This window comes from Methyloversatilis sp. (genome assembly GCF_030698125.1).
Lineage (GTDB): Bacteria > Pseudomonadota > Gammaproteobacteria > Burkholderiales > Rhodocyclaceae > Methyloversatilis.
Genome location: NZ_JAUYNV010000053.1, coordinates 1 through 55866 on the forward strand (window position 1 = coordinate 1; position 55866 = coordinate 55866).

The 55866-nt window shown below is 64.4% G+C and carries 55 protein-coding genes, 1 pseudogene and 2 riboswitches (1 of these 58 only partly in view); of the genes and pseudogenes, 32 read left to right on the forward strand and 24 right to left on the reverse strand.

Going from position 1 to position 55866, the window contains the following annotated elements:
• Window positions 1-636, reverse strand: a pseudogene (locus Q8Q80_RS17450) (phosphomethylpyrimidine synthase ThiC); the annotation flags it as partial.
• A 38-nt stretch (window positions 637-674) separates the two neighbouring features.
• A riboswitch (TPP riboswitch) is annotated at window positions 675-776 on the reverse strand.
• A gap of 131 nt (window positions 777-907) precedes the next feature.
• Between Q8Q80_RS17450 and Q8Q80_RS17455 the strand changes: the two are divergent.
• Window positions 908-2455, forward strand: coding sequence for a carbonic anhydrase (locus Q8Q80_RS17455; protein WP_305634140.1), 1548 nt, complete (start codon window positions 908-910; stop codon window positions 2453-2455).
• Window positions 2456-2675: 220 nt separating this feature from the next.
• Here the strand turns inward: Q8Q80_RS17455 and Q8Q80_RS17460 are convergent, their stop codons facing one another.
• From Q8Q80_RS17460 to ahcY, 3 genes are all read right to left on the reverse strand, one after another.
• A complete protein-coding gene (locus Q8Q80_RS17460) occupies window positions 2676-3113 on the reverse strand; it encodes a type II toxin-antitoxin system VapC family toxin (protein WP_305634141.1) in 438 nt (145 codons plus the stop codon).
• On the reverse strand, window positions 3113-3391 hold the full coding sequence (locus Q8Q80_RS17465) for an Arc family DNA-binding protein (protein WP_305634142.1): 279 nt from the start codon (window positions 3389-3391) through the stop codon (window positions 3113-3115). Before Q8Q80_RS17465 ends, Q8Q80_RS17460 begins: the two co-directional genes overlap by 1 nt.
• Window positions 3392-3483: 92 nt before the next feature.
• The gene (ahcY, locus tag Q8Q80_RS17470) at window positions 3484-4893 is read right to left on the reverse strand and encodes an adenosylhomocysteinase (RefSeq protein ID WP_305634143.1); all 1410 of its coding nucleotides are present in this window, start codon (window positions 4891-4893) and stop codon (window positions 3484-3486) included.
• A 70-nt stretch (window positions 4894-4963) separates the two neighbouring features.
• A riboswitch (S-adenosyl-L-homocysteine riboswitch) is annotated at window positions 4964-5062 on the reverse strand.
• A 160-nt stretch (window positions 5063-5222) separates the two neighbouring features.
• Between ahcY and Q8Q80_RS17475 the strand changes: the two genes are divergently transcribed.
• Window positions 5223-6755: a C13 family peptidase gene (locus Q8Q80_RS17475; protein ID WP_305634144.1), complete on the forward strand. Its 1533-nt coding sequence runs from the start codon at window positions 5223-5225 to the stop codon at window positions 6753-6755.
• A gap of 41 nt (window positions 6756-6796) precedes the next feature.
• Here the strand turns inward: Q8Q80_RS17475 and Q8Q80_RS17480 are convergent, their stop codons facing one another.
• The 7 genes from Q8Q80_RS17480 to Q8Q80_RS17510 all read right to left on the reverse strand — a co-directional run bounded on the left by Q8Q80_RS17480 (window position 6797) and on the right by Q8Q80_RS17510 (window position 15637).
• The gene (locus Q8Q80_RS17480) at window positions 6797-7171 is read right to left on the reverse strand and encodes a hypothetical protein (protein ID WP_305634145.1); all 375 of its coding nucleotides are present in this window, start codon (window positions 7169-7171) and stop codon (window positions 6797-6799) included.
• A 135-nt stretch (window positions 7172-7306) separates the two neighbouring features.
• Window positions 7307-7768, reverse strand: a complete 462-nt coding sequence (locus Q8Q80_RS17485) for a VOC family protein (RefSeq protein ID WP_305634146.1) — start codon at window positions 7766-7768, stop codon at window positions 7307-7309.
• Entirely contained in the window at window positions 7765-8583 is an 819-nt protein-coding gene (gene lgt / locus Q8Q80_RS17490) for a prolipoprotein diacylglyceryl transferase (RefSeq protein WP_305634147.1), read from the reverse strand. The genes Q8Q80_RS17485 and lgt overlap by 4 nt, the downstream gene beginning before the upstream one ends.
• A gap of 122 nt (window positions 8584-8705) precedes the next feature.
• On the reverse strand, window positions 8706-9314 hold the full coding sequence (locus tag Q8Q80_RS17495) for a hypothetical protein (protein ID WP_305634148.1): 609 nt from the start codon (window positions 9312-9314) through the stop codon (window positions 8706-8708).
• Window positions 9315-9426: 112 nt separating this feature from the next.
• Window positions 9427-10611 (reverse strand): EAL domain-containing protein, encoded by a 1185-nt coding sequence (locus Q8Q80_RS17500; RefSeq protein WP_305634149.1) that lies wholly within the window; start codon window positions 10609-10611, stop codon window positions 9427-9429.
• 28 nt (window positions 10612-10639) lie between these two features.
• Window positions 10640-14806 carry a PAS domain S-box protein gene (locus Q8Q80_RS17505; RefSeq protein WP_305634150.1) on the reverse strand — a complete coding sequence of 1389 codons (4167 nt, stop codon included), beginning with the start codon at window positions 14804-14806 and terminating at the stop codon, window positions 10640-10642.
• A 141-nt stretch (window positions 14807-14947) separates the two neighbouring features.
• Entirely contained in the window at window positions 14948-15637 is a 690-nt protein-coding gene (locus tag Q8Q80_RS17510) for a YggS family pyridoxal phosphate-dependent enzyme (protein ID WP_305634151.1), read from the reverse strand.
• A gap of 86 nt (window positions 15638-15723) precedes the next feature.
• On the opposite strand from Q8Q80_RS17510, the gene Q8Q80_RS17515 reads away from it, so the two are divergent.
• Window positions 15724-16767 (forward strand): type IV pilus twitching motility protein PilT, encoded by a 1044-nt coding sequence (locus Q8Q80_RS17515; protein WP_069039183.1) that lies wholly within the window; start codon window positions 15724-15726, stop codon window positions 16765-16767.
• A gap of 80 nt (window positions 16768-16847) precedes the next feature.
• The gene (locus Q8Q80_RS17520; RefSeq protein ID WP_069039184.1) at window positions 16848-17981 is read left to right on the forward strand and encodes a PilT/PilU family type 4a pilus ATPase; all 1134 of its coding nucleotides are present in this window, start codon (window positions 16848-16850) and stop codon (window positions 17979-17981) included.
• A gap of 46 nt (window positions 17982-18027) precedes the next feature.
• Here Q8Q80_RS17520 and Q8Q80_RS17525 read toward each other — a convergent pair whose 3' ends face one another.
• From Q8Q80_RS17525 to Q8Q80_RS17565, 9 genes are all read right to left on the reverse strand, one after another.
• A complete protein-coding gene (locus Q8Q80_RS17525; protein WP_305634152.1) occupies window positions 18028-18405 on the reverse strand; it encodes a diacylglycerol kinase in 378 nt (125 codons plus the stop codon).
• Window positions 18406-18434: 29 nt separating this feature from the next.
• Window positions 18435-18938 (reverse strand): thiol peroxidase, encoded by a 504-nt coding sequence (gene tpx, locus Q8Q80_RS17530; protein ID WP_305634153.1) that lies wholly within the window; start codon window positions 18936-18938, stop codon window positions 18435-18437.
• A gap of 48 nt (window positions 18939-18986) precedes the next feature.
• Window positions 18987-20411 carry a DUF3426 domain-containing protein gene (locus Q8Q80_RS17535; protein ID WP_305634154.1) on the reverse strand — a complete coding sequence of 475 codons (1425 nt, stop codon included), beginning with the start codon at window positions 20409-20411 and terminating at the stop codon, window positions 18987-18989.
• The gene (prmA, locus tag Q8Q80_RS17540; protein ID WP_305634155.1) at window positions 20411-21337 is read right to left on the reverse strand and encodes a 50S ribosomal protein L11 methyltransferase; all 927 of its coding nucleotides are present in this window, start codon (window positions 21335-21337) and stop codon (window positions 20411-20413) included. Before prmA ends, Q8Q80_RS17535 begins: the two co-directional genes overlap by 1 nt.
• The gene (accC, locus tag Q8Q80_RS17545) at window positions 21334-22695 is read right to left on the reverse strand and encodes an acetyl-CoA carboxylase biotin carboxylase subunit (RefSeq protein WP_305634156.1); all 1362 of its coding nucleotides are present in this window, start codon (window positions 22693-22695) and stop codon (window positions 21334-21336) included. Before accC ends, prmA begins: the two co-directional genes overlap by 4 nt.
• Window positions 22696-22832: 137 nt before the next feature.
• Complete coding sequence (gene accB, locus Q8Q80_RS17550) at window positions 22833-23288, reverse strand: acetyl-CoA carboxylase biotin carboxyl carrier protein (protein WP_305634157.1); 456 nt, start codon at window positions 23286-23288, stop codon at window positions 22833-22835.
• A 57-nt stretch (window positions 23289-23345) separates the two neighbouring features.
• Window positions 23346-23864 carry a type II 3-dehydroquinate dehydratase gene (aroQ, locus tag Q8Q80_RS17555; protein WP_305634158.1) on the reverse strand — a complete coding sequence of 173 codons (519 nt, stop codon included), beginning with the start codon at window positions 23862-23864 and terminating at the stop codon, window positions 23346-23348.
• Window positions 23865-23917: 53 nt separating this feature from the next.
• On the reverse strand, window positions 23918-24457 hold the full coding sequence (locus Q8Q80_RS17560; RefSeq protein WP_305634159.1) for a TlpA disulfide reductase family protein: 540 nt from the start codon (window positions 24455-24457) through the stop codon (window positions 23918-23920).
• Entirely contained in the window at window positions 24454-25026 is a 573-nt protein-coding gene (locus tag Q8Q80_RS17565; protein WP_305634160.1) for a nucleotidyltransferase, read from the reverse strand. Before Q8Q80_RS17565 ends, Q8Q80_RS17560 begins: the two co-directional genes overlap by 4 nt.
• Window positions 25027-25099: 73 nt before the next feature.
• Here Q8Q80_RS17565 and mpl point away from each other — a divergent pair, with 73 nt between their 5' ends.
• From mpl to Q8Q80_RS17605, 8 genes are all read left to right on the forward strand, one after another.
• Entirely contained in the window at window positions 25100-26452 is a 1353-nt protein-coding gene (mpl, locus tag Q8Q80_RS17570; protein WP_305634161.1) for a UDP-N-acetylmuramate:L-alanyl-gamma-D-glutamyl-meso-diaminopimelate ligase, read from the forward strand.
• A gap of 124 nt (window positions 26453-26576) precedes the next feature.
• Window positions 26577-27047 (forward strand): DUF2244 domain-containing protein, encoded by a 471-nt coding sequence (locus Q8Q80_RS17575; RefSeq protein ID WP_305634162.1) that lies wholly within the window; start codon window positions 26577-26579, stop codon window positions 27045-27047.
• Window positions 27048-27211: 164 nt separating this feature from the next.
• Complete coding sequence (coxB, locus tag Q8Q80_RS17580) at window positions 27212-28264, forward strand: cytochrome c oxidase subunit II (protein ID WP_305634163.1); 1053 nt, start codon at window positions 27212-27214, stop codon at window positions 28262-28264.
• A 51-nt stretch (window positions 28265-28315) separates the two neighbouring features.
• Window positions 28316-29902: a cytochrome c oxidase subunit I gene (gene ctaD, locus Q8Q80_RS17585; protein ID WP_305634164.1), complete on the forward strand. Its 1587-nt coding sequence runs from the start codon at window positions 28316-28318 to the stop codon at window positions 29900-29902.
• A gap of 8 nt (window positions 29903-29910) precedes the next feature.
• Window positions 29911-30030 carry a cytochrome oxidase small assembly protein gene (locus Q8Q80_RS17590; protein WP_305634165.1) on the forward strand — a complete coding sequence of 40 codons (120 nt, stop codon included), beginning with the start codon at window positions 29911-29913 and terminating at the stop codon, window positions 30028-30030.
• Window positions 30027-30620: a cytochrome c oxidase assembly protein gene (locus Q8Q80_RS17595; protein WP_305634166.1), complete on the forward strand. Its 594-nt coding sequence runs from the start codon at window positions 30027-30029 to the stop codon at window positions 30618-30620. The genes Q8Q80_RS17590 and Q8Q80_RS17595 overlap by 4 nt, the downstream gene beginning before the upstream one ends.
• A gap of 2 nt (window positions 30621-30622) precedes the next feature.
• A complete protein-coding gene (locus Q8Q80_RS17600) occupies window positions 30623-30811 on the forward strand; it encodes a DUF2970 domain-containing protein (RefSeq protein WP_305634167.1) in 189 nt (62 codons plus the stop codon).
• A 27-nt stretch (window positions 30812-30838) separates the two neighbouring features.
• A complete protein-coding gene (locus Q8Q80_RS17605) occupies window positions 30839-31705 on the forward strand; it encodes a cytochrome c oxidase subunit 3 (protein ID WP_305634168.1) in 867 nt (288 codons plus the stop codon).
• 170 nt (window positions 31706-31875) lie between these two features.
• Here Q8Q80_RS17605 and Q8Q80_RS17610 read toward each other — a convergent pair whose 3' ends face one another.
• Window positions 31876-32070, reverse strand: a complete 195-nt coding sequence (locus Q8Q80_RS17610; protein ID WP_257080855.1) for a twin transmembrane helix small protein — start codon at window positions 32068-32070, stop codon at window positions 31876-31878.
• 51 nt (window positions 32071-32121) lie between these two features.
• Between Q8Q80_RS17610 and Q8Q80_RS17615 the strand changes: the two genes are divergently transcribed.
• From Q8Q80_RS17615 to Q8Q80_RS17635, 5 genes are read left to right on the forward strand one after another with little or no spacing between them, the layout of a single operon-like run.
• A complete protein-coding gene (locus Q8Q80_RS17615; RefSeq protein WP_305634169.1) occupies window positions 32122-32844 on the forward strand; it encodes an SURF1 family protein in 723 nt (240 codons plus the stop codon).
• Entirely contained in the window at window positions 32841-33398 is a 558-nt protein-coding gene (locus Q8Q80_RS17620; RefSeq protein WP_305634170.1) for a hypothetical protein, read from the forward strand. Before Q8Q80_RS17615 ends, Q8Q80_RS17620 begins: the two co-directional genes overlap by 4 nt.
• Window positions 33398-34414 carry a heme A synthase gene (locus Q8Q80_RS17625; RefSeq protein WP_305634171.1) on the forward strand — a complete coding sequence of 339 codons (1017 nt, stop codon included), beginning with the start codon at window positions 33398-33400 and terminating at the stop codon, window positions 34412-34414. Before Q8Q80_RS17620 ends, Q8Q80_RS17625 begins: the two co-directional genes overlap by 1 nt.
• Window positions 34395-35294, forward strand: a complete 900-nt coding sequence (gene cyoE / locus Q8Q80_RS17630; protein WP_305634172.1) for a heme o synthase — start codon at window positions 34395-34397, stop codon at window positions 35292-35294. The genes Q8Q80_RS17625 and cyoE overlap by 20 nt, the downstream gene beginning before the upstream one ends.
• Window positions 35291-35875: an SCO family protein gene (locus Q8Q80_RS17635; RefSeq protein ID WP_305634173.1), complete on the forward strand. Its 585-nt coding sequence runs from the start codon at window positions 35291-35293 to the stop codon at window positions 35873-35875. Before cyoE ends, Q8Q80_RS17635 begins: the two co-directional genes overlap by 4 nt.
• Window positions 35876-35939: 64 nt before the next feature.
• Here the strand turns inward: Q8Q80_RS17635 and rpoH are convergent, their stop codons facing one another.
• Entirely contained in the window at window positions 35940-36827 is an 888-nt protein-coding gene (gene rpoH / locus Q8Q80_RS17640; protein WP_305634174.1) for an RNA polymerase sigma factor RpoH, read from the reverse strand.
• A gap of 184 nt (window positions 36828-37011) precedes the next feature.
• On the opposite strand from rpoH, the gene Q8Q80_RS17645 reads away from it, so the two are divergent.
• The 12 genes from Q8Q80_RS17645 to gloA all read left to right on the forward strand — a co-directional run bounded on the left by Q8Q80_RS17645 (window position 37012) and on the right by gloA (window position 48169).
• Entirely contained in the window at window positions 37012-37323 is a 312-nt protein-coding gene (locus tag Q8Q80_RS17645) for a hypothetical protein (RefSeq protein ID WP_305634175.1), read from the forward strand.
• Between the two features lie 33 nt (window positions 37324-37356).
• Window positions 37357-38706, forward strand: a complete 1350-nt coding sequence (gene miaB, locus Q8Q80_RS17650; protein WP_305634176.1) for a tRNA (N6-isopentenyl adenosine(37)-C2)-methylthiotransferase MiaB — start codon at window positions 37357-37359, stop codon at window positions 38704-38706.
• Window positions 38703-39686 carry a PhoH family protein gene (locus Q8Q80_RS17655; RefSeq protein ID WP_305634177.1) on the forward strand — a complete coding sequence of 328 codons (984 nt, stop codon included), beginning with the start codon at window positions 38703-38705 and terminating at the stop codon, window positions 39684-39686. Before miaB ends, Q8Q80_RS17655 begins: the two co-directional genes overlap by 4 nt.
• Complete coding sequence (gene ybeY / locus Q8Q80_RS17660; protein WP_305634178.1) at window positions 39686-40138, forward strand: rRNA maturation RNase YbeY; 453 nt, start codon at window positions 39686-39688, stop codon at window positions 40136-40138. Before Q8Q80_RS17655 ends, ybeY begins: the two co-directional genes overlap by 1 nt.
• 105 nt (window positions 40139-40243) lie before the next feature.
• Entirely contained in the window at window positions 40244-41107 is an 864-nt protein-coding gene (locus Q8Q80_RS17665) for an HlyC/CorC family transporter (RefSeq protein WP_305634179.1), read from the forward strand.
• Complete coding sequence (gene lnt / locus Q8Q80_RS17670; RefSeq protein ID WP_305634180.1) at window positions 41104-42570, forward strand: apolipoprotein N-acyltransferase; 1467 nt, start codon at window positions 41104-41106, stop codon at window positions 42568-42570. Before Q8Q80_RS17665 ends, lnt begins: the two co-directional genes overlap by 4 nt.
• 30 nt (window positions 42571-42600) lie before the next feature.
• Window positions 42601-43551 (forward strand): glycine--tRNA ligase subunit alpha, encoded by a 951-nt coding sequence (gene glyQ / locus Q8Q80_RS17675; protein ID WP_305634181.1) that lies wholly within the window; start codon window positions 42601-42603, stop codon window positions 43549-43551.
• A gap of 51 nt (window positions 43552-43602) precedes the next feature.
• Window positions 43603-45708, forward strand: coding sequence for a glycine--tRNA ligase subunit beta (gene glyS, locus Q8Q80_RS17680; RefSeq protein ID WP_305634182.1), 2106 nt, complete (start codon window positions 43603-43605; stop codon window positions 45706-45708).
• A 3-nt stretch (window positions 45709-45711) separates the two neighbouring features.
• Window positions 45712-46254, forward strand: a complete 543-nt coding sequence (gene gmhB, locus Q8Q80_RS17685) for a D-glycero-beta-D-manno-heptose 1,7-bisphosphate 7-phosphatase (RefSeq protein ID WP_305634183.1) — start codon at window positions 45712-45714, stop codon at window positions 46252-46254.
• Window positions 46254-46997, forward strand: coding sequence for a 1-acyl-sn-glycerol-3-phosphate acyltransferase (locus tag Q8Q80_RS17690; protein WP_305634184.1), 744 nt, complete (start codon window positions 46254-46256; stop codon window positions 46995-46997). The genes gmhB and Q8Q80_RS17690 overlap by 1 nt, the downstream gene beginning before the upstream one ends.
• Window positions 46966-47745: a M48 family metallopeptidase gene (locus tag Q8Q80_RS17695; RefSeq protein ID WP_305634185.1), complete on the forward strand. Its 780-nt coding sequence runs from the start codon at window positions 46966-46968 to the stop codon at window positions 47743-47745. Before Q8Q80_RS17690 ends, Q8Q80_RS17695 begins: the two co-directional genes overlap by 32 nt.
• 25 nt (window positions 47746-47770) lie before the next feature.
• Entirely contained in the window at window positions 47771-48169 is a 399-nt protein-coding gene (gene gloA / locus Q8Q80_RS17700) for a lactoylglutathione lyase (RefSeq protein WP_305634186.1), read from the forward strand.
• A gap of 13 nt (window positions 48170-48182) precedes the next feature.
• Here gloA and Q8Q80_RS17705 read toward each other — a convergent pair whose 3' ends face one another.
• Both Q8Q80_RS17705 and Q8Q80_RS17710 read right to left on the reverse strand, forming a co-directional pair.
• A complete protein-coding gene (locus Q8Q80_RS17705; protein ID WP_305634187.1) occupies window positions 48183-51290 on the reverse strand; it encodes a response regulator in 3108 nt (1035 codons plus the stop codon).
• Between the two features lie 3 nt (window positions 51291-51293).
• Window positions 51294-52331, reverse strand: a complete 1038-nt coding sequence (locus Q8Q80_RS17710; protein WP_305634188.1) for an HD domain-containing phosphohydrolase — start codon at window positions 52329-52331, stop codon at window positions 51294-51296.
• Window positions 52332-52475: 144 nt separating this feature from the next.
• Here Q8Q80_RS17710 and Q8Q80_RS17715 point away from each other — a divergent pair, with 144 nt between their 5' ends.
• The 3 genes from Q8Q80_RS17715 to Q8Q80_RS17725 form a co-directional block, all read left to right on the forward strand.
• Entirely contained in the window at window positions 52476-53882 is a 1407-nt protein-coding gene (locus Q8Q80_RS17715; protein ID WP_305634189.1) for a TAXI family TRAP transporter solute-binding subunit, read from the forward strand.
• 94 nt (window positions 53883-53976) lie between these two features.
• On the forward strand, window positions 53977-55203 hold the full coding sequence (locus Q8Q80_RS17720; protein WP_305634190.1) for an efflux RND transporter periplasmic adaptor subunit: 1227 nt from the start codon (window positions 53977-53979) through the stop codon (window positions 55201-55203).
• 14 nt (window positions 55204-55217) lie between these two features.
• Window positions 55218-55866, forward strand: the 5' end (the start) of a protein-coding gene (locus Q8Q80_RS17725; RefSeq protein ID WP_305634191.1) for an efflux RND transporter permease subunit. It continues 2462 nt past the right edge of the window; only the first 649 of its 3111 coding nucleotides appear in the window; its start codon is at window positions 55218-55220; its stop codon lies beyond the right edge, outside the window.

Below are 55866 nucleotides of genomic sequence, written 5' to 3' on the forward strand. Positions count from 1 at the left end.
TTCGGCGGGGATGGATGCGCCGAAGCTCTGGCCCGGGTGCTGGCGACCGAGCAGGGCGGCCATCTTGGCACCGGTCGGGCCCGACGCTTTGAGTGACTCGATGTATTCGCGCCGCTGCAGGTTCTCGCGGATGGCGATGTACTCCATCTCGGGCGTGATGAGGCCCTGACGGGCGTAGTGCATTTGAGAGACGTTACGCCCGGGCAGCGCACGGCGCGGTGCGCGGTGCAGGCCGGGGAAGCGCAGATGGGCGGTGGCCGCATCGCGGGCGCGTTCGGTGCCGAAGGCGGACGAAAGACCGGACAGCTGCTCGGTGTCGCCGCGCTCGGCAATCCAGCCCGAGCGCACGCCGGGCAGGCCGGAGCGGATGTCGATGGCGGCGGCCGGGTCGGAGTAGGGGCCGGAGCAGTCATAGACATAGACCGGCGGGTTCTTCTCGGCGCCGAAGGAGGCGGGGGTGTCGGACTGGGACACCTCGCGCATGGGCACACGGATGTCCGGGCGCGAGCCTTCGATATAGACCTTGCGCGAATTGGGCAGCGGCGCGACGGCCGCCGAGTCGACGTGCGCCTGCGCGGCGAGGAAGGTGTCGCGGGATTCGCGGGAGTCGGGGGACAGCGGGTCTTTGGCGTTCATGGAAGCTCCTTTGGGGCGACGGGAACGCCAGCGCCCGGAGGTGGAGCTGCCCGTTTCCCTACGCCGGCATGATCCGGATCAGGTGTTGAGGGTGTGTCTCAGCCGCCAGCCTGCGCCGGGCGGCACCCCTAACGTGTGCAGGCTGAAAGTACCCTGCCGGCGGCGCCAGCGCAAGCGGCGCCAGCGCAAGCGGCGCGGTTCAAGCGGCCGGTCTCGCGTGCCGTAAACCCCTCATCGTCCCGAACGGGACAGGGCTGACACGAGACCTGCCATGCAAAAGACCCCCGCTCTGACTTCCTCCCTGATCGCCGCCGCGCTGTGCAGCGCGCTGGGCGTTGCCCACGCGGCCGACTGGCACGTCGTGTCGACCGACCGCGGCAAAACCATCGAAATCGACCGTGACAGCGTGTTGCGTGCAGAAAGCGGCAAGAAGGTGGCCTGGGGACGGCTGGTGCTGAGCGACGCCGACGCCCGGAAAACCGGCTACGCGATGGTGCAGGCGCTGAACCGCTACGACTGCCAGAGCCTGCGCTTTGCCACGATCAAGCGCGTCTACCTGGATGCCAACCACAAGATACTGCGCGAGGAACGTGCCGGCTCGGACAGCGACATCGCGTTGCTGCCCGGCACGCTGGACGAAAAGCTGTTCCGCGAAGTGTGTCAGCCGCCGGGTGCCGAGGAATTGCGGCAGGTTGCCGAGCAGGCGGGTCGCGCCGCACAGACGGCGGCGAACGCGGCCGAGGGGCAGGGCGGCATCCAGCGTACCGAAATGGTCAGCATCAAGCCCGATCTGCGGGAAGCTGCGGCGCAGGCGCGCAGCGAAATGGCTGCGGCACCGAAAGCTGCTGCTCCGAAGCCGGACAGCGCAGAGAAGGTGACTACCCCGGCCGGTCTGAAGGAAAAACTTGCGGCGGCGGACAAGCCGGCGCCAGCCCGGTCGGTCGAACCGGTCGCTGAAAAGGTGGCTGCCCCGGTCGCGAAGCCCGCTCCGCCTGTCACGCGCAGTGAGATTCCCTTGCCGCCGCCATACCGGCCAAAACCCAGGCCGATGCAGATGGCCGCCCTGGCGCCGGACGTACATGCGGGGCCCAAGCCGAAACCCAAGGCAGCGGCGGAAGAATCCCCGCATCCTGCTGCGCACGGCGACATTCACTGGGCTTACGAAGGCGAGTTCGGACCGCAGAACTGGGGCAAGCTCAAGCCGGAATGGGCGCAGTGCAGCGAAGGCCGCACGCAATCGCCGATCGACATCCGCGACGGCATCAAGGTCGACCTGCCGCCGATCAGCTTCGACTACAGGACGAGTTACTTCACCATCATCGACAACGGCCATACGGTGCAGGTCAATGTCGGCGACGGCAGCAGCTTTACCTTGTCGGGCAAGCGCTATGACCTGGTGCAGTTCCACTTCCACAAGCCGGCCGAGGAACGCATCAACGGCAAGAGCTATGAAATGGTGGCCCACCTCGTGCATCGTGATGTGGACAACAAGCTGGCGGTGGTCGCGGTGCTGCTCGACCGCGGTGACGAAAGCTCGATCTTCAATACGCTCTGGGCTTATCTGCCGCTGCAGAAAAACGTGGAATCGACGCCGGACGTGAGCATCGACCTCGCGAAACTGCTGCCGGAAAAGCGCGAGTACTTCACCTACATGGGTTCGCTGACGACACCGCCGTGTTCGGAAGGTGTGACCTGGATCGTGCTCAAGCAGCCGCACCTCGTGTCGGCCGAGCAGATCGGTGTGTTCGGTCATCTGTACAGGAACAACGCGCGGCCGGTGCAGGCGGCGAATTCGCGTCTGATCAAGCAGTCGCGCTGATTGCGGTCGGCGTGAGCCGCGACGCCCGGCGCAGCGCCTGTCGCCGTGACCATCGTGGCGATCCGCTGTCGTAGGTTGGGGTGAGCGCAGCGATGCCCAACAGGGCCGCGCCTGGCGCCGCGGAAACCCGGTGAGCGCGGTTCAGCCGTGTTTGCCGGGACGCAGGTGGCGCAAGCCGGCGGGGCGTATGACTCGATTGATGAGGACCCGCACTCGCGGGTCACAGAGACGCGAGGTGGACGCGTGCCGCCTCGCCCAGCTTTGCGTCGAAGGTGGCGAGCGGCGCCTTCAGTTCGGCCGCGAGCCAGAGATAGGCGGCATCGTAGGCGGTCAGACGGTAGCGTTGCGCCAGAGGCAGCAGGGCGGACGCATCGATTTCAAGCCGGACGATGTCACTGTCCGCAAAGAGGCCGAGTGCCGCAATGATCGATTCTTCACTTTGGCCGCACCTGATCTTCTTCAGCGCAACATTCACGATTTCGAAATCCAGCAGCACGGGTGCGAAGAGCGCATGTTCGGACATGCGCGCTTCGGCCTTGTCGCGTTCCGGTTCCTGAAATAGAACGGCGGCAAGCAGGCTGCAATCCACCACCAGCGGGGACTGCACGCGAAACTCGGCCGGCGGCTCGGCGACGTGCAGCATGCGCGGCACGACCATCAGCGGCTGTCGCGGTCTTCGCGAATGAGATCGGTGCCGCGCGGTAAGTCGGCATGGGTCACCGGATAGCGTTGCCGCAGTTCGGCCGCAATGTCCTCAATGCGCCGCGTACCGCGTGTCGCGACGGTGGGGGCCGTGCCAGCGGGCCCGGCGTTCGCGGCTTCTTCAATGATGACCATCAGCTCGCCCTGCAGCGAGCGGTGATTGCGCGCGGCGCGCTCGCGCAGCTTTTGCGCCAGCGCCTCCGGCACGCCCTTGATCGACAGATTGACCTGCATGAAAAACGCCTCCGGAACGGATCGGATGGATCCATTCTGGAGGCGATTCGCAACCGGGTCAATCGAGGCGGAACGCCCCGACATGCCGTCGATCAGTAGCGGTAGTGATCCGGCTTGTACGGACCTTCGCGATGCACGCCGATGTAGCGCGCCTGCGTGTCGCTCAGTTCGGTCAATTGCGCATTCAGCTTCTTCAGCTGCAGGCGCGCGACCTTTTCGTCGAGGTGCTTGGGCAGCACGTAGACGCCGACCGGATACTTCTCTGTTTCGGTGAACAGTTCGATCTGGGCGATGGTCTGGTTGGCGAACGAACTGGACATCACGTACGACGGATGGCCGGTACCGCAACCCAGGTTCACCAGACGACCCTTGGCCAGCAGGATGATGCGACGGCCCGACGGGAAGATGACGTGATCGACCTGCGGCTTGATTTCGTCCCACTCGTACTTTTCGAGCGCGGCGACGTCGATTTCGTTGTCGAAGTGGCCGATGTTGCAGACGATGGCCTGATCTTTCATCTTCAGCATGTGTTCATGCGTGATGACGTGGAAGTTGCCGGTGGCGGTCACGAAAATGTCGGCGTGTTCGACCGCGTAATCCATCGTGACGACGCGGTAGCCTTCCATCGCGGCCTGCAGTGCGCAGATCGGGTCGATTTCGGTGACCCACACCTGGGCCGACAGCGCGCGCAGCGCCTGCGCCGAGCCCTTGCCCACATCGCCGTAGCCGGCGACGACGGCGACCTTGCCGGCGATCATCACGTCGGTGGCGCGCTTGATGCCGTCGACCAGCGACTCGCGGCAGCCATACAGATTGTCGAACTTCGACTTGGTGACCGAGTCATTGACGTTGATGGCCGGGAATGCCAGGCGGCCTTCCTTGTGCATCTGGTACAGGCGGTGCACACCGGTCGTGGTTTCTTCGGTCACGCCCTTGATGTGCTTCAGGCGCTTCGAATACCAGTTCGGGTCACGCTTGAGCGTTTCGGTGATGGAATTGAACAGGCAGATTTCTTCTTCGCTCGCCGGGTGGTGCAGCGCGGTCGGGTCAGTTTCGGCCTTGGTGCCCAGATGCAGCAGCAGCGTGGCATCGCCGCCGTCGTCGAGGATCATGTTGCTGAAACCGCCGTCCGGCCATTCGAAGATGCGATGGGTGTAATCCCAGTACTCGACCAGCGACTCACCCTTGACTGCGAACACCGGCGTGCCGGCAGCGGCGATCGCTGCAGCGGCATGGTCTTGCGTCGAGTAGATGTTGCACGAGGCCCAGCGCACTTCGGCGCCCAGCGCTTCGAGCGTCTGGATCAGCACGGCGGTCTGGATCGTCATGTGCAGGCTGCCGGTGATACGCGCGCCGCGCAGCGGCTGCTGTGTCGCGTACTCTTCGCGAATCGCCATCAGACCGGGCATTTCGGTCTCGGCGATGGCGATTTCCTTGCGTCCCCAGTCGGCCAGCGACGGGTCGGCAATCACGAAATCCTTCAGATCAGTGGGGGCATTCATCTACGGGCTCCTTTGCAAGGGCAGGTGTGCTCACCTGCCATCCGCCACCGGACAATTCCGGCACTGCGGGTTCAGGTGAGCGCCGTTACAAATGTGCCCGCGACCGGCGACGGTCTGGCGGGGTCCGAGCCTGGGGGCCTTGCGGCACCTCGCAGCGCTCCTCGGAAGCTTTCGATTATAACGTCGCACTGTACATCGGCCCGGGCATTTGCCCGCGCCAACGATGCGACGCCGGCTACAGAGTGGCAGAAACCGCAATACGTTCCCGGCACGTCCGCATTTACGGCATCACCGAGCGCACCTTGAGCATGAATCACGAAAATCACGACATGTCCCGCACCTCGACACCCATGGCTTCGCCGGGGCCTGCCGGCAACGTCCTCGGCGACCTCATCCGCAACCTCATCCGCAACCTCGCCGCCGGGCTGGGCGGTCTGCTGCTGTGGGTTCGCGCCCCGGGCGCCGCGCGCGCAGGCGTACTGGCGTGGGTCGCGCTCGAGATTGCCGGTCTGCTTGCCAGTGTCGGTTTCGAAGCCGCCCGCACCGGCAGCGACGGGCGGATCGACCCGGGTGCGCTGCCCGGTCAGCTGTTTCACCTGCCCTGGCTGCTGCTGTGTGCCTGGCTGGTGACCCGCCGACAGCACCGGAGCGACGCGCTGATGCAGGCCGTGGTGGTGCTGGCTGCGCTGTGGATATGGATCGATGTGTTATGGAATCTGGTCGCCCTGCTGCCGGGCGACATCTGGGACAGCCTGGGCAGCAACGCGCAGTGGGTGTGGTGGGCGCCGCTGGCCTGGGGCATCGTGGCGTCGACCGTCGTCCTGTGCCGGCTGCAGGGCGCAACCGGACTCCGGCGCGCCGGCGTGCTCTGCACGGTGCTGCTGGTGCTGGTACTGCCGCAGATTGCAGTCGGCCCGCAGGCGCCGCTCTGGCTGGCTGCCGAACCCCGGCAGGATCCGGCGGAAGCCGCACGCTGGCAGCAGGCGCGCAGCGAAACCGTGATCTACCGTCAGCCCTCGTTGCTGACCGAGGCGCTGGCGCGGCTGGAACCCGGCCAGCCGGGCAAAACCGACCTGTTCCTGCTGGCGGTCGCCGGCCACGGCGCGCAGGACGTGTTCCTGCGCGAGGTGGAAAAGGTCGAACGCCTGTTTGCGGAACGCTTCGGCACCGGCGGGCGCAGTGTCGTGCTGGCCAATAACCCGGGTACCGTGCTGACCCGCCCGCTCGCCACGGTCAGCGCGCTGGAACGCAGCCTGCAGATCATCGCGCAGCGCATGGACGACGATGAAGACGTGCTGTTCGTCTTTCTGACGTCTCATGGTGCCGAAGATCACCTGTTCGACCTCAGCCTGTGGCCATGGGAGCTGGAACAGCTGACGCCGCAGCGGCTGGCCGGACTGCTCGATGCGGCGGGCATCCGCAATCGCGTCATCCTGGTGTCGGCCTGCTATTCGGGCGGCTTCGTGCTGCCGCTGGCCGGTCCCGACACACTGGTGATGGCCGCGGCGCGCGCCGACCGCAGCTCGCACGGTTGTTCGCACGAGGCCGACTGGACCTTTTTCGGACGCGCCTTCTTCGACGAGGCGCTGCGCGAAACCACGTCGTTCACCGATGCCTTCGAACGCGCGCGCACCGCAGTGGCCAGGCGCGAAGCAGCCGAGGGCCTTGAGCCATCGGAACCGCAGATTGCCGTGGGGGAGGCGATCAGCGTGCGGCTGGCCGATCTGGCCGCCGGATGGCAAACCACGCCCGGTTCATCACCTGCGCAGGCGGCGAGCGCCGCGGACGCCGAAACTTCGCGACCGCTCTGCGACGGAGAGCCGGCGCAACAAAAGTGCGCCGAGCCAGCGAACCAGCGTTGAGACCGCAGCTGCTCGGGGCGGGGGTTGGCCCCGCCTGAAGGCTACTTCTTGCGCGTGGCCTTGAACGGGAAGTCGAGGCCGGACACCCACATCGCGCCGGTGATTTCGTCGCCGCTTTCGTGCTGCTTGGCGTCGACCTTCACCTTCATGCCCGAATAGATGAACTCGCCATCAATCTTGCTGGTTTCGCTGTCGAAGGTGAAGCGGTCCATGGCCAGCTCGCTGCCATTGGCCTTCATCAGCACCGAAAAGGATTTGGGATCGGCGTTCGGACCGGTGATCGTCAGCGTGCCGGTGACGTCGCCTTCCGGTGTTTCGAGGACCTGATAGTCCCACTGCCCGGCCGGCGTGGGTTTCATCGGCGAACAGGCGGCAAGCGCAAGAACGCTGAACAGCAGGCAGAGCAGTTTTTTCATGGTCTTCAGTCTCCGTCGTTATGAAGGTCACCCTGTGAAGCGGTGATCCGGGCGGCACGCGTCGCGCCGCTGCAGGCTCATGGTGCCGCAGGCTTGCTGAAGCGGCAAGCCTCCCTCCCTCACATTGACGTGATCTCAACCGAGCGCGGCGATCACCTCGGGCGGCGCCTGTACCAGTTCGATCAGCACGCCTTCGCCGCACAGCGGGAATTGTTCGTTGCCCTTTGGATGGATGAATACGATGTCGAAGCCGGCGGCGCCGCGGCGGATGCCGCCCGGCGTGAAACGCATGCCCTGCGCCGTCATCCACTCGACGGCCTTCGGCAGATCGTCCACCCACAGCCCGATGTGGTTCAGCGCCGGCTCGTCGACGCGCGGCTTCTTCGACGGGTCGAGCGGCTGCATCAGATCGACCTCGACCCGGGTCGGCCCGGCGCCCAGCACGGCGATGTCCTCGACGACGTTTTCGCGTTCCGACGTGAAGTCGCCTTCCAGACCGAGGCCGAACACATCGACCCACAGATGCCGCAGTTTCATGCGGTCCGGACCGCCGATGGCGATCTGTTGCAGGCCGAGGATGCGGAAAGGTCGGTTCATGGATTCACTCCTTCAGTGCGGCGATACGCCACGATCATCATCACGATGCCTGCCGCGACCATCGGCAGGCTGAGCCACTGGCCCATCGACAGCCCGCCGGCCAGCAGGCCTAGAAAGTCGTCTGGCTCGCGGCCGAATTCCGCCAGAAAGCGGAACCCGCCGTAGCCGATCAGGAACAAGGCACTGACCGCCGCCATCGGTCGCGGTTTGCGTGCGAACCACCACAGCAGCGCGAACAGCGCCAGCCCCTCGCCGGCGAACTGGTACAGCTGGGACGGGTGGCGCGGCAGCGCATCCACGGTCGGGAAGATCATGGCCCAGGGCACATCCGTCACGCGGCCGACCAGCTCCGCGTTGATGAAATTGCCCATGCGCCCGGCCGCCAGCCCGAGCGGCACCAGAGGTGCGATGAAATCGGTCAGCTGGAAGAAACGCCAGTCCATGCGGCGTGCAAACAGCGCCGCCGCAATCAGCACGCCGAGAAAACCGCCGTGAAAACTCATGCCGCCGGACCAGATGGCTGGAATTTCCTGCCAGTTCTCAAGGTAGTACGCCGGCTTGTAGAACAGCACATAGCCCAGCCGCCCGCCCAGCACCACGCCCAGCACGCCGAAGAACAGCAGGTCGTCGATCTGCTTCGTGTCGAGCGTGGGCACGCCCTGCGCGGCCAGCCGCCGCGCATGGACCCGGCCGAGAACCATGAAGCCGACGAAGGCCAGCAGGTACATCAGCCCGTACCAGCGCACGGCCAGCGGGCCCAGTTCGAAAGCGATCGGGGAAATCGTGGGATGTATCAGGAAGTCGGAGGCGGGCACGTCGGGAGCTTGGGGAAGTGCATCAAAGGCGGCAGTCTAGCCGGTCGGCTGACTGGAAAGTGAGTGCGGTCATGTCCGGCACTGTGCGGTGTGAGCGGTCCGCGACAGGATGTGAGCACGCTCTAGCCGTTGCAGCCCAGCGTAAAACGCTCGTCCATCAGGGACCTGCGCTGGGCACGGAAGCGCTCTGCTGCTGGCACATCGTGCGGCTGTCGCGTGGCAGCGTCGATGGCCTTCACCGTCGCGTCGATGGATGCACAACGGTTGTCGGTCGATGGGCGGCGGGCGATGTCTGCGCTCGGCGCGGGTTGCGTCGCGGCATGCCGGGCACGTTCCGCGCGCACCCGTGCCAGCTGTTCGGCATAGCTGCGGTCTGGCGACAGGCCTGCACTGGGCGGAGGAAGTGCGACGGTCCGGGCCTGTTCGCCGCAGGGGGCGTCGGCATACACCGTGCGGCCGGCAACCGTGCATTTGTAAATCGAGTTGCCGCGAACATCCGGTTCGATCTGCGGGATCGGACGGGCAAGCGCCTGTGGCGGCGAAGCGGCAGGTACCGGTGCAGCCGGCGTGATTCCGGCCGGCTGTGTGGCGGTGGTATCCGGCCGGTCGGCGTGCGCCAGCCATTCGATGGTCAGCCAAACTCCCAGGATCGTGACGATCGCGGCAATCAGCGCCAGCGTGCGCACGTGGCGGTCATGAGGCGGAGTCGGTGAATGATCGCTTCGATGCATGGGCGCTGGTATGGGTGGTGAGCGATTCGATTTGCAGGGCGCGACGATAGTCGATGTCTTCGACATATGTCAAAGCGCTTTCGTGGCCCGGTTCAGCTATCCCGTGCGGTGTTCAGGTCGGGCTGGTCGCAGGTTGCCAGTGCCGTGCGGCGTCGCCGCTCATCGGGCGCGCGATGAAATAACCCTGTGCGAGGTCGCAGCCGATCGACGTCAGGTAGTCGAGCGCGCCCTGATCCTCGACGCCTTCGGCGGTGAGGCGCAGGCCGAGGCTGTGACCGAGGTCAACGATGGAACGGATGACGGTGCGCGATTCCTGCGACGCCATGGCGTTCATGACGAAGGATCTGTCGACCTTCATTTCCGAGAACGGCAGGCGGACCAGCTGCACCATCGATGAGTAGCCGGTTCCGAAGTCATCGATCGACAGCTGAAAGCCGCGCATGCGCAGCCGGGTCAGCAGGTCGAGCGAAGTGACCGGGTCGTCCATCGCGCTGGTTTCGGTCAGTTCGAGAATGAGCTGTCCGGGGGAAACGCCATGCGTGGCGCACAGGCCGGAAATCAATTCCGCCAGCTGGAAGTCGATCAGGCTGCGTGCGGAAAGATTGACCGACAGCGACAATCGGGTGTCCGGGCAGATGCCGGAAAACCAGGCCAGCGCCTGTTCGAACACCTGTTCGGTCAGCGGGTCGATCAGGCCGGTGCTTTCGGCCAGCGGGATGAAGCGGTCGGGCATGATCAGTCCGGCCCGCGGGTGCTGCCAGCGCACCAGCGCCTCGAAGCCGGCGAGCTGGTGGCTACCGCAGACGATCTTGGGCTGGTAGGCGAGCACGAATTCATGTGCGTCGAGCGCTCGGCGCAGTTCGGCTTGATCGGGCACGAAGGCCGCGTCACCGGCGGCAGTGCCGCCCGGTGCCTTCGCAGTCGGTGGCTCGATGGCGAGCAGGGTGCGCAGCGCAGCCGGCGAAAAGGGTTTTGACACGATGCCGGTCACGTTCAGGCCGTGTTCGGTGGCTGAGCGCTTGGCGGCATCGAGAATGCGACCGCCGACGCCGCTGGTGATGATGATCTGGGCGCGGCAGCCCTTGATGGCCAGCATGCGCATGACCTCGACGCCATCCATGTCCGGCATCACGAGATCAATCGCGATGTGGGTCGGCTGCCACAGGTCGCATTCCTGGAAGAACTGCACCGGTTCGCAGGCGATCCGGGTCTCCAGACCGGTTTCTTCGGCGATCCATGCAATCGTCTGCGCGACTGCGAGGTCGTCATCGAGTACCAGCAGTCGGCCGTTCAACATGTTGCGTTGCTCTCGGACAGAAGCATATTCATCGTGAGCCGGACAGTGCCAGTCTGACCTTCTGCGCCAGTTCGACGCGTCGGTAGGGTTTGTTCAGCAGATGCACGCCCTTGTCGAGCCGCCCCTGATGCACGATCGCGTTCTCGGTGTAGCCCGAGGTGTACAGCACCTTGAGCTGCGGTCGCACGTGGTGCGCCGCTTCGACGAGTTGCGGACCGTTCATGCCGCCCGGCATGATGACATCGGTAAACAGCAGGTCGATGTGCGCCGGGCCACGAATGATCTGCAATGCATCGGGCCCGTTGGTCGCTTCGATCACTGCATAGCCGAGTCCGAGCAGCAGGTTGCTCGCGTGCTGACGCACCAGCTCGTCGTCTTCGACCAGCAACACGGTTTCGTGGCCGCGATGGGCGTCGCTGTCGGCAAAGGCACCTGGAGACCGGCTGTCCGACCATTCGTCCGACAGGTCGGCGCGCGGCAGGTACATCTTGACGGTGGTGCCCTGACCGACCTCGGAGTAGACCTTCACGTGGCCACGTGACTGCTTGACGAAGCCGAACACCATGCTGAGCCCCAGTCCGGTTCCCTTGCCCATTTCCTTCGTGGTGAAGAAGGGCTCGAACACGCGGGCAAGGTGTTCGGGCGCTATGCCGGTGCCGGTGTCCGACACGGCGACCAGCACGTACTGACCCGGCGACAGGTCGGGATAGGGGGTGCCGTGCGCCTCATCGAGCCAGGCATTGGTCGTTTCCATCGTGAGCCGCCCGCCGGCCTTCATGGCGTCGCGCGCATTGATGCACAGGTTGAGCACCGCGCCTTCCAGCTGTGACGGGTCGACCAGCGCGCGCCACAGTCCGGGCTCGTGGCGGAATTCAATCTCGATGTTTTCACCCAGTGTGCGGCGCAGCATGTCGTGCATGCCGAGCAACACGGCGTAGGTGTCCACCGATCTGGGTTCCAGCGCCTGCCTGCGCGAAAACGCGAGCAGTCGGTGCGTGAGGTCGGCGCCGCGCTGGGCGGCGGTGCGCGTCATTTCCGCCAGCATGCGCAGGCGATCGTTATCGCCCAGTTTTTCCATCAGCAGTTCGGAATTGCCGAGGATGACGGTCAGCAGATTGTTGAAGTCATGCGCCACACCACCGGTCAGCTGGCCGACGGCTTCCAGCCGCTGCGCCTGTTCGAGCTGCGCTTCCACCGCGAGGCGGTGCGTGATGTCGGTGTTGATCGCCAGTACCGATCTGGGCTTGCCGTCGGCATCGGTCAGCAGCGTCCAGTGGCCTTCCACGGTCAGCGAGCTGCCATCCTTGCGACGCTGTGTGATTTCGCCCGTCCATTCGCCGGTGGCGATGACCTGCTGCGTGGCGATCCGGAAAGCCGAGTCGTCAACATAGAACAGATCGCTCACCCGCTGCCCGATCGCTTCGTCAGCCTGCCAGCCGTACAGGCGCTCGGCGCCCTTGTTCCAGTACAGCACCCGGTGATCGATGCTGCGCACGATGATCGCGTCCTGCGCCTTGTCGAGCAGAGAAGCCTGCTCGCGGATGCGCGCGTCGGCATGCTGCCGGTCCAGCTCCGCGGCGGCGCGAGTCGAGAAGATCTGCAGCGTCGAGGTCACGAAACCGGTGTCGTCGAGGCAGTGATCGAACAACACAAACAGACAGCCGATCACCCTGCCCTCGCAATCGACCAGCTGACGCCCGACACAGGCTTCCACGCGGGGGTCGATCAGCGATGCGGACATGCCTGAAAGTGCCGAGACACCGCTGTGTATCACCGACTGTTCGTCGTGCAGCAAGGCCTCGCAAGGCGTCTGGCGGATGTCGTACTCGGCCGCAGGCATGGCTTCGCCGTCACGCACTCCGGCGATGATGCGTGCTGTCGGTGGATCGCCGGGCTGCAGGACTGCCATGAAACCCGCGTCGGCGTCGAGCGCCTCGGTCATGTTGCGCACGAGCTGTTCGAAGAATTCGTTGCCTGAACTGGCGGACACGGCGGCAGCCACTTTCAGCAGCGCTGACTGCAGGCGACGACGCTCGTTCTGCACGCGAATATTGCCTATACCGAACGCGAGGTCGTTGGCCAGCCCCTGCAGCAGAACCAGTTCTTCTTCGGCTATCGGCCTCACTTCTTCGGCATAGAGGGAGAGCACGCCGAAGGTCCGCCGGTCGTTCTTCAATGGCAGCCATACGCCGCCCTTGTAGCCTCGAGCGGCGGCTGCAGCCGCCCACGTGCGGAAGCTTTCGTCACGGCTGAGATCATTGATGACGATGGCCTTGCCGCCACGAATCACTCGACCCGCCGGCCCCTTGCCATCGATGCGGTTTTCGTCCCACGACAGATGGATGCCGTTCAGGTAACCATCCGTCCAGCCCGCCTGGCATTGCACGCTGACCGGCTTTTCCGGGCTATCCTCGGCGTAGCCGACCCAGGCCATCCGGTAGCCAGCGCCGTCGACCGCGATGTTGCAGATTTCGTGCAGCAGGTCTTGTTCGTTCTGGATGCGGATCAGCGCCTCGCTGCAGCGGCTGCGCAGATGCAAGGCACGCGTGCGCTGCATCAACAGTCGCTCGGAACGGTCGCGTTCCGTGATGTCGTGCATCGCCACCACGGCACCGAGTCGTCGCCCGGACACCGTTGTGATGGCTTGTCCACTGCACTGGACCAACCGTGGCGGGCCACCGACCGGTGCGATCACCATGGCCGCATCCTTGACGATATCGCCGCGCAGTGCGCGGAACAGCGGGATATCGGCCGTGGCAAGCGGTGTCACGCCATCGGCCGCGAACAGGTTGTAGTGCGCGCCCCACTCGTCCGGCGGTAGCGCCTCGTGCGGCAGGCCGTGCAGATCGCGGGTTACCCGGTTGAACACGGACAGCGTGCCATGTTCGTCGCAGGCCACGATGCCTTCCGACAGGCTTTCGAGCAGCGCATCGAGAAATTCACGTTCGTGCTCGCGTTCCTGCTCAAGCTGCTTGCGTTGGGTGATGTCGCGGAAATAGACCGTCAGGCCGTCGTCCGACGGATAGGCATGGACTTCGAACCAGATGCCCATTGGCGCGTAGTAGCTGTCGAACTCCACCGTTACGTTGTGCGCAATGGCACGCCGGTAGGCGTCGCCGATCTCCGAAATTTCGCTGCCGGGAAATTCGTCCCACAGCCGCTTGCCGACGACTGCGTTCGTGTCGCGCGTCAGCAGGCGCCCGGCTTCGCGGTTCATGTAGGTGAAGTGCCAGTTCTCATCGAGCGCGAACACGCCGTCCGTCATGCTTTCCAGCGTGGCCGACAGCCGGTTGGCCAGCCGCCGCGTTTCTTCGGTGGCACGCTTGCGCGCGGAAATATCCTGGAATGCGCCGTGCACCTGAACCACGCGACCCTGCCGGTCAAGGCCGGCACGTCCGATGGAACGCACCCACACCCGCTGCCCGCGGGCGGTGATGATCTGTAGTTCCTCGTCGAACGGCCGACCCTGCGCAAGGCAGGCATCGAAGGCATCGGTGATGAGCGAGCGCCACTCCGGCGCATAGAAATCCAGCGCCTGATCGACCGTAAACCGGGTGTCACGCGGCACTTCATGGATGGCATACACCTCGTCCGAACAGTTCAGCTGCTGCGTTGCAACGTCGAACGCCCAGGTACCGATTCCGGCCATTCTCTGCGTGGCCTGAAGCTGGTCGGCGAGGCGTTGTCGCTGTGCCTCGATCTGTTTGCTCTGCTGCTGAACCTCGATGTGCGCCATGATCTGGGTCGCCAGCGTGTCCAGCGCTTCCAGCGCTTCAGGCGAAAGAGTGTGCGGCCGGGTGTCCATCACCGCCAGCGTGCCGACCGCAAAGCCGGTGAGCGTGCGCAGCGGTACACCGGCGTAGGCGCGGACATACGGATCGCCGAGCACCAGCGGGTGGTTGGAAAAACCGGCCGACTGATCGATGTCGGAAACCACGAACGGCCTGCTGGTGGCTATCGTGCGCTCGCAGAAGGCGGTTGCGCGCGGCAACTCGTGCATTCCGGCAAGTCCGACGGTCGATTTGAACCACTGGCGCGATGCGTCGATGAAGCTCGTGAATGCGATCGGCGTGCCGCAAACCTGGGCAGCGAGCCGCGTCAGGCGGTCTATCTGTGAATCCGGAGGGGTGTCGAGCACTGCGCAGGCTTTCAGTGCATCAAGCCGGCGGCGTTCTGCATGATCGGTCTGGCTCATGACGCTTCCGTGAATGAATGTCGACAGATCCCGCGCCCCTGAATGAAGGGAACGCACCCTTCACTCATCCCTAATCTACCTTGAATCGGCCCACTGGCTTCATGATTTGGCCATGCACTTCGGCCTGCCATCGCCAGCGGGTCATGCGCGCGCACCGAACAACGCGCTGCCGACGCGCACGATGGTCGCGCCTTCTGCGATGGCGGCTTCCAGATCCTGTGACATGCCCATCGACAAGGTATCGAGACCATGGCCTGCTGCATTCAGTTCTTCGAGCACCTGCCGTAAATGGGCAAAACGTTGACGCTGGAGAACGACATCGTCGGTCGGTTCGGGAATGGCCATCAGGCCGCGCAGTTTCAGCCGGGGCAGTCGCGCGACCGTGTCGGCGAGCGCACGCACGTCGTCTGGCGCCACGCCGCTCTTCGAAGCCTCGCCGCTGACGTTCACCTGTATGCATATGCACAGAGGTGGTTTGTCGATCGGACGCTGCTCGGACAGTCGCTGCGCAATCTTCTCGCGGTCGATGGCGTGCACCCAGTCAAACCAGGTCGCCACCGGCCGCGTCTTGTTGCTCTGGATCGGCCCGATGAAGTGCCAGTCGAGTGCATGACCCGAGGCGGCGAGCCGTTCCGCCTTGTCGCAGCCTTCCTGCACGTAGTTTTCGCCGAAAGCCCGCTGACCGGCCGCCGCTGCGGCGAGGATGTCCGCATCGGGTTTGGTCTTGCTGACCGCCAGCAACGAAATGCCCGCCGGATCGCGACCGCAGGCGTGAGCCGCTGCCTCAATGCGGTGCCGAACTGCTTGCAGGTTGTCTGAAATATTCATCATAATGCCCTGAATTTCATCGATTTATCTCTGGCCGGAAAGCACCTGTTCGTGCTGCCCGGCGCGTTGCAACAGCTCCGAGGTTACGCATGGACATCACCGAACTGCTCGCGTTTTCCGTCAAGAACAAGGCATCCGACCTGCACCTGTCGGCCGGCCTGCCGCCGATGATCCGCGTGCATGGCGACGTGCGACGCATCAATCTGCCGCCGATGGAGCACAAGGATGTGCACGGCATGATCTACGACATCATGAACGACACCCAGCGCAAGGTGTATGAAGAGCACCTCGAGTGCGATTTCTCGTTCGCGGTGCCCAATCTGGCGCGCTTCCGGGTCAATGCCTTCGTTCAGAACCGCGGTGCCGGCGCGGTGTTCCGTACCATTCCGTCCAAGGTGCTGACGCTGGAAGAACTGAACGCGCCGAAGATTTTCAAGGAGATCGCCAACACGCCGCGCGGCATCGTGCTGGTGACCGGGCCGACCGGTTCCGGCAAGTCCACGACGCTGGCGGCCATGGTCGATTACGTCAACGAAAACGACTACGGCCACATCCTGACGGTGGAGGACCCGATCGAATTCGTGCATGAATCGAAGCGCTGCCTGATCAATCAGCGCGAAGTCGGGCCGCATACCCTCAGTTTCGCCAACGCGCTGCGTTCGGCGCTGCGGGAGGATCCAGACGTGATCCTGGTGGGCGAAATGCGCGATCTGGAAACCATCCGGCTGGCGCTGACCGCCGCCGAAACCGGCCACCTGGTGTTCGGCACCCTGCATACCTCGAGCGCCGCCAAGACGATTGACCGTATCGTTGACGTGTTTCCGGCCGAAGAGAAGGAAATGGTGCGGGCCATGCTGTCGGAGTCGCTGCGCGCCGTCATTTCGCAGACGCTGCTGAAGACCAAGGATGGTGCCAGCCGCGTTGCGGCGCACGAAATCATGGTCGGCACGCCGGCCATCCGGAACCTGATCCGCGAAAACAAGATCGCGCAGATGTATTCGGCGATCCAGACCGGCCACAACGTGGGCATGCAGACGCTGGACCAGAACCTGACCGACCTGGTGCGCCGCAATGTGATCTCGAATGCCGAAGCGCGCACCCGCGCACAGAACAAGGACGCCTTCGCCGGGTGACCGGCGTCGACCGGACGCGCAGCCGGCTACACTGGACAGGTCGGCAGCATCAATCGCGTCAATCGCAGCGGAGAGCGTAGATGGAAAGAGATCAGGCACTGAAATTCATGTACGACCTGCTGCGCCTGATGGCGACCAAACGCGGGTCGGACCTGTTCGTGACGGCCGGCTTTCCCCCGGCCATCAAGGTCGACGGCCGCATCATTCCGCAGTCCAACCAGTCACTGACGCCCCAGCACACGGCCGAACTGGCGCGCGCCATCATGAATGACCGGCAGGCGGCCGAGTTCGAATCCACGAAGGAATGCAATTTCGCGATCTCGCCGGCCGGCATCGGCCGCTTCCGCGTCAATGCTTTCGTGCAGCAGGGCAAGATCGGCTGCGTGCTGCGCACCATCAACGCCAAGATACCGACGCTGGACGAACTGGGCCTGCCGACGGTGCTGAAAGACGTGGCGATGGCCAAGCGCGGGCTGACCATCTTCGTCGGCGGCACCGGCACCGGCAAGACCACCTCGCTGGCCGCGCTGGTCGATTGGCGCAACACCAACAGCTACGGCCACATCATCACGATCGAAGACCCGATCGAGTACGTGCACGAACACAAGAACTGCGTGGTGACGCAACGCGAAATCGGGCTGGATACCGCCGACTGGGAAATCGCGCTGAAGAACACGCTGCGCCAGGCGCCCGACGTCATCCTGATGGGTGAAATCCGCGATCGCGAAACGATGGAGCACGCGATCCAGTTCGCCGAAACCGGTCACCTGTGTCTGGCTACGCTGCACGCCAACAGCGCCAATCAGGCGATCGACCGCATCATCAACTTCTTCCCCGAGAACAAGCGCGAACAGTTGCTGATGGACCTGTCGCTGAACCTGCGCGCAATGATTTCGCAGCGTCTGGTGCCGATGAAGGAAGGCAAGGGGCGCGCGGCCGCGATCGAGGTAATGCTCAATTCACCGCTGATCGCCGATCACATCTTCAAGGGCAATGTGGGCGAGATCAAGGACGTGATGAAGCGCTCGCGCGAGATCGGCATGCAGACCTTCGATCAGGCGCTGTTCGACCTCTATGAGGCCGGCCGCATCAACTACGAAGACGCGCTGCGCAATGCCGACTCGGTCAACGATCTGCGGCTGCAGATCAAGCTCAACAGCAAGGAAGCGCAGGACCGCAACCTGAATGTGACGTCGGGGCTGGATCTGGTCTGAGCCGGCGTCCGTCGCGGCGTTCGCGTCGCGCAGCGCCGGGTGGTTTTCAGATCCGCTGCACCAGTATCAGCCCCCACACCAGACCCAGGTTCAGCAGCGCCAGCATCACCGCCGCCGAGCCGATGTCCTTGGCGCGCTTGGCGAGGCGGTGGTTTTCGAGCGATATGCGGTCTACCGTCGCTTCGACCGCCGAATTCAGCAGTTCCACGATCAGCACCAGCAGCACCGCAAAGGACATCAGCGAGCGCTCGACGCCGGTATTGCCCAGCCAGATCGCCAGCGGAATCAGCACGATGGCGGCGATCACCTCCTGCCGGAAGGCGTCTTCGTGGCGGAACGCTGCACCCAGCCCTTCGGCGGAATAACGCGTGGCATTGAGCAGCCGGCGCAGGCCGGTCTTGCCCTTGAACGGACTTTCTTCCATCTGCAGTGACCGGTCGGTTGGGCGGCTGCCTACCTCAGTGCGGCCAGCGCGGCGTCGTAGTCGGGCTCCTGCTTGATCTCAGGCACCAGCTCGGCATGCAGCACGCCATTGTTCGCGTCCAGCACGATGACGGCGCGCGCGGTCAGCCCGGCCAGCGGTCCATCGAGTATCTCCACCCCGTAGTTCGCCATGAATTCGCGACCGCGCAGCGTCGACAACGACACCACGTTGGACAACCCCTCGGTTTCGCAGAAGCGCTTCATCGCGAACGGCAGATCGGCCGAAATGACCAGCACGACAGTATTGTTCATCTTGCCGGCCTGCTCGTTGAAGCGGCGAGTCGATGCCTGGCAGACCGGCGTATCGAGGCTGGGCACGATGTTGAGCACCTTGCGCCGGCTGCCGAAACTGGCCAGCGCGACGTCGGCCAGATCGGTTCCGACCAGCGTGAACGACGGGGCCCGCGACCCCTGCACGGGGAAATGTCCGGCGAGATGGATGGGCGTGCCGGCCAGCAATACAGTCTGGGTCATCGCAGTGTCCTCGGTGTCGGTGTGGGGGCCGGCGCTGACGCGCCGGGGTCAGGGATAGAAGGCGTACAGGCGGTAGCCGCTGGCGCCGGATTCCGCCGGGTCGACCAGCACGCCGACCGTCTGTTCCGATGCCGGAGCGAAACTCTTCGTACGGGCGTCCGGGGGCAGGAATTCCGACGGCGTCAGCACGCGCCGCACGACGGCGCGGTCGCCGGTATCGGTCAGCGTCAGTTCGAGATGCGGCCATTCCTGCTCGAAGGTGGCGGTATTGCGCAACAGTGCCGACAAGCGCAGCAGCGGCTCCCGTCCGGGTTCCGGTGTCAGTTCCGACGCCTCGATGCTCACCTTGTCGGGTTCGCGCGGCGCCGGCACGCTGCAGCCGATGCGCGCGCACGCCTGCTCGAACAAAGGCTTGAGCGCGGGTTGGGCAAGCGCAAGTTCGGTGCGGAAGTGATAGGTCAGCTGGCCCGTCGCGACCAGCGCGAGCAGCAGGCAGCCGGCGATCCAGAGCATCGTTTGAAGTCCGCTGCGTGCCGCCGGTTCTTCGTCGCCATACAGCTCGCGCCGGATGCGCTGCACGGCTGGGTCGCGCACCGGTTCAAGGGCCGGCGGCGGATCCAGCAGCGGGTCGCGCGCGGGCGCAGGAGCAGCCACCCCGTCGGGCGTGTCGCCGCTGGCGCCGGGTTCGGGGGCGGCGCCGTCGATCGGGTCGTCTGGCGAGCGGATGGAGGGTTCTGCATCGCCCTCGGCGGCTTCTGCGACCAGCGCGTCTTCGGCCGCTGGCCTGTGCGCACGCGACGCATCCGCTGAATCGGCAGTGATGGCTGATTCGTGGGCCGGATCGAGCCGGGGCTCGGTGGGAGCGTCCAGTTCGAAAATGTCGAGCGGCTGGGTGACGTCCGGGTCGAGTTCGTGCGGGGCAGCCGGTTCGGGCGATGAGGCGGGCGAGGGTTCGGCCAGCGAGGGCATGCCCCAGTAGCCCGTGGTGCGCGCGACCAGCGCGTCCATGCTGCCACCCGGCTCGGGCCTCGGCTGGCCGGGGGGCTCCGTCAGGTCGCCCGGCTCGGTCAGCAGGTCGGTCGTGACGGCAGACGCTTCGCTGCTCACCCGGACGTCGAGCGCATCGACCACATTCAGCGTGGCATGGCTTTCTTCGGGTAGGGCAGGCGGGTGGTCAGGATCGCCGGTCGGTGCGGCAGCGAAGATGCGTGAAAGGTCGGTGTCCGGCGCGTCGCTGACCGGATCGACCGTGTCCGCGGACAATGTGGCCAACGCCGGCGATACAGGTGGGACCACCGGCGTGGTGCCGGCGGCGACCGGACCGGCTGCGCGCAGGGCGGTGATGTCGACCATCGCGTCCAGCGCATCGAATACGGCGTGGCAGCGGCCGCAGCGCACCCGGCCCTCGCGTGCCCGGATCTGCACCGTATCGACGCGGAAGACGGTGGCGCAGGCCGGGCAACGGGACAGCATCAGAGGCGTGTCCCGGTCAGCAGCACCCAGCCGTCGCGCTCGCCGGCAACCTCCAGTTCGAAGGCCGGGCGGTAGGCGTCGCATACCATGCCGGTCTGGGCGGACAGGATGCCGGACAGCGCGATGCGCCCGCCACCCCGCGTCAGGCCGCACAACAGCGGCGCCAGCACGGTCAGCGGATTGGCGAGGATGTTGGCCACCACGATGTCGGCCTGATGGTCGATGGTTTCGCGCGAATGCATCAGCTCGAGTGTGGCGCCGTTGCGCTCGGCGTTGTAGCGCGCGGCGTCGAGTGCGTGCGGGTCGATGTCGGTGCCGGTCACCTGCGCAGCGCCAAGACGCGAGGCCGCCAGTGCCAGGATGCCCGAACCGCATCCGTAGTCGATGACGGTTTCGCCGCCGGTGATTACGCGGTCCAGCCATTCCAGGCAGAGACGGGTGGTCGGGTGCGAGCCGGTGCCGAAGGCCATGCCCGGATCAAGCGTGATGTTGATCGCCGCCGGGTCGGGCTGGGCGTGCCAGGACGGCACGATCCACAGTCGGTCGGACACGCGGATCGGGTCGAACTGGGCCTGCGTGATGCGCACCCAGTTCTGCTCGTCGAGCTGCGACGTCGTGTAGGGGGGCGGCGCAGTCAGACCGGCCGCCTCGGCCGCTTCGGCCATGGCGGAGGCGAGATCGGCGTCGCGTTCGAACAGCGCATGCAGGCGCGAATGCGGCCACAACTCGACCGCCACCGGCAGGCCGGGCTCGCCGAACTGGGGCTTCTCATCCGGCGTGCCCGCATCGGCGTCTTCGATGTCGACCGACAGCGCGCCGGCGTCGAGCAGCGCGTCGGACAGCGCTTCGGCGTGAAGCGAATCAGCCAGCAGCGTGACGGTGATCCAGCCGCCTGCTGCATCCATGGGCTGGTCGTCGGTGCTCATTTGGCTTTGGCCAGTACCTGATCCGCCAGCTTCTGTTCGAGGTAGTGGATGCTGGTGCCGCCATCAACGAAGCGCGCGTCCTGCATCAACTCCTGGTGCAGCGGGATGTTGGTCTTGATGCCGCTGACGATCATTTCCGACAGGGCAATGCTCATGCGGCGGATTGCCTGGTCGCGGGTGTCGCCGTAGGTGATCACCTTGCCGATCATCGAGTCGTAATAGGGCGGCACGGTATATCCCTGATAGACGTGCGAATCGACCCGCACGCCGGGTCCGCCGGGCGGGTGATAGCCGGTGATCTTGCCCGGGCTGGGTGTGAACTTGTACGGGTCTTCGGCGTTGATGCGACATTCCAGCGCATGACCGGTCAGCTTGATGTCGCGCTGCTTGAAGCGCAGTTTTTCGCCGGCCGCCACGCGGATCTGTTCCTGCACCAGATCGATGCCGGTGATCAGTTCTGTCACCGGGTGTTCAACCTGGATGCGGGTGTTCATTTCGATGAAATAGAACTCGCCGTTCTCGTACAGGAACTCGAACGTACCCGCGCCCCGGTAGTTGATGCGCCGGCAGGCTTCGGCGCAGCGTTCGCCGACGCGCGCGATGATGCGCGCCGGAATGCCGGGCGCCGGTGCTTCCTCGATGATCTTCTGGTGCCGCCGCTGCATCGAGCAGTCGCGCTCGCCCAGATAGACCGCGTTGCGGTGTGCGTCGGCCAGCACCTGGATTTCGATGTGGCGCGGGTTTTCGAGAAACTTCTCCATGTACACGGAGGGGTTGTTGAACGCAGCGCCCGCTTCGGTTCGCGTCATCTGCACCGCGTTGAGCAGTGCGGCCTCCGTATGCACCGTGCGCATGCCGCGCCCGCCGCCGCCGCCGGCCGCCTTGATAATCACCGGATACCCGATGCCGCGCGCGATGCGGATGATTTCCTTCGGGTCTTCGCCGAGGGCGCCCTCGGAACCCGGCACCACCGGCACGCCAGCTTCCTTCATTGCGTCCTTGGCCGACACCTTGTCGCCCATCAGCATGATGGTTTCAGGACGCGGACCGATGAACACAAAACCACTGCGCTCGACCCGCTCGGCAAAGTCGGCGTTCTCGGACAGGAAACCGTAGCCCGGGTGAATGGCTTCCGAATCGGTGACCTCGGCCGCCGAAATGATGGCTGGAATGTTCAGGTAGGACTGACTCGACGGCGCCGGTCCGATGCATACCGACTCGTCGGCGAGCTTGACGTACTTCGCCTCGGTATCGGCTTCGGAATGCACGGCCACCGTGCGTATGCCCAGCTCGCGGCAGGCACGCAGGATGCGCAGGGCGATCTCGCCGCGGTTCGCGATCAGCAGCTTTTCAAACATGGCCAGCCTCCGCGGCGAAAACGCCCTGACGGCCTTCGGCCGTCGTGCGATTTGACTTCGTCGCTGCGCTGCCCGACGGCAGCTGGTTAACCCGGTTCGCGATCAGTATCTTTTCAAACATCGTCTCGTGTCCGCGCTCAGCCGATGATGAACAGCGGCTGGCCGTATTCGACCGGCTGGCCGTTCTCGACCAGTACCGCCTTCACGACGCCGGCAGCGTCCGACTCGATCTCGTTCATGAGCTTCATCGCTTCGATGATGCACAGCGTCTCGCCGACGACTACGGTCTGACCGATATCGACGAAGGATTTACCGCCGGGCGAAGACGAGCGATAGAAACTCCCGACCATCGGCGACTTCACCACATGGCCCTCCGGCTGGGCCGCTTCGGCCGGGACGACCGGCAGGGCGGCAATGGCGGGCGCCGGTGCAGCGTGCTGCGGCGCTGGCTGGCTCGACACGTAGGTCGTCTGCATGGTCGGCGGAAGGTGCTTGGCGATGCGCACCTTTTCTTCGCCCTCGGTGACTTCGAGCTCCGATATGCCCGATTCCTGCACCAGATCGATCAGTTTCTTGAGTTTGCGCAAATCCATGATTTTCCCCGCAAGAAAACCGCCCACGTGCGTGGTGCGGTGTTTGTGCATGTTTAATTATTGTGTGGTGTCGAGCCGGCGGAGCGCGAACTCCAGCGCAGCTTCGTAACCGTAGGCACCGAGTCCGCAGATGACGCCGACGGCGACGTCCGACAGGTAGGAGTGGTGCCTGAACGCTTCTCGTGCATGAACGTTCGACAGATGAACCTCGACGAACGGAATGCTGACCGACGTGAGTGCGTCGCGAATGGCCACGCTGGTGTGGGTGTAGGCGGCCGGGTTGATGAGGATGAAGTCGATCTGCTCGGTCCGCGCGTGCTGGATGCGCGTGACCAGTTCGCCTTCGTGGTTGCTCTGGAAACATTCGATGACCACGCCGCGCTCCAGCGCAATCACCTTGAGCCGTGCATCGATGTCTGCCAGCGTCAGATGACCGTAGATGCCCGGTTCCCGCGTGCCCAGCAGATTCAGGTTGGGCCCGTGCAGGACAAGTATGCGACGCGTCTCGGCCAGCTTTTCAACGCTGTCCGGCTGCGCGGTAGTTTTTGACGCCTTGCGGCGAGTTGTAGGCTGCATGGCGGCAAGTTTGCCGGACTTGGCTGCAATTTGTCCAGCCGGCGGCAATCCGGTCAGCGCAACCTTGCCAGCAGGATGGCTTCCAGTTCCTCTTCCTTGTAGGTGCCCAGCTTGCGTTCGACCAGGCTGCCGTCGGGCGCGAAAATCACCGTGAATGGCATGCCCTGCGCGGTATTGCCCAGTTCTGAAGAAATCTGTATCGCGTCGGCTCCGCCGATCAGCAGCGGATAGTCGATCGCTTCTTCCTGCAGGTATTGGCGCACGTTGTCTGCGCTGTCGATGCTGATGCCGACAAATTGCACGCCGCGGTCGCGCAGTCGTCCGGCAATGCGCGAAAAACCGGGCATTTCCTCGCGGCACGGCGGGCACCAGGTGGCCCAGAAATTCACCACCAGAAGCTTGCCGCGCCATGCCGAGAAGGGCATGTCGGTGCCGCTGACGTCAGCCAGCCTGAGCGCGTCGAGACGATCGGCGGCGACTGTCGTCGGCGCCGCATCCAGCTTCGGCTGGCGCGACAGGGCGCTCCACACGCCTGCGGCGCCGGCGGCGAGTACAACGGCGGCGATCAGGCTGCGTCGCAGCCAGATATTCATTCCTCGATCTCCTGGTTGTCCAGCAGTGCACGCAGCGATTCGGCGCGCAGCCGCTCGCGCCCCCGGGAGCGTTCCAGACCGGCCGGGAAGACCGCCAGTTCCACCGGCAGGTCATCCCACTCGAACAGCAGCGTTGTTTCCGGGCTGTTCCGGTCGGGCCGGCGCGGGTCGCGCGAATCGAAATCGACGCCGTTGTTGAGCAGGAACAGTTCGACCTCCTTTGCGCTGTCGGCAAATACCTGCAGTTCGATCGCCGTGAAGCGTCCCGCTGTCCCATCCACGACGCCGCCGGTGGCGTAAGGGCTGAAGCGAGCGAGTTCTGCCATCAGCGTCACGGCGGCGCTGCGCAGCGTGCGCAATTGCTCCGGCTGTTCGTCGGCCAGATACAGCGACTGGTAGGTGCGCACCGCCTCCTCGATTTCGGCGTTGGTCGGCAGTTCCTCGTTCGGGCCGATGCCGAGCTGACGCGCTGCCTTGCGTTTGGCGAGCCCGTAGTCACGGATGCCTTCTTCGGCGATCAGTCGCGCGGCAGTGCTTGCGATCTGCCGTCTCATGTTGCTGGGGCGCATGGCGGATGCTGCAGAGGGTGGGCGCGTGCCCGGGTTGATAGAATCTGCGGCCATTCTGTCACATCACCCAGCCATGCACATTCACATCCTCGGCATCTGCGGCACCTTCATGGGCGGTGTTGCCGCACTGGCGCGCGAGGCCGGACATCAGGTCAGCGGCTGCGACGCCGGCGTCTATCCACCGATGAGCACGCAACTCGAACAGCTGGGTATCAATCTGATCGAGGGCTACGATCCGGCGCAGATCAATCTCGAACCTGACCTGTTCGTCGTCGGCAATGCCGTGTCGCGCGGCAATCCGCTGCTGGAAGCTGTGCTGGATCGCGGATTGCCGTATGTATCGGGTCCCCAGTGGCTGGCGGAGCATGTGCTGGCAGGGCGCTGGGTGCTCGCGGTCGCCGGCACGCACGGCAAGACGACGACGACCTCGATGCTGGCCTGGATGCTCGAGGATGCCGGACTGAAGCCCGGCTTCCTGATCGGCGGCGTGCCGCTGAATTTCGGTGTGTCGGCGCGACTGGGCGACGCGCCGTTCTTCGTGATCGAGGCCGATGAGTACGACACAGCGTTCTGCGACAAGCGCTCGAAATTCGTCCATTACCGGCCGCGTACCGCCATCCTGAACAATCTCGAGTTCGATCACGCTGACATCTTCGCTGATATGGCCGCTATCGAGACTCAGTTCCACCACCTCGTGCGCACCATGCCTGCCAGCGCCCGCATCATTGCCAATGGCGCCGAAGAATCGCTGCACCGCGTGCTGGCGCGCGGTGTCTGGAGCGAAGTCGAGTGGTTCAACACGCCGTCTGGCTGGCAGGTAAAGGGGGCCGGACAGGCGCTGCACGTGCGCGGCCCGGCCGGCGAGGACGTTTCGGGCCGGCTCGCGATGCCCGGCATGCACAACGCGAACAACGCGCTCGCGGCCATGCTCGCGGCGCGCCACGCCGGCGTCAGGCCGGAGCACGCGCTCGAATCGCTGGCGACATTCCGGGGCATCCGCCGGCGTCTCGAGCGGGTCGGCGAGGTGGCCGGCGTGACGGTCTATGACGACTTTGCACACCATCCGACCGCCATCGACGAAACGATACGCGCCCTGCGCTCGGCGGTGGGCGCGGCGCGCATCCTGGCCGTGATCGAGCCGCGTTCGAACACGATGAAGCTTGGCGTGATGAAGGCCCGCCTGCCCGCGGCACTCGAATCGGCCGACCTGACCTTCTGTCTCGGCGGCGATTCCCTGGGCTGGGATGCTGTCGCTGCGCTGGCTCCACTGGGGCAGCGGGCGCGGGTTGCATCGTCGGTCGATGCACTGCTCGACCAGTTGATGCGTGTGGTGCGTCCCGGCGACCATGTGCTCATGATGAGCAACGGCGGCTTCGGCGGCATCCACCGCAAGTTGCTGAATCGACTTGATCCGTCATCAGTGTGAGGTCCGCGCCTTGAGTTTTGCTCGGCTGCGATATTGATAAGCGAGGGGGCGTGTGCTAGCTTGTCGATTGCCGAGCGGCCCGCAGTGGTCGTATCAGGGGAGCTCCACTTCCGAGGCAGTCCACTTGTCTGCAGTTCTCAGCCAATCCAGCGAGTTCAGCATTGAAGCCCGCCGCAATTGTTCGATGTCGCCGCGCGCGCTCCTGACTTTTTTCCTGGTCACCTGTGCGCTGTCGTTGGCGATCGCTGCTGCGTGGGCGGCAGTAGGTGTGTGGTGGGTGTTTCCATTTGCCGGACTGGAGATCAGCGCGCTCGGGCTTGCGTTCATTGCGTACGGGCGCAGGGTAGGTGACTTTGAACGCATTCATCTCGACGATGAGCGACTGCTTGTCGAGGTCTGCGAAAAAACGCGTGTGAGCCGATACGAGTTCGCACCGGCATGGGCAAAGGTTGAAACGCGTAAGGTCGGTTTCGGTTCGGAAGTCGTTGTACGGTGTCGCGACAGACAAGTGACGGTCGGTCGTTACCTCGATGAAAAAGGTCGCGCAAAACTTGCGCGCGATCTGGCTGGAAGATTGCGGGAAAGGCGGTTTTAGCTGTTCTTTGTTTTGCCGTTGTCTGGAATCACCGTTTCACAGAACCAATCACAACATAAATCTGGGGTTGCACTATGGCGCTATCAAGAGGTGGCTTGCCCATTGCCCGTCGGGCTTGGGCAGCGATGGGTTTGTTTCTGCTTTCGGGGGTTGCCCGGGCGGAAATGAAACTGAACCTGCAGGAGCCGATCACGGCGCTCGGTCGCGACGTCTACGACCTGCATCTGCTGATGACCATCGTTTGTGGCGTCATTTTCGTCGCCGTTTTCGGAGTGATGTTCTGGTCGGTGTTTGTGCACCGCAAATCCGCCGGTTACAAGGCGGCAACCTTCCACGAAAGCACGACGGTCGAAATACTCTGGACCATCGTTCCGGTTTTCATCCTGCTCGGCATGGCATGGCCCGCGACGAAAACCATTCTCGCGATGCGTGATACGACGAACGCCGACATCACCATCAAGGTGACTGGGTACCAGTGGAAGTGGGGGTATGACTACCTGAAGGGTGAGGGCGAGGGCATCAATTTCGTCAGCACGCTTTCCACCCCGCAGCCGCAGGTGCGCAATGAAGCTCCGAAGGGTGAGAACTACCTGCTCGAAGTCGATAACGAACTGGTTGTTCCGGTTGGCAAGAAGATCCGCATCCTGACGACAGCCAACGATGTCATTCACGCATGGTGGGTGCCGGCGCTTGCCGTCAAGCAGGACGCCATACCGGGCTTCATTCGCGATACATGGTTCCGCGCCGAAAAGACGGGTACCTACCGCGGTCAGTGCGCGGAACTGTGCGGCAAGGAACACGGCTACATGCCGATCGTCGTGAAGATCGTCACCGAGGAAGAGTACGCGGTGTGGGTCGACGGCAAAAAGAAGGCGATGGCGGCCGCCGCTGACGACCCGAACAAGATGTACCTCGTAGAAGAACTGACCCCGCGCGGCGAGAAGGTGTTCGCTGCCAACTGCGCCGCCTGTCACCAGGCGAATGGGCAGGGTCTGCCGCCCGCCTTCCCCGCGCTTGTCGGGTCCAAGGTTGTGCTCGGCCCGCAGGACGGTCAGATCGATATCCTGCTGCACGGCAAGACGGGTACGGCGATGGCAGCCTTCAAGCATCTGAGCGACACCGAGCTTGCTGCCGTGATTACGTATACCCGGAACAGCTGGGGCAATGCCACCGGTGAAGTCGTCCAGCCGTCGGACATCAAGGTGGCGCGCGAGTAAGCGACCGTCTCCGAACCTTCAGTCAACATTCTAGATTTTCAGGAGATCAACATGGCTGCGATTCCGGGCGGTGCCGACCACGCGCACGATCATGACCACCATCAGCCCACCGGCATCATGCGCTGGGTGACTACGACCAACCACAAGGACATCGGCTCGATGTACCTGTGGTTCAGCTTTGCAATGTTCCTCGTCGGCGGCGTCATGGCGCTGGTCATCCGCGCCGAGCTGTTCGAGCCCGGCCTGCAGGTGGTCGACCCCGACCGTTTCAACCAGATGACCACGCTGCATGGCCTGATCATGGTGTTCGGCGCAATCATGCCGGCCTTCGTCGGCTTTGCGAACTGGATGATTCCGCTGATGATCGGCGCATCCGACATGGCGTTCGCACGCATGAACAACTGGTCGTTCTGGTTGCTTCCGCCGGCTGCCATCCTGCTCACCTCGTCGCTGCTCGTGCCCGGTGGTGCGGCTGCATCGGGCTGGACGCTGTATCCGCCGCTGACCGTGCAGATGGGTATCGGCATGGACATGGCGATCTTCGCGGTCCACATCCTCGGCATTTCGTCGATCATGGGTTCGATCAACATCGTGACGACGCTGCTCAACATGCGCGCGCCGGGCATGACGCTGATGAAGATGCCGCTGTTCTGCTGGACCTGGCTGATCACGGCCTACCTCGTCATCGCGGTAATGCCGGTGCTGGCAGGTGCAGTCACGATGATCCTGACCGACCGTCACTTCGGCACCAGCTTCTTCAACGCTGCCGGTGGCGGTGACCCGGTGCTGTACCAGCACATCTTCTGGTTCTTCGGTCACCCCGAGGTGTACATCATCGCGATCCCGGCCTTCGGTGTCGTGTCGCAGGTGATTCCCGCTTTCTCGCGCAAGCCGCTGTTCGGTTACGCGTCGATGGTCTATGCCACGTCGTCGATCGCCATCCTGTCCTTCATCGTGTGGGCACACCACATGTACACGGTGGGCATGCCGGTCGCCGGGCAGCTGTACTTCATGTTCGCCACGATGCTGATCGCCATTCCGACCGGTGTGAAGGTGTTCAACTGGGTGGCCACCATGTGGCGCGGTTCGCTGAGCTTCGAAACCCCGATGCTGTTCTCGATCGGTTTCCTGTTCCTCTTCACGCTGGGTGGTTTTTCGGGACTGGTGCTGTCGATGACCGCGGTGGACATCCAGCTGCATGACAGCTATTACGTCGTGGCGCACTTCCACTACGTCATGGTCGCGGGTGCGCTGTTCTCCGCTTACGCCGGCGCCTACTACTGGCTGCCGAAGTGGACGGGTCACATGTACGACGAAAAGCTGGGCAAGCTGCACTTCTGGCTGTCCATCGTGTTCTTCAACATGACCTTCTTCGTGCAGCACTTCCTGGGCCTCGCCGGCATGCCGCGCCGGATTCCGGACTACTCGCTGCAGTTCGCCGAATTCAACATGATCTCGTCGATCGGCGCCTTCGGCTTCGGTCTGTCGCAGCTGGTGTTCCTGGTCGTCGTGCTCAAGTGCATCAAGGGTGGCGAGAAGGCTTCGGCCAAGCCGTGGGATGGCGCTGAAGGTCTGGAGTGGACGGTGCCGTCGCCGGCGCCGCATCACACCTTCGAAACGCCGCCGGTCTTCAAGTGAGCGCCGCTGTGACCTCGAGCGATGACGAACTCCGCCGCCGCAACGTACGTACTGCGGTGTGGCTGGCGGGGACTGCCGTTGCAGTGTTTGTGGCCTTTGTGGTGCGTTACGGATTGTCGGGCCAATGACGTCTCCGGAACAGGGCGGAACGGTGTCCGACAGGCGCAACCGCTCCACGCTGGTGCGGTTGATCGTGTCGGCGTTCCTGATGTTCGGTTTCGGCTACGCGCTGGTGCCGTTCTACGAAAAGCTCTGCCAGGTGCTGGACGTCAACAACCTGAACAAGCAGGACAACAGCCTGCCGCTGAACACGCAGGTAGACCGCTCGCGCAGCGTGACGGTGGAGTTCGACGCCAACCTGCACAAGCTGCCGTGGAATTTCAAGCCGGTGACCGGTTCCATGGTGGTGCATCCGGGTGAAGTCGTGACGATCGAGTATGAGGTGTCAAACACGCGACAGAGCGCGGTGACCGGCCAGGCGATTCCGAGCTACACGCCGTCGGCGGCGATGCAGTACTTCCAGAAAATGGAATGTTTCTGCTTCAAGCAGCAGACCCTCGCGGCGGGCGAGGTACGGCGGATGCCGGTAGCCTTCCTGGTATCTTCGTCGCTGCCGAAGGACATCAACACCATCACGCTTTCGTACACCTTCTTCGAGGTCCCCGGTGCGACGGCCGAGGCGGCCGGGCGTGACGGCAGCGCCGGAACAGGGGGTTGAGCATGGCCAGTGTTTTTCGCAATGTCGTGACCGTATTGTCTGCATTCGCCGGAGTGCGGGGGAAGCGCAATCATGACGAAGCAGCGGCGTCGCTGACGCCGGTGCAAGTTATCATCACGGGCGTCGTGGCCGCCGCGTTGTTCGTGATCACGTTGCTGGTGGTTGTGAAAATTCTGATCAGTATTGCCTGAAAGAATAACGGGAAGGAAAATCAAAAAATGAGTTCGAATACGCCTCACCAGGCTCCGTATTACTTCGTGCCGTCGCCGTCGACCTACCCGATCACCGGTTCGGTCGCATTGCTGTTGTTTGCATTGGGATCGGTGCTGACGATGAATGCGATCCAGGGTGGTCCTTATGTACTGGGTGCCGGCATCCTGACGCTGCTGTACATGATGTTCGTCTGGTTCCGCAAGGTTGCCCACGAGTCGGAAGGTGGTCTGTACAACAAGCGCGTCGGCATGTCGTTCCGCTGGAGCATGGGCTGGTTCATCTTTTCGGAGGTGATGTTCTTTGCGGCCTTCTTTGGCGCGCTGTTCTACGCACGTGTGCTGGCCATCCCTGATCTCGCGTCGCTCGAACATCAGGCCTTGCTGTGGCCCGAGGCGACGAACGTCTGGCCGAACCCCGGTCCGGCGTACGACGGCGGACCGTTCACCCCGATGGGCGCATGGGGCATACCGGCACTCAATACCTTCCTGCTGCTCACGTCGGGCGCCACCCTGACCTGGGCGCACCACGGCCTGCTGCATGACAATCGCGGACAACTGAAGCTCGGTCTGTTCCTGACCATCCTGCTTGGCGTCGTCTTTCTGGGTTTCCAGGTGTATGAATACACGCACGCCTACTCAGACCTGAACGTCAAGCTGACGACCGGCGTGTTCGGATCGCTGTTTTATCTGCTGACCGGATTCCACGGCTTTCACGTCACCATTGGTGCAACGATGCTGATCGTGATACTGTGCCGCGTCTTTGCCGGACATTTCACGTCACAAAATCATTTCGGCTTCGAAGCGGTTGCCTGGTACTGGCACTTTGTTGACGTCGTCTGGTTGCTGCTTTTTGTTGTGGTCTACTGGATTTGATGGAAAAGAATTAGCGAGGAGGAGAGTGGGCCGGTATCAAACAAGAGCCCTTAAAAAATAAATACTCGGCGCCGCACATCGTGCGGCGCTTTTTTTCGTGGATCCGGTCCGGTGCTGAACCGCTTGATGAAACGAGCGCTGCTGCGTCCGGCCGCGACATGAAGCCGGGCTCAGAGTTTTCCTTCAATGAGCCCGAAGCGGTAGCTCAGCGTCAGTGCGACGAACAGCGCGATCGACAAGCCAACGCGCAGCGCCAGCGCGCGCATCATCCGGCTCGAGTTTCCCGTATCGCGGAACAGGAAGAACAGCGCCGAACCCAGGCTGGCAATGATGAACAGCAAGACGACAATTACGAGATAGCGCATCAAACGATTCCCTTTTCAAGATGTCCAGTGTATCCCGGACGTCTCACCGCAATGACCCAGTTCACCTTCGCCCGCCGCACTTTCGTGATCCGATTCTGGCCTGCGCTGATCTGCGCGCTGGTCATCTCGGTCACGCTCGGCGCGGCACAATGGCAAACCGCGCGCGCGCACTACAAGCAGGGTCTTCTCGCTGCCTATGAACGCGCCCAGGCCGCACCCGCACTCGACGTCACCCAATGGGGGCCGGTCGCTCCGCCCGAGTATTCGAGTGCCACGATCGAAGGGGTGTGGAAGGCCAGCGTACTGATCTACGCCGATAACCGGGTACGCAACGGTCAGGTCGGTTACGGGGTATTCATGCCGCTTTGCCAGACGGCTGGTCGCTGTGTGCTGGTCGATCGTGGCTGGGTACGCAGCGGACGCCTGCGCGAAGATCTGCCGGCTGTTCTGACCGAACCCGGCGAGCAGCGCATCGAAGGCGTCGTAGTGCGTGCCGAGTCGAGGTTTGTCGAATTGTCGGCGGATTCGGTTGAGGGCAAGGTGTGGCAGAACGTGACGGTTGATCGCGTCGCACGGGCCAGTTCGCTGGAACTGGCGCCCTTCATTCTCGCGCAGCATGGTGGCCCCGAAGATGGTCTGACGCGCGAGCGTCTGAAGCCCGAGTTCGGCATCGACAAACACATCGCCTACGCCGGCCAGTGGTACGCCTTCGCCCTCGTCACGGCGTTGTCCGGACTGTTCGCTGCGATGAAGAAAACAGGAGAGAAGTCTTGAACGGCAAGAAGACGCTGGTTGTAATCGGTCTGGTGTGCACGCTGCCACTGATCGCCTCGTACGCTCTTTATTATTTGTGGCGACCCGACAGCACGGTCAACTACGGGCAGCTGTTGTCACCGCAGCCTCTGCCGAAAGAGGCGCTGACGTCGATCACGGGCAAGTCCTTTGATTTCTCCAGTCTCAAGGGGCGCTGGACGCTGGTGCTGGCCGACAGCGGCGCTTGCGATGCCCGCTGCGAGCAATCGCTGTATTTCATCCGTCAGGTACGCAAGGCTCAGGGTGAACATCAGGACCGCATCGAACGCGTCTGGCTACTCAATGACGCGACCTCGCCGCAGGCCAAGCTGGTCGAGGCGATCGAAGGCATGCACATCGTGCGCGCGGAAGGCTCGGCGACGCTGGCTGCGCTGATCCGGGAACCGGCGCATGCACGAGCCATCTACCTGGTCGATCCGCTCGGGCAATTGATCATGCGCTATCCGGACGAGCCGGACCCGAAGAAGATGATCAAGGATTTCCAACGACTGATGAAGTACTCGAGGCTCGGCTGATGAATACCTACCGCAAGTTGTTGATCGCCACATTGGTGATGACCTTCGTACTGATCGTGCTCGGCGCCTATGTGCGACTGTCCGACGCGGGGCTGGGTTGTCCGGACTGGCCTGGCTGTTATGGCCACGCCACCGTAACCCAGGCGTCCGATCACATATCCGCTGCGCAGGAAGCCGATCCGCACGGTCCTGTGACCTTTGCCAAGGCCTGGAAGGAAATGATCCACCGCTATTTTGCGGGCATCGTCGGCCTGTGCATCGTCGGCATCGCCGCACTCGCGTGGCGCAACCGGCGCGATCCTGCGGCGTCGCCCTGGCTGGCGACGGCCCTCATAGGCGTGGTCGGCCTGCAGGCGATGTTCGGCAAGTGGACGGTCACCATGCTGCTCAAACCGGCCATCGTCACCGGTCATCTGATCGGCGGCCTGACCGTGCTCGCGCTGCTGGTCTGCCTGTACGCGCGCACGCTCGCGCCATCCCGCATTACCGTCAGTCCGGCGCTGCGCCTGTTCGCCATGTCGGCCTTCGTGGTGCTCGCAGCGCAGATCACGCTGGGTGGCTGGGTCAGCACGAATTACGCTGCGCTCGCCTGTTCCGATCTGCCGACCTGCCGCGGCGCCTGGGTGCCGGAGATGGATATCGCCAACGGCTTCCACGTCATCCGCGAACTGGGCGTCGGGGCAGATGGCGAAACGCTGACCATCGAAGCGCTGACGGCGATCCACTGGATGCATCGGGTCGGCGCCGTCATTGCGACACTTGTTCTGGTGGCCCTCGCGTTCGGCTTGCGCAGGGCTGGTCATGCAGCGCTGTCGGCTGCACTGCTGGCGATTCTGGTGCTGCAGGTGTTGCTCGGCCTGGCCAATGTCTGGTTCAGTCTGCCGCTTCCGCTGGCTGCTGCACACAATGGCGGCGCTGCGGCGCTGGTGATCGTGATGGTGCTGATAAACTACCGCCTTCGCGCCGCTGCGCAGCAACGCTATCCCGGAGTGCTCCATGAAAGCCATGCGGCTTGACCTACCGCCCCTGTCGCTGAGGCTGGCCAATTACCTGCAGCTGACCAAACCGCGCGTTGTCCAGCTCATCGTTTTCTGCGCGGTGATCGGCATGTTTCTCGCGGTGCCGCAAGGCCTGCCGCCGATGGGTGTGGTGCTGGCCGCCACCGTGGGAATAGGGCTGGTGGCGGGCGCCGCCGCTGCGATCAACTGCCTGGTGGAACAGAAGATCGACGCCGTGATGGCGCGCACGAGGGCACGTCCGTTGCCGCGCGGTGAAGTGAACTCGCTCGAAACGCTGGTGTTCTCGGGTGTGGTTGGCGGAGTCGGCCTCACCCTGCTTTACCACTGGGTCAATCCGCTGACCATGTGGCTCACGCTGGCGACCTTCATCGGCTACGCCATCATCTACACGGTCATACTGAAACCGGCGACACCGCAGAACATCGTGATCGGCGGCGCCTCCGGCGCGATGCCGCCGGTGCTGGGCTGGGCCGCGGTGACCGGTGAAGTGTCTTCCGATGCACTGCTGCTGTTCCTGATCATTTTTGCGTGGACCCCGCCGCATTTCTGGGCTCTGGCGCTCTACCGCACGCAGGAGTATGCCAAGGCAGGTCTGCCGATGCTGCCGGTGACGCATGGCTCCGAATACACCCGGCTGCAGGTGTTTCTGTACACCCTGATCCTGTTCGCGGTCACCCTGTTGCCATTCGCCTCGCGCATGAGTGGCTGGATCTACCTCGCGGCGGCCGTCGTGCTGGGGGGTATTTTCATTGCCTACGCCTGGCGCCTGATGCGTAATTACTCCGATGACCTCGCCAAGCGCACGTTCCGCTTTTCACTCTGGCACTTGTCCCTGCTGTTTGCCGCGCTGCTGGTCGACCACTACATCCCGCTATGAACCGCCGCTTTTTCGCGACTGCGCTGTTCGCTATTGCGCTGTCGGGCTGTAGTCCGTCGGGCCCCAGTTATCGCAGCATCGACGTGACCGGTGCCGAATACGGCAGGGGTTTCACGCTGACCGACCACACCGGCCAGCAGCGAACGCTCGCTGATTACAAGGGCAAGCTGGTCACGCTGTTCTTCGGATTCACGCATTGCCCCGATGTGTGCCCGACCAGCCTGTCCACCATGAAGCTGGCGCTCGAGCAGCTCGGGCCGGATGCGGCAAAAGTGCAGGTGCTGTTCATCACGGTCGACCCGGAGCGCGACACGGCCGAACTGCTCGCCGGCTATGTGCCGAAATTCGACCCCTCCTTCGTCGGTCTGCGCGGCGATGCCGCGGCGACTGCCGCCACGGCCAAGGAATACAAGATTTTCTACCAGAAGGTCGCCGGCAGTACCGAAGGCCAGTACACGATGGATCATTCTGCCGGGACCTACGTCCATGATGCGCAGGGCAGGCTGCGACTGTTCATCCGTCACGGCGAGACGGCTGACAATATTGCCCAGGACCTGAAGGCTCTGCTCGCAGCCGGCTGACAAAAAAAGCGACCCGAAGGTCGCTTTTTTTTGTCCGGCCGAAAGATCGCGGCCGTCGTTCGGGTCAGGCGGCCACGCCTAGCGCACGGTGCATGGTGGCTTTCATTTTCTGCATGGCCTTCGCTTCGATCTGGCGGATGCGTTCGGCCGATACGCCGTACTCGTCGGCCAGTTCATGCAGCGTGGCTGATTCACCTTCCTGCGCCAGCCAGCGGCGCTGCACGATGGTGCGGCTGCGGTCGTCGAGCGCGGCCAGTGCCGACTGCAGGCCTTCTTCGCGCAGACGCACGTCCTGCGCCGCTTCCATCACTTCGAGCGGTTCGGCCGCGCTGTCGGTCAGCCAGCTGATCGGCGCCATGCGGGCGCTGTCGCGGTCGTCGTCGTCGGTGTTGCCTTCGAGCGCGATGTCCTGTCCGGCCAGACGGGTTTCCATCTCGACGACGTCTTCCGGCTTGACGCCCAGCGTTTTCGCCACTTCGCGGACTTCCGCCGGATTCAGCGTGTTGCTGCTGTGCTTCAAGCTACGCAGGTTGAAAAACAGCTTGCGCTGAGCCTTGGTCGTCGCCACCTTCACGAGACGCCAGTTGCGCAGGATGTATTCGTGTATTTCAGCCTTGATCCAGTGGATCGCGAACGACACCAGGCGCACGCCGCGATCGGGATCGAAGCGCTTCACGGCCTTCATCAGGCCGATATTGCCTTCCTGGATCAGGTCTGCGTGCGGCAGGCCGTAGCCCAGATAGCCGCGCGCGATGGCAATCACCAGACGCAGGTGCGACATCACGAGCGCGCGCGCGGATTCGAGATCTTCCTCGTCGCGGAAACGCCGGGCCAGCGCCTGCTCCTGCGCTTCGGTGAGCAAAGGTACGCGGTTCGCAGCCTGGATGTAGCTGTCGATGTTGCCGAGGGCGCCAGCCACCGGCAGATTCGGAACAATCAAAGCATGGGTCATGTTGCATTCCTCTCTTGCGTGCAAGATTAGCACTCCTCGCTATTGAGTGCTAACGCTTGATTACGTTCATTGCGTCGCAATATGTAACGGGTCACCAGCGCGGTGACTGCGAAGGTTCATCGTTGGGGTTGTACCCGGGCGCACGCTACAATCTGTGATCAGTCACCGCCCTGACAAACCGCCGATGCGCATTGCGACTGCCCTGTTTCTGTTGATGTGCTGCCCGGCGTTCGCCCTGGCCCAGTTGCGCGCGATTCCGCCCGACGCAATCAAGGCGAAGATGCAGCCGCCGCAGGACGGACTGGTCGAAATGGGCAAGCATGTTTTCCGGCTGGCGCCCGGTGCCCACATACGTTCGACCGATAACCGCATCATGCTGCCGGTCATGATCACGTCCGAACAGGTCGTGCGGTACAAGCTGGACGCCAATGGCGACCTGTACCGCGTGTGGATCCTGTCGCCGGACGAGATCGACCTGCCGGCCCCCAAACAGTAAAACAAGCATGACGATCCGGATGAGTTCGCCCCGATGAGCCGCAAGATTTACATCAAGACCTTTGGCTGCCAGATGAACGAGTACGACTCGGACAAGATGGCCGACGTGCTCGGCGAGTCCGAGGGCCTGACGCCGACCGATCGCCCCGAAGAGGCTGACGTGATCCTGTTCAACACTTGCTCGGTGCGTGAAAAGGCGCAGGAGAAGGTGTTTCATGACCTCGGGCGGGTCAAGCACCTGAAGAAGGACAATCCGCGCCTGCTGATCGGCGTCGGCGGCTGCGTCGCCAGTCAGGAGGGGGCTGCCATCGTCGAGCGCGCGCCCTATGTGGACTTCGTGTTCGGCCCGCAAACCCTGCACCGTCTGCCCGACCTGATCGCGAAGCGGCGCGAGAGCGGCCGGCCGCAGGTGGACATCAGTTTTCCCGAGATCGAGAAGTTTGACCACATGCCACCGGCGCGCGTCGACGGCGCCACCGCCTTCGTGTCCATCATGGAAGGCTGTTCGAAGTACTGCACGTTCTGCGTCGTGCCCTACACGCGCGGCGAGGAAGTGTCGCGCCCGCTGGACGACATCCTGACCGAGGTGGCGACCCTGGTCGGGCAGGGCGTCAAGGAAGTGACCTTGCTCGGCCAGAACGTCAATGCCTGGCGTGCGCCGATCACTCGCGGCTCGGACGACATCGGCGACTTCGCCTTCCTGCTCGAATGCGTGCATGACCTGCCCGGCATCGAGCGCATCCGCTATACGACCTCGCACCCGCGCGAAATGACGCAGCGGGTGATCGACGCCTACGCGCGCCTGCCCAAGCTGGTGTCGCAGCTGCACCTGCCGGTGCAGAGCGGTTCCGACCGCATCCTCGCGGCGATGAAGCGCGGCTACACGGTGCTCGAGTACAAGGCGGTGGTGCGCAGGCTGCGCGCAGCGCGTCCCGATCTGTCGCTCAGTTCCGATTTCATCATCGGCTTTCCGGGTGAAACCGACGACGACTTCGAAAAGACGATGAAGCTGATCGACGACGTCGGTTTCGACAACAGCTTCAGCTTCGTCTACAGCGCACGGCCCGGCACGCCGGCCGCCGACATGGCGGACGACACACCGGCAGACGTCAAGCAGGCGCGACTTGCGCGGCTGCAGAAGCGCATCGAGGAACACACGCAGGCCATCAGCCAGGCCATGGTCGGCACGGTCCAGCGCATTCTGGTCGAGGGTGAGTCGCGCAAGGACGCCAGTGAGCTGGCCGGCCGCACCGACAACAACCGTGTCGTCAATTTCGCCGGTCCGGCACGGCTCATCGGCACCTTCATCGACGTGCGCATCGAATCGGCGCTGCCGCACAGCCTGCGTGGCGCGGTGCTCACGCGAGAGGCGGTCGGCGCTTGAAAACCAGACCGCTCGAATTGTTGCTCGAACCGCTGGACAACACCCGGCTGGCCAATCTGTGTGGCGTGCTGGACGAAAACCTGCGCCAGCTCGAAACCGCCTACGACGTCGAAATCGCCCGCCGTGGCGAAAGCTTCCGCGTCAGCGGCGATCCGGTGCAGTCGCAGCGCGCGGCCGTGGCGCTGCGCCACTTCTACAGCGTCGCCAAGGATCACCTGAGCGTGGATGCCATCCAGCTCGGCCTGATCGAACTGTCGAACCGCGGACTGCCGGAACCCGGGGCGCCGACGCTGCTGACGCGCAAGAGCAACCTGCACAGCCGCACGCCGCGTCAGGCGCAGTACCTGAAGCAGATACAGGAACACGACATCACGTTCGGCATCGGTCCGGCCGGCACCGGCAAGACCTATCTGGCGGTGGCCAGCGCCGTTGACGCACTGGAACGCGAAACGGTCGCGCGCATCGTGCTGACCCGCCCGGCGGTCGAAGCCGGCGAGCGGCTCGGTTTCCTGCCCGGCGATCTGGCGCAGAAGGTCGACCCGTATCTGCGGCCGCTGTACGACGCGCTTTATGAATTGATGGGTTTCGAGCGCGTCGCGCGCGCCTTCGAACGGCAGGTGATCGAGATCGCCCCGCTGGCCTATATGCGCGGCCGCACGCTGAACAACGCCTTCATCATTCTCGACGAGGCGCAGAACACCACGCCGGAACAGATGAAGATGTTCCTGACCCGCATGGGCATCGGCTCCAAGGCGGTCATCACCGGCGACCTGACGCAGATCGACCTGCCGCGTGGCCACAAGAGCGGGCTGGGCGAAGCGCGCAAGGTGCTGCACGACGTGCGCGGCATCGCCACGACCGAATTCCTTGCCGAGGACGTCGTGCGCCATCCGCTGGTAGCGCGCATCGTGTCGGCCTACGAACGATTCGATGCGCAGCGCGACGCCGAAGAAGCCATGCGCCGGGGACCGCGCGGCTGATGCGGCTGAACCTGTCGGTGCAGTACGCCTGCGTGCGCGAAGGATGTCCGCTGCGTGCCGATGTGCTGCGCTGGGTGCGCGCCGCAGTCGACCCGGAGGTCGTGCTGCGTGCCGACATCACGGTGCGTTTCGTCGACGCCGATGAAGGCCGGGCGCTCAATCTCGACTATCGCGGCCGTGACTACGCGACCAATGTGCTGTCGTTCCCGTACGAGCAGGGCGCGCATCTGGCGGGCGATCTGGTCATCTGCCAGCCGGTTCTTGCGACCGAGGCAAGCGCACAGCGCAAGCCGTTCGCGCAGCATGCGGCCCACCTGATCGTGCACGGCACGCTGCATCTGCAGGGCCGGGACCACGAAACGTCGGACGCCGATGCCGAGGCGATGGAGGCCGAGGAGCGCCGCATCCTGGCCGGGCTGGGTCTGCCCGATCCGTACGCCGACGACAGCTGAAACCGGGCATGCGCCGCTGCGCTCGCGGCCTGTGATGCACGCCTGACTCGAAACCTGCACGCGGCTCGGGTTACACTTGTGCCGTGTTCGTTTCCTTCACCCCGCATGGACAGTAGTCCTTCTGCCCCGCATCGCCCGGGTTTTCTTGAACGGCTGAGCCATCTTCTGATGCGCGAACCGGAAGACCGGGACCAGTTGCTGGCGCTGCTGCACTCCGCCTTCGAACGCAATCTGCTCGACGCGGACGCCCTGTCGATCATCGAAGGCGCACTCCAGGTGTCAGACATGCCGGTGCGCGACGTGATGATCCCGCGTGCCCAGATGGATTGCGTCGACATCGAAGACCCGCTTGAAAAGATCGTCGATACCGCGCTGCGCACCGCGCACTCGCGTTTTCCGGTCATTGGCGACAACCGCGATGACGTCATCGGCATCCTGCTCGCCAAGGATCTGCTTCGGCTGGTGTCCGGCCACGACGACAGCCTGCGCGACATGCTGCGCCCGGCCGTGTTCATCCCCGAATCGAAGCGGCTCAACGTGCTGCTGCGCGAGTTCCGCGCCAGCCGCAACCACATGGCCATCGTCGTCGACGAATACGGCGGTGTGGCGGGTCTGGTGACGATCGAGGACGTGCTGGAACAGATCGTCGGCGACATCGAGGACGAGTACGACTTCGACGAATCGGCCGACAACATCCGGATCGACCAGGCCGGGCGCTATCGCGTCAAGGCGGCGACCGAGATCGAGGATTTCAACGAGGTATTCGCGACCGGGTTCGAAGACGACGCCTTCGATACGGTCGGCGGTCTGGTCATCCACCAGCTCGGCCGTCTGCCCAAACGCGGCGAAGTCATCCAGCTGCATGATCTGCGCTTCACCGTGCTGCGCGCCGACAGTCGTCGCGTGCATACGCTGATGGTGGATCGCATCAAGCCGGCCACGCCGGTCGCCGCAGCGCCGGTCGAATGAAGCCTGCGGTCAGGCTGGCCGCAGCCGGTGCGGCCGGTCTGCTGGCGGTTGCCGGATTCGCGCCTCTCGGCCTGTTTGCGCTCCCGCTGCTGTCGCTGGCCACGCTGCTGTGGCTGATCGACCGCTGCCATCCGCGTGCTGCCGCGCTGACCGGTTTCGTGTTCGGCATGGGCTGGTTCCTCGGTGGCGTGTCCTGGGTGCATGTGAGCCTGCACGACTTCGGCGGCATGCCGATGGCGATTTCACTGCTCGCAACCTTCCTGTTCTGCGTTTACCTGTCCTTGTTCCCGGCGGCGGCCTGCGCCGCGCAGGGCTGGCTGCGCCCCGGTCGCGTGCTGTACGCGCCGCTGTTTGCCGGTCTGTGGGCACTGACCGAATGGTTGCGCGGCACGCTGCTGACCGGCTTCCCGTGGCTGGCCAGCGGCTACGCGCACGCGCCGCCCAGCCCGCTGGCCGGGTATGTGCCCGTGTTCGGTGTGCACGGCGCAGGCTGGGTCGCCGCCCTGATCGCCGCCCTGCTTGCCGCGGCAGTGCTGCAGCGGATGACCTGGCGGCCGGCCATCGTGTCGCTGGTCGCACTGCTGGCCGGTGGCGCGCTGCTCGGTGTCGTGCGCTGGACCGAACCCACGGGTCGCACGCTGACCGTGAGCCTGCTGCAAGGGAATGTGCCGCAGAGCCTGAAGTGGGTGCCGGAACGTCTGCCCGATTCGATGCAGACCTATCTCGACCTCGCGCGCACCTGGCCCGCCGATCTGGTCGTATTGCCGGAAACCGCGATCCCGGTGCCGTACGACGAGATCGATCCGGCCTGGCTGGCGGAAGTGCGGCGCACCGGCGTCGATGTGCTGATGGGCGCAATCACCATCGGTCGCGACGGTGACGGAACCGCCCGTTACTTCAACAGTGCGGTCGCGCTGGGACGTGACGATGCGCGCTACAGCAAGTCGCATCTGGTGGCGTTCGGTGAATTCACGCCGCCGCTGTTCGCGTGGACGCTGTCGCTGCTGTCCATTCCGATGTCCGACTTCGGCCGCGGTGCGGCGGTGCAGCCACCGCTCGATCTGGCCGGCGAGAAGGTCGCGGTGAACATTTGCTACGAAGACGTGTTCGGCGAAGAACTGATCGCCGCTGCGCGCGATGCGACGCTGCTGGTCAATGTGTCGAACACGGCCTGGTTCGGCGATTCGCTGGCGCAGCCACAGCATCTGCAGATCGCGCAGCTGCGTGCGCTGGAAATGGGCCGGCCGATGCTGCGCGCCACCAATACCGGCATGACGGCAGCGATCGGTGCCGACGGTCGCATCATCGCCGCGCTGCCACCTTTTGAACGTGCCGGACTGCGTGTCGAACTGTCCGGCCATCAGGGCCTGACGCCCTTCATGCGCTGGGGTAACGCGCCGGTGGTGATCGGCGCGCTGCTGCTTATCGGGGCGGCGATGGTGCGGCGCAAGGCGAGCCGGTAGAATCCGCGCTTTCCGATTCGTTCAGTGCCCATGTCCGCCGCACCCACATTCCAGGAAGTCCTGCTGCGTCTGTCCCGCTTCTGGGGCGACCAGAACTGCGCCCTGCTGCAGCCCTATGACATCGAGGTCGGTGCCGGCACCTTCCACACCGCCACCTTCCTGCGCGCCATCGGCCCCGAGCCCTGGCGCGCCGCCTACGTGCAGCCGTCGCGCCGCCCGAAGGATGGCCGCTACGGCGAGAACCCGAACCGGCTGCAGCACTACTACCAGTTCCAGGTCGCGCTGAAGCCGTCGCCGCCGAATATCCAGGAGCTGTACATCGACAGCCTGCGCGCGCTGGGTCTTGATCCGTCACAGCACGACATCCGCTTCGTCGAGGACGACTGGGAGTCGCCGACGCTCGGCGCCTGGGGTCTGGGCTGGGAAGTGTGGCTGGACGGCATGGAGGTGACGCAATTCACCTACTTCCAGGAGGTCGGTTCGATCCCCTGCAAGCCGGTGCTCGGTGAAATCACGTACGGCGCGGAGCGCCTCGCGATGTATCTGCAGGGCGTCGAGAACGTGTATGACCTGGTGTGGGCGCCGGGCATCCGCTACGGTGACGTCTATCACCAGAACGAGGTCGAGCAGTCGACCTACAACTTCGAACATTCCAACGTCGAGTGGCTGTTCAGGCAATTTGGTGACTACGAGTCGGAAGCGAAGCGCCTGATCGAAGTCGGCCTGCCGCTGCCCGGCTACGAAATGGTCATGAAGGCCTCGCACAGCTTCAACCTGCTCGATGCGCGCGGCGCGATTTCGGTCACCGAGCGCGCTGCCTACATCGGTCGTGTACGCGCGCTGGCGCGACTGGTGGCGCAGGCCTACTACGCGTCGCGCGAGCAGCGCGGCTTTCCGATGGCCGACCTGACGAGCCCGCGCCTGCGCGCGCTGCTGGGCGAAGAAGAGTGCGGCCGCATCGAAGCGCTGCGCGCCGCCTGATCACCGATTGCTTCGACACCGCCGGTCACGGCGGCTGATTCTGGACTGACTATGCACGCCACATTACTGGTCGAACTGCTGACCGAAGAGTTGCCGCCGAAAGCCTTGTCGAGACTGGGCGAAGTGTTCGCCGACGGTGTGTTCAAGGCGCTGGTCGAGCGCAAGCTGGTCGCCGCCGATGCACGCATGGACCGCTATGCCAGTCCGCGCCGCCTTGCCCTCACAGTGCAGAACGTGACCGACCGCGCGCCCGATGCCGTGGTCGACGAAAAGCTGATGCCGGTTGCCGTCGCGCTCGACGCCGATGGCAAACCTACGCCGGCATTGCTGAAGAAGCTGCAGGCGAAAAACATCCCGGCCGAGGCGCTGCCGCAGTTCACGCGCCGGATGGATGGCAAGAGCGAAACGTTGTTCTACGCGATGACAGTTTCAGGCGCTGCACTCGATGACGTGCTCGCCGGCATCGTGCTCGACGCCTTGAAGAAGCTGCCGATTCCGAAGCTGATGCGCTGGTCCGACTGCGACTTCCAGTTCGTGCGCCCGGTGCACGGGCTGGTCATGCTGCATGGCGATCGCATCGTGCCGGGCATGGCGTTCGGGCATGCGTCGGGCCGCAGCACCCGCGGTCACCGCTTCATGGGCGAGGGCGAGGTGACGCTGGCCAGCGCTGACGAGTACGCCCGCACACTGTACGAGCGCGGTTCGGTCATGGCCTCATTCGAGGCGCGCCGCGCGCTCATCACGCAGAAGCTGGCCCAGGCCTGCACCGCGCTGGGCGAGGGCGTGCACCACGTCGACGACGCTGCGCTGGTCGACGAAGTGACGGCGCTGGTCGAATTCCCGGTCGTGTATGTCGCGCAGTTCGAACCGGAATTTCTGGCCGTGCCGCAGGAGTGCCTCATCCTGACGATGAAGGCCAACCAGAAGTACTTCCCGCTGCTCGACGCCTCGGGAAAGCTGCTCAACCGCTTTCTCGTCGTGTCGAACATGCAGGTGGCCGATGCGTACAACATCGTGTCCGGCAACGAACGCGTGGTGCGTGCCCGCCTGTCCGATGCGCGCTTCTTCTTCGAGCAGGACAAGAAGACGCCGCTGGCCGGACGCATCACGAAGATGGAATCGGTGGTCTATCACAACCGCCTCGGCAGCCAGTTCGACCGCGTCATGCGCATCCAGCGGCTGGCGACGGAAATCGCGCATCTGCTCGATGCAGATGTGCTGGCGACGGCGCGCGCGGCATTGCTCGCCAAGGCCGACCTGATGACCGACATGGTGGGCGAGTTTCCGGAGCTGCAGGGGGTCATGGGGCGCTACTACGCGCAGCATGACGGCGAGACCGATACGGTGGCAGCGGCGGTCGAGCAGCACTATCGCCCGCGCTTTGCCGGCGATGCGCTGCCGCAGGGCGATGTCGCCTGCGCGGTATCGCTGGCCGACAAGATCGACGCGCTGGTCGGCTTCTTCGGCATCGGCCAGATTCCGACCGGCGACAAGGATCCGTTCGCGCTGCGACGCGCCGCACTCGGCGTGCTGCGCATCCTGATGGAAGCATCGCTGCCGCTCGATCTCGGTCAGCTGGTACAGATCGCTGCCGGCGGTTTCCGCGCCGGCCAGATCGGTGCCGGCGAAACCGCGGGGTTCGCCGCACAACTGCACGATTTCATGCAGGAGCGCCTGCGCAACCTGCTCAAGGACGGCGGCTCCGAGGCGCGCGCGATCGACGCCGTGCTGGCGCTCGGGCCTGTGCGCATCGATCTGGTGCCGGCCAAGCTCGCGGCCGTGGTCGCGTTCTCCGAACTGGCCGAGGCGCAGTCGCTTGCTGCGGCCAACAAGCGCATCGTGAACATCCTGAAGAAGGCAAGTGAAGTCGGCGACGTCATCGATCCCGCGCTGTTCGCGGAAGAGGCGGAGGTCGAACTGAACCACGCGCTGAGCACCGCAAACATGATGGCGCATCAGCATATCGAACGTGGCAACTACGCTGGCGCATTGAGCGCCCTTGCCATGCTGCGCGGGCCGGTCGACCGCTTTTTCGACGATGTCATGGTGAACGCCGACGATGCGACCGTGCGTGCCAACCGGCTGGCGCTGCTCGGTCAGCTGGCCGCGGCGATGAATGCAGTGGCGGATATTTCGCGGCTGGAATTGAAAGACTGACGGATGAAACTGATCATCCTCGACCGCGACGGCGTCATCAATTACGACTCCGACCAGTTCATCAAGTCGCCGCAGGAGTGGCGACCGATAGAAGGGTCGCTCGAAGCGATCGCGCTGCTGAACCAGTTCGGCTGGCGCGTCGTGGTGGCGACCAACCAGTCGGGCGTCGGTCGCGGTCTGTTCGACATGGACACCCTTGCTGCGATCCACGACAAGATGCACCGCTCGCTTGCCCAGACCGGCGGGCGCATCGACGCCATCTTCTTCTGTCCGCACGCGGCCGATTCGAAGTGCGCCTGCCGCAAGCCCAAGCCGGGCATGCTGCTGGAGATTGCGAGTCGCTTCAACGTGGATCTGGCCGACGTGCCGGTGGTCGGCGACAGCCTGCGCGACCTGCAGGCAGCCGATGCGGCTGGCGCGCAACCTGTGCTGGTGCGTACCGGCAAGGGCACCAAGACCGAAGCCGATCCGGCACTGTCACGCGGCGCCCGGATCTATGACAACCTGGCCGCCATGGTGCGCGCATTTACGGTGACTGCCGACTGATGACCTTCCTGCGTTCATGCCTGTTCTTCGCTGTGCTCATCCTGATCACGCCGCCGTTTGCGATGCTCGCCATTCTCGTGCGGCCGCTGCCGCCGCACGTGCGCTACCGCATCATCGGCGGGTGGACGCGCCTGGCGATGTTCGCGCTGCACCATGTGGTCGGCCTGCACTATCGCGTGATCGGCACCGAAAACCTGCCGTCGCGCAGCGCCGTGGTGCTGTGCAAGCACCAGTCCGCCTGGGAAACGATGAGCTTGCAACGGATACTGCCGCCGGTCGCCTTCGTGCTGAAGAAGGAGTTGCTGCGCATTCCGTTCTTCGGCTGGGGGCTGGCCTGCATGCCGAGCATCGCCATCGACCGGTCGGCCGGGCGCGATGCGCTGGTGCAGGTGGAAGAGCAGGGCCGCGTGCTGCTCGAACAGGGGTTCTGGGTGACCGTGTTTCCCGAGGGCACGCGCATGTCGCCGGGCGAGACGCGGCGCTACAAGGCCGGCGGCGCAAGGCTTGCGCAGGTGACCGGTGCGCCCGTGGTGCCGATCGCGCACAACGCGGGGGACTACTGGAAGCGCAACGCCTTCCTGAAGTATCCGGGCGAGATCGTCGTGAGCATCGGCCCCCCGATCGCGACACAGGGCTTGACGACCGAACAGATCAACGGGCACGCTCAGGTCTGGATCGAAAGTGAAATGCGTCGACTTTTTCCGCATCACTATGAAGCCGAACACCTGTCCGCAGCAGCTTGAGTTGGCCCTCGATACGCCGGAACACACCGCGCCGCCGCCGCTGCGTGGGCGTCACATCGTGCTTGGGCAGCAGATCGTCGAGTACGCGCTGCGTCGTTCGCGTCGCCGCTCGATCGGTTTTTCGATCGGCGAATCGGGGCTGCGCGTCACCGCGCCGCATTGGGTGACGCTGCCGCAGATCGAGGAGGCGTTGCGCGAGAAGCAGCGCTGGATCTTCACCAAGCTGGGCGAAGTGCGCGCGCGCCGTGCGCCGGTGCGCACCGACTGGCGCGACGGTGCCCGACTGCCCTGGCTGGGCGGCCACGTGACGCTGCGCCTTGGCGACACCTGCGCGCGGCCGATGATCGACGATGACATGCTGCGCCTTCCTCTGCCGGCCGATGCCGACCACGACCGCGTGCGCGATGCGGTATGTGCCTTCCTGCAGCGCGAGGCGCTTGCGCGCTTCACGCAACGCGCGACCGAACTGGGCGAGCGCATCGGCGTGTCGCCGTCTCGCGTCATGCTCAGTTCCGCCAACACGCTATGGGGTACCTGCACTGCGCAGGGCGTGATCCGGCTCAACTGGCGACTGATCCATTTCTCGACGGCGATGATCGACTACGTGATTGCACACGAGCTGGCGCACCTGAAGGAACTGAATCACTCGCGCGCCTTCTGGGATACCGTGGCGCTGATCCTGCCCGGCTTCGAAGCCGCGCGACGCGAGTTGCGTACCCAGCATCCGGGCCGCATCGTCGCCCACTGAACCCACCAAACTGCGAGGTCACACCGTGAGAATCCTGCACACCATGCTGCGCGTCGGCCAGCTCGACCGGTCGATCGAGTTCTACACCAAGGTTCTTGGCATGCGCCTTCTGCGCCGGCAGGACTATCCGGACGGCAAGTTCACGCTCGCCTTCATCGGCTATCAGGACGAATCGGAAGGGGCCGTGCTGGAACTGACGCACAACTGGGACACCGACGCCTACGAGATGGGAAACGCTTACGGCCACATCGCGCTGGAAGTCGATGACGCCTACGCGACCTGTGATCAGGTCCGGGCACTGGGTGGTCGCGTGGTGCGCGAGGCCGGTCCGATGAAGCACGGCACGACCGTCATTGCTTTCGTCGAGGATCCGGACGGCTACAAGATCGAATTCATCCAGCGCGGCACATCGGGCGCCAGCTGACCGCAGGTATTGCTCAGGCGACCTTGCGCGCCGCCTGCTGCGCGGCACGCAGCTCGGTCGCCAGCGCTTCGGTCTCGTCGACCAGCTGCTCCACCCATGCGGCGCACTGCGGGTCTTCCGCCGGTGCGCCGCCGCCCCCGCGTTCCAGGTGCGCGGCAACTTCGGCGCCCCGGCTGGCGCCGAAGTTGCGCACGATTCCCTTCAGCGTGTGCGCCTGCATCGCCAGTTCTTCCCGCGTGCCGCCGGCAAAGGCCTGCACCAGCGCGTCCAGTGTGCTGCGGTAGTCGCGCAGGAACAACGTGATGATGTCGTGCATCAGCGCCTCGTCGCCGCCGAGGTTGCCGAGCATGAACTGGCGGTCGAACCTTGTCTCGGCCGCTGGCGTGTCGGGCGGGCAGCTGGCCGTTGGTGCAGCGGACGGACCGAGTGCCTCGTCCAGTGCGCGCAGTAGAGCCGGTACCTGCACCGGTTTCGATACATAGCCGTCCATGCCCGCTTCGACACATTTTTCGCGGTCGCCGGCCATCGCGTGTGCGGTCATCGCGACGATGGGCGTGTGCCGCCGGCCGTCCTGGGTGCGGATGTGCCGCGTCGCCTCGAAGCCGCCCATCTGCGGCATCTGCACATCCATCAGGATCACATCGAAGCGCTGCCGGGCTGCCAGCGCCACGGCCTCGACGCCATTGCTGGCCAGTTCGACGTGATGGCCGAGCCGTTCCAGCACACGCAGCGCGAGCGTCTGGTTGATCGGGTTGTCTTCGGCCAGCAGGATGTTCAGCGGTCGGTTGTTGCGCAGCGGGACCTGCGTATCGGACGGCGTTCCGGCGGACGTAGCGGGGCGCATGCCGAGCGCGGCCATCAATGCGTCGAGCAGCTGTGCTGACTGAACCGGTCGTGCGATCAGGCTGTTCACGCCGATCGGCACGGTCTGCATCTCGGGCGCTGCGCCGTCATGCAGCACGATGATGGGAAGCTCCGGGCTGTATTCGCCACCCAGCGTCTGCACCAGCGCCCATTCGTCACGACGGGCGATGTCCAGGTCGACCAGCAGTGCCTGGAAGCAGCGTGCCTCGGTTTCCGCCGACACGATGGCGCCGATGCCGGCGTCGAGGTCGGCGCACAGCTTTGGTACCACATGCCAGTGTGCCAGCCTGGTCGCCAGATCCTCGCGCGCTGCTGCGTCCGGTTCGATCACCAGCACTGACATGTTGTCAAGCGAGCGCGTGTCGGCTTGCGCCAGATCGCTGCCGACGGCACGCGGGAAGCGGGCGGTGAAATGGAAGGTCGAACCTTCGCCGGGCGTACTTGTGACGCTGATCGTTCCGTTCATGTACTGCACCAGGCGCGTGCAGATGGCCAGCCCGAGGCCGGTACCGCCGAACTTGCGCGTGGTCGAGGTATCGGCCTGCGAGAAAGCGTCGAAGATCAGCGTCTGCTTGTCGAGCGGAATGCCGATGCCGGTATCGCGTACGGCAAAGCGCAGGCCCTGGGCCTCGGGCGTCAGCTCGTCCAGCGTGACGGAGACGTCAACGTGTCCGCGTTCGGTGAACTTCAGCGCGTTCGACAGCAGGTTGGTGAGTACCTGACGCAGCCGCATCGGGTCTCCCAGCATCGCGTCCGCCACCGCAGGATCGATGTGGCAGCGCAGCTCCACCGGTTTGTCGGGCTTTGGTCGCAGCGTGCGCACGACGCCACCGATGACGTCGCGCAGGCTGAACGGTATCTGTTCGAAGTCCAGATGGCCGGCTTCGATCTTCGAAAAGTCGAGGATGTCGTCGATCAGCGTCAGCAATGCGTCCGAGGACTGTTTCACCAGGTCGAGGTATTCGCGCTGTTCGGCGGTCAGGTCGGTGTCGAGCGCCAGTGCCGTCATGCCCATGATGGCGTTCATCGGCGTGCGGATTTCGTGGCTCATGTTTGCGAGAAAGTCGCTCTTGGCGCGGTTGGCTGCCTCGGCGGCGTCGCGTGCGTGCAGGATCTGTTCCTGTATCGCCTTGCGTTCGCTGATGTCGGACACGAAAGCGGTGAACAGCGTGCGCCCCTTCATCTGTGACGCGGTGATCGCCAGTTCGGCCGGAAACAGGCTGCCGTCCCTGCGGCACAGATCGAGTTGAAGGTGGTGTCCGATGACTGCATCGAAGCGCCGGCCCAGCCACTGCACCAGATCCGTCTCGTCCCGTGCGCGCTCGCTGCGCGTGACCAGCAGTTCGATCACCGGCCGTTGCATTGCCTCGGTCAGCGTCCAGCCCAGCATGCGTTCGGCCGCCGGGTTGTACTCGATGACGTTGCCGAAGGTGTCGAAGGTAATGACCGCGTCAATCGCGGCAGTCATGATTGCGCCCGTGTGCGCCTCGCTTTCGGCCAGCGCGCTGCGCTGATCGTACAGGCTCAGCGATGCCCAGTTCAGCGCCTGCGCCAACCGGTCGGTTTCGAGCGAACCGGTGCCTGCCGGCAGGGTTTCGCCCGTCGAACGGTCGAGTCGCTCGGCAAAATCGGTGCACTGCTGCAATGCGGCCAGCGGGCGGCGCAGCAGGACGTGCAGGGCAACGATGCCGATCAGCATGGCGATCAGGCCATGCAGCAGGCTGTCGGCCAGAATGTGCTGCCACACCTCGCGCGCTTCAGCGCTGTCGGTTTCGGTGCGCAGCCAGCGCAGCTCTCCTTCGCCGGCCAGCGGAACCCAGCTGACAACGCGCGTCTGAGTGCCATCGCCAGGTCGGCTTTCGCTGACCGACACGGTACGGACTTCCGGTTGCGGTGTCGCCGGTGGCGCTTCGAACTGGATCGGAGCGGTTTGCACCCAGCCGGGTCCGGCGTCATGCCTGAATGCCGCCAGCGTGGCGCCATCCTTGCTGATCAGTGCCGCGCCCTGCAGGCGGGTGTCGCCGGGCAGCAGCCGCCGCAGGTTGTCCTGATCGAGACGGGTGGCCTGATGGATCCTTTCGCCGATCACGCGTGTTTCGGCCAGCGCATTGCGGTGTAACTGCTCCAGTGTGTGTTGGGACTGTTTGTGCGCGGTGTAGAGGGCATTGCCCACGACGCTGATGCAGAACACCAGAGCAAACAGTCCCGCGATGCGCTGCAGCAGACGCCCGCCGCCCGGAGTCAGTGCGTCATCCATGGTTCAGGTGTCGTCCTGAAAGCGTGCGCGAATGCCCAGTACCTGATCCCACTGGCCAAGCAGCGCGTCCACGCAGACCGCGTCGAAATGGCGGTTGCGGCCCTCGATCAGGAAGGCTGTTGCCTTGTCCAGGTCCCAGGCCGGCTTGTAGGGACGCGGGGAGGTCAGTGCATCGAACACGTCGGCCACCGCCACGATGCGGCCGACGAGCGGAATGTCCTCCCCGGCCAGTCCGTTCGGATAGCCGCTGCCGTCGAACTTTTCGTGATGGGTCAGGGCGATCGTTGCGGCGAGCTGCATGTAGGGCGATGCCGAATCCTTCAGGATTTCGTGACCGATCGATGCATGCCTGCGCATGATCACCATTTCGTCCGGATCCAGTCGGCCCGGCTTGAGCAGGATGTGGTCCGGCGTGCCAAGCTTGCCGATGTCGTGCATCGGCGCTGCGATCAACAGCGATTCCTCCATGTCGGCATCCAGCCCCATGGCGCGCGCGATCAGGGCGGAATAGTGCGCCATACGCAGGATGTGGGCGCCGGTTTCCGGATCGCGGAACTCGGCCGCGCGCGCCAGCTTGTTCAGCGTTTCGCGCTCGCGCCCGTAGATTTCGGCGGTGGCGCGGCGCACCTCGTCGGCCAGCGTGCGTGCGTGGTCGGCCAGCGCGACCTGGCTGCGCCGCAGGAACAGCATGTTCTTCACCCGCGAGGTGAATTCGATGCGGTCCAGCGGCTTGTTCAGGAAATCGTTGGCACCCGATTCGAGCGCCCGGTAGCGCACCTCTCGTTCGTGATCGGCGGTGACCATCAGCAGCGGTGTCTGCGAGCGGGCAGGGTGACTGCGGAAGCGCCGGATGAACTCGATGCCATCCATGTCAGGCATCATGTAATCGACTATCACCAGATCGGGATCTTCGCGCATGCAGTGTTCGAGCGCCTCGGCAGGCGACAGGAAACAGGTCGCCGCGCAGTCGGGCAGTTTGCCCAGCAGCGCAGCCATGAGAACCAGGTTCACCTGGGCATCGTCGATCACCACTACATCCATCGGACGAACCTCTGATTCCGGTCAGTGTCTTGTTCGGCAGCTTGCCGCCCGCCCATGCATTCAATATGTCGCAACGTGCCTCATTAACGGATGCCCTCGTTGCACACTTGAGCCAGCCGCAACTTTCGCCGTGATCCGATCCGCATGACTTCGCCACCCCCCTACACCCTGCGTGCTTCCGCGCTGCGCAACTGGCTGCGCCAGCTGTCATTTCGCGACATGTTCGTGCTGATCCTGCCGGCGCTGCTCATCGTCGGCGCCGGCTTCTGGTTCGCTGCGCGCTACATAAAGCCGGCACCGCCTGATTTCACGACTTTCTCTTGCGGCACCGAAGGCTCGGCCTACGAAGCCTTCTGTGCGCGCTACAAGCCGCTGATAGAGCCGTTCGGCGTGCGCCTGGATGTCCGGCAGAGCGCCGGATCGATGGAAAACCTGCAGCGGCTGATGGACCCGCGGCAGTCAGTCGATTTTGGTTTTGTCCAGGGCGGCAGCGCCGAAGACCATCCACCCGGCCTGCTTTCGCTCGGTGCCGCTTATTACGAGCCGGTGTGGGTGTTCTATCGCGGCCGGCCGGGGCTGGACCGGCTGGATCAGTTGAAGGGGCTGCGCATCGGTGTTGGCGCCGAAGGCAGCGGCACGCGTCATCTTGCGCTGCAGTTGCTTGAGGCGCATGCACTCGTCGGTGACGGGAAACTGCTCAAGCCGCTCGGCGGCACCGCCGGCGTGGTGGCGCTGCTCGCGCGCAAGATCGACGCGCTGATCGTGGTCGGTGCGGTCAATTCGGCCAGCGTATGGTCCCTGCTGTACGCCGACGGTGTGTCGCTCATGAGCATGGCGCAGTCGCCGGCCTACGCGCGCCGTTTTCCGCACTTGAACGAACTGCTGCTGCCGCGCGGCGCGATCGACTTCGTGCGTGACATCCCGTCGCGCGACATTTCGATGGTGGCGACCCGCGCCTATGTCGTGGCGCGCGAGGACACCCATCCGGCGTTGATTGACCTGATGCTGGGTGCCCTGAAGCCGGCGCACGCCGAAGCCACGGTTTTTCAGCATCCGGGCCAATTCCCTCAGTCTGACGGTGGCGATTTTGAATTGCACCCGCGTGCGGCGCGCTTCTACGAGGTCGGCCCTCCGTTCCTGCAGCGCTACCTGCCGTTTTCGATCGCCAACCTGCTCGACCGGATGATCGTGCTGCTGGTACCGCTGCTCGCCCTGGCCGTGCCGCTGTTCCGCATCCTGCCGCAACTGTATGTCTGGCGCGTGCGCAGCAAGCTGTACCGCTGGTACGGCGAGCTGAAGGATCTGGAGCGCCAGGCGCTACAGGAAGACACCACACGCCCGCGCGCCGAATGGCTGCTCGACCTCGACCGCATTGAAACGGCCGTCGCGCGCATCGGCGTGCCGCTGTCGCACGCCGACTATCACTATCAGTTGCGCGCGCACATCCACATGGTTCGCCGTCGCATACAGGGGCTGGCGGAGAACGTCGTGCCGGCAGACCTGTCGACCTCCGGTGCGGCTGCCGGCGACCCCGCCGCCCCGCAGGCCTGACCTTTGCGGGCACTCTGGCAGGGTGGCAGGCCCCCTGTAATTTACAAACATTCGTGCGTGTATATAATTGCAGGCCGAAATCTGGAGAGCATTGATGCCCGCCCGCCCCGCAGTTTCGTCCGCCGCCACGTCGCCGGCGCTCTCGCATCAATCTCCTGTCGGCCGGCGTTTTTCCCTGTTGATCATCCCGCTGCTGATTGCGGCGACCTTCCTGAGCGCGTGTTCCGGTGACCAGCCGGCCGCCGCTGCAGCGCCCAGACCGCTGCCGGTATCCATCGTGGTGGCCGAAAGCACACGAGCGCCGCTGCTGATCGAATCGGTCGCGCAGGCGGAAGGGGCACGCGAGGTTGAAGTCAGGGCGCGCGTGACGGGCATCATCGAAAAGCGGCTGTACGGCGAAGGTGAAGCGGTGAAGGCGGGTCAGCCGTTGTTCCGCATCGAGCGCGCGCCATTCGAAATTGCGCTTGCCCAGGCCCGCGCCCAGATGGCCGAAGCGCAGGCGCTGGACGAACAGACAGCGCGCGAGTTGCAGCGCCTGCAGGGTCTGGTGGCCGACCGGGCGATCAGCCAGAAGGAATTCGACGACACGAAGTCGGCCAGTGCGGTGTCGAAGGCGGCCGTGCGCCAGGCCGAAGCGGCGGTGCGTCAGGCTGAACTGAACCTGTCCTACACGAATGTGACCGCGCCGGTGTCCGGCATGTCCGGCCGGGCGGAGCGCTCCGAAGGCTCGTTGGTCAATGCGGGAACCGAAAGCCTGCTGACCTCGATTTCGCAGATCAATCCGATCTGGATCCGTTTCAGTCTGTCCGATGGCGATCTGCAGAAGCTGCCGGGTGGCCGCGCCGCCGCGCGCAGCCTGCGCGATGTCGAACTGCAACTGCCCGACGGCAGCATCTACCCGCTGCGCGGGCAGATCAACTTTTCCGCCAGCCGCATCGATGCGCTGCTCGGCACGATGGAAATGCGCGCCGAGTTCGCCAACGCCGACGCCCGCATCCTGCCCGGCCAGTTCGTGCGCGTCCGCGTGATCGTCGGCGAACAGGACAACGTGTTCCTGGTACCGCAGGCCGCCGTGACGCAGACGGAAAACGGTCCGGTGCTCATGCTGGTGGGGGCCGATGACAAGGTGGAGCCACGCCCGGTCAAGCTGGGCGACTGGCAGGGCAAGAACTGGGTGGTCACCGACGGACTGAAGCCCGGAGAGCGCGTCATCGTCGACAACCTGATCAAGCTGCGTCCGGGTGCGCCGGTTGCCCCGCGTGCACCGGGCGAGGGGCCGGCCACTGCGCCGCCGGTTGCCGCCGCGCAGCCCAGGACCTGACGGAGCGCGCAGCCATGGCCCGCTTCTTCATCACCCGCCCGATCTTTTCGGGCGTCATTTCCATCGTGATCATGATTGCCGGTCTGGTGGCGTCGCTGTCGCTGCCGGTCGCGCAGTACCCGGAAATCTCTCCGCCGACCGTCATCGTCACGGCGACCTATCCGGGTGCCAATGCCGAAACGCTTTCGCGCACGGTTGCGGCACCGATCGAGGAACAACTGTCCGGCGTCGAAGGGCTGCTGTACTTCAACTCGACCTCGACCTCGAACGGCACGGTCAGCATCACGCTCACCTTCGAGGTCGGCACCGACCCCGACACCGCGCTGATCGCGGTGAACAACCGCATTTCGGTGGCCGAATCGCGCTTGCCGGAAGACGTGCGGCGCAACGGTCTGGTGGTGCGCAAGCGTTCGAACAATCTATTGATGATCGCTGCGCTGAAGTCGACCGATGGGCAGCGCGACACCCTGTTCCTGACCAATTACGTCGCGGTGAACGTGCTCGACGAATTGCGCCGGCTGCGCGGCGTCGGCGACGCAATCGCCTTCGACGCGCCGTACGCGATGCGCGTCTGGCTCAAGCCGGACGTGATGGCGCGGCTGGGCATCGCCACCTCCGACGTGGCGGCGGCGATCCGCGTGCAGAACGCGCAGAACGCGGCCG

What these genes read in the sequence shown, in the direction of transcription:
- accB (WP_305634157.1), bottom strand. Translation starts at nt 23,288, where the DNA reads ATGGATTTGCGCAAACTCAAGAAACTGATCGATCTGGTGCAGGAATCG.
- tpx (WP_305634153.1), bottom strand. Translation starts at nt 18,938, where the DNA reads ATGACCCAGACTGTATTGCTGGCCGGCACGCCCATCCATCTCGCCGGA.
- Q8Q80_RS17500 (WP_305634149.1), bottom strand. Translation starts at nt 10,611, where the DNA reads ATGTTGAACGGCCGACTGCTGGTACTCGATGACGACCTCGCAGTCGCG.
- Q8Q80_RS17605 (WP_305634168.1), top strand. Translation starts at nt 30,839, where the DNA reads ATGAGTTCGAATACGCCTCACCAGGCTCCGTATTACTTCGTGCCGTCG.
- Q8Q80_RS17710 (WP_305634188.1), bottom strand. Translation starts at nt 52,331, where the DNA reads ATGGATGTAGTGGTGATCGACGATGCCCAGGTGAACCTGGTTCTCATG.
- mpl (WP_305634161.1), top strand. Translation starts at nt 25,100, where the DNA reads ATGCACATTCACATCCTCGGCATCTGCGGCACCTTCATGGGCGGTGTT.
- cyoE (WP_305634172.1), top strand. Translation starts at nt 34,395, where the DNA reads ATGAAAGCCATGCGGCTTGACCTACCGCCCCTGTCGCTGAGGCTGGCC.
- Q8Q80_RS17595 (WP_305634166.1), top strand. Translation starts at nt 30,027, where the DNA reads ATGACGTCTCCGGAACAGGGCGGAACGGTGTCCGACAGGCGCAACCGC.
- Q8Q80_RS17690 (WP_305634184.1), top strand. Translation starts at nt 46,254, where the DNA reads ATGACCTTCCTGCGTTCATGCCTGTTCTTCGCTGTGCTCATCCTGATC.
- Q8Q80_RS17520 (WP_069039184.1), top strand. Translation starts at nt 16,848, where the DNA reads ATGGAAAGAGATCAGGCACTGAAATTCATGTACGACCTGCTGCGCCTG.
- Q8Q80_RS17485 (WP_305634146.1), bottom strand. Translation starts at nt 7,768, where the DNA reads ATGAACCGACCTTTCCGCATCCTCGGCCTGCAACAGATCGCCATCGGC.
- glyS (WP_305634182.1), top strand. Translation starts at nt 43,603, where the DNA reads ATGCACGCCACATTACTGGTCGAACTGCTGACCGAAGAGTTGCCGCCG.
- Q8Q80_RS17465 (WP_305634142.1), bottom strand. Translation starts at nt 3,391, where the DNA reads ATGCAGGTCAATCTGTCGATCAAGGGCGTGCCGGAGGCGCTGGCGCAA.
- ctaD (WP_305634164.1), top strand. Translation starts at nt 28,316, where the DNA reads ATGGCTGCGATTCCGGGCGGTGCCGACCACGCGCACGATCATGACCAC.
- accC (WP_305634156.1), bottom strand. Translation starts at nt 22,695, where the DNA reads ATGTTTGAAAAGCTGCTGATCGCGAACCGCGGCGAGATCGCCCTGCGC.
- ybeY (WP_305634178.1), top strand. Translation starts at nt 39,686, where the DNA reads ATGCGGCTGAACCTGTCGGTGCAGTACGCCTGCGTGCGCGAAGGATGT.
- rpoH (WP_305634174.1), bottom strand. Translation starts at nt 36,827, where the DNA reads ATGACCCATGCTTTGATTGTTCCGAATCTGCCGGTGGCTGGCGCCCTC.
- Q8Q80_RS17705 (WP_305634187.1), bottom strand. Translation starts at nt 51,290, where the DNA reads ATGGATGACGCACTGACTCCGGGCGGCGGGCGTCTGCTGCAGCGCATC.
- Q8Q80_RS17645 (WP_305634175.1), top strand. Translation starts at nt 37,012, where the DNA reads ATGCGCATTGCGACTGCCCTGTTTCTGTTGATGTGCTGCCCGGCGTTC.
- Q8Q80_RS17525 (WP_305634152.1), bottom strand. Translation starts at nt 18,405, where the DNA reads ATGGAAGAAAGTCCGTTCAAGGGCAAGACCGGCCTGCGCCGGCTGCTC.
- glyQ (WP_305634181.1), top strand. Translation starts at nt 42,601, where the DNA reads ATGTCCGCCGCACCCACATTCCAGGAAGTCCTGCTGCGTCTGTCCCGC.
- Q8Q80_RS17510 (WP_305634151.1), bottom strand. Translation starts at nt 15,637, where the DNA reads ATGATGAATATTTCAGACAACCTGCAAGCAGTTCGGCACCGCATTGAG.
- Q8Q80_RS17535 (WP_305634154.1), bottom strand. Translation starts at nt 20,411, where the DNA reads ATGCTGTCCCGTTGCCCGGCCTGCGCCACCGTCTTCCGCGTCGATACG.
- Q8Q80_RS17560 (WP_305634159.1), bottom strand. Translation starts at nt 24,457, where the DNA reads ATGAATATCTGGCTGCGACGCAGCCTGATCGCCGCCGTTGTACTCGCC.
- coxB (WP_305634163.1), top strand. Translation starts at nt 27,212, where the DNA reads ATGAAACTGAACCTGCAGGAGCCGATCACGGCGCTCGGTCGCGACGTC.
- Q8Q80_RS17565 (WP_305634160.1), bottom strand. Translation starts at nt 25,026, where the DNA reads ATGCGCCCCAGCAACATGAGACGGCAGATCGCAAGCACTGCCGCGCGA.
- miaB (WP_305634176.1), top strand. Translation starts at nt 37,357, where the DNA reads ATGAGCCGCAAGATTTACATCAAGACCTTTGGCTGCCAGATGAACGAG.
- lnt (WP_305634180.1), top strand. Translation starts at nt 41,104, where the DNA reads ATGAAGCCTGCGGTCAGGCTGGCCGCAGCCGGTGCGGCCGGTCTGCTG.
- Q8Q80_RS17635 (WP_305634173.1), top strand. Translation starts at nt 35,291, where the DNA reads ATGAACCGCCGCTTTTTCGCGACTGCGCTGTTCGCTATTGCGCTGTCG.
- aroQ (WP_305634158.1), bottom strand. Translation starts at nt 23,864, where the DNA reads ATGCAGCCTACAACTCGCCGCAAGGCGTCAAAAACTACCGCGCAGCCG.
- prmA (WP_305634155.1), bottom strand. Translation starts at nt 21,337, where the DNA reads ATGAGCACCGACGACCAGCCCATGGATGCAGCAGGCGGCTGGATCACC.
- Q8Q80_RS17615 (WP_305634169.1), top strand. Translation starts at nt 32,122, where the DNA reads ATGACCCAGTTCACCTTCGCCCGCCGCACTTTCGTGATCCGATTCTGG.
- Q8Q80_RS17515 (WP_069039183.1), top strand. Translation starts at nt 15,724, where the DNA reads ATGGACATCACCGAACTGCTCGCGTTTTCCGTCAAGAACAAGGCATCC.
- Q8Q80_RS17610 (WP_257080855.1), bottom strand. Translation starts at nt 32,070, where the DNA reads ATGCGCTATCTCGTAATTGTCGTCTTGCTGTTCATCATTGCCAGCCTG.
- Q8Q80_RS17665 (WP_305634179.1), top strand. Translation starts at nt 40,244, where the DNA reads ATGGACAGTAGTCCTTCTGCCCCGCATCGCCCGGGTTTTCTTGAACGG.
- Q8Q80_RS17600 (WP_305634167.1), top strand. Translation starts at nt 30,623, where the DNA reads ATGGCCAGTGTTTTTCGCAATGTCGTGACCGTATTGTCTGCATTCGCC.
- Q8Q80_RS17475 (WP_305634144.1), top strand. Translation starts at nt 5,223, where the DNA reads ATGTCCCGCACCTCGACACCCATGGCTTCGCCGGGGCCTGCCGGCAAC.
- Q8Q80_RS17455 (WP_305634140.1), top strand. Translation starts at nt 908, where the DNA reads ATGCAAAAGACCCCCGCTCTGACTTCCTCCCTGATCGCCGCCGCGCTG.
- Q8Q80_RS17460 (WP_305634141.1), bottom strand. Translation starts at nt 3,113, where the DNA reads ATGGTCGTGCCGCGCATGCTGCACGTCGCCGAGCCGCCGGCCGAGTTT.
- Q8Q80_RS17695 (WP_305634185.1), top strand. Translation starts at nt 46,966, where the DNA reads ATGAAGCCGAACACCTGTCCGCAGCAGCTTGAGTTGGCCCTCGATACG.
- Q8Q80_RS17495 (WP_305634148.1), bottom strand. Translation starts at nt 9,314, where the DNA reads ATGCATCGAAGCGATCATTCACCGACTCCGCCTCATGACCGCCACGTG.
- gmhB (WP_305634183.1), top strand. Translation starts at nt 45,712, where the DNA reads ATGAAACTGATCATCCTCGACCGCGACGGCGTCATCAATTACGACTCC.
- Q8Q80_RS17480 (WP_305634145.1), bottom strand. Translation starts at nt 7,171, where the DNA reads ATGAAAAAACTGCTCTGCCTGCTGTTCAGCGTTCTTGCGCTTGCCGCC.
- Q8Q80_RS17505 (WP_305634150.1), bottom strand. Translation starts at nt 14,806, where the DNA reads ATGAGCCAGACCGATCATGCAGAACGCCGCCGGCTTGATGCACTGAAA.
- Q8Q80_RS17625 (WP_305634171.1), top strand. Translation starts at nt 33,398, where the DNA reads ATGAATACCTACCGCAAGTTGTTGATCGCCACATTGGTGATGACCTTC.
- Q8Q80_RS17720 (WP_305634190.1), top strand. Translation starts at nt 53,977, where the DNA reads ATGCCCGCCCGCCCCGCAGTTTCGTCCGCCGCCACGTCGCCGGCGCTC.
- Q8Q80_RS17715 (WP_305634189.1), top strand. Translation starts at nt 52,476, where the DNA reads ATGACTTCGCCACCCCCCTACACCCTGCGTGCTTCCGCGCTGCGCAAC.
- ahcY (WP_305634143.1), bottom strand. Translation starts at nt 4,893, where the DNA reads ATGAATGCCCCCACTGATCTGAAGGATTTCGTGATTGCCGACCCGTCG.